Raw genomic sequence first — 56,007 nt, forward strand, 5'->3', positions numbered from 1 at the left:
ATGTGTATAGGAGACAGGGGGATGTCGTCAGGTCCTGCGGGGCGAGGCCGTTGTCGGGTCCTGTGGGGCCGGGTGGTTGTCGGGCCCTGCGGGCCTGCGGCTGTGGTCAGGTCCCGTTGGGCCGGGTGGTTGTCGGGCCATGTAAGGCTGGGTCTGTGGTCGGTCCTGCCGCCCGGGTCCGTCGTCAGGCACCGCGCGGTTCCGGGACCGTCGTCACACCGCGAGTCCCGTCACACGGTCGGCGGTGCCGTTGTCCGACCCTGCGCCGCGGCCGTGCGCGGCGCGATCGCCGATCGCTGCCCCGGGCGCAGGCGCTGTGTTTGCGGCTTGCCCGATCCATCCCGCCCTGATCCGGCCGCGTCTTGCCGATTCGACGCCGTCGTGCCCAGTCGACCCGACTCGGCCATGCCCGCCGCTGCGAGTCCGCGGTGCCAGCGGAGGCCCATGCGCCCACACGGGCGATGCGGGCTCGCGTCCTCAGCCAAGGCCCCTCCAGTCAAGGCCCCCAGCCTCGGCGGTCGCGCGCAGCCGCGCGCGACCACAGCCTCGGTCGTCGTGCACAGCCTCCGCTGGCAACTGTGGTCCCGGTCGCCGGGCACAGCCGCCGCCGGCGTCTGTAGCCGAGGTCGCCGTGCACAAACGCCGCTGGCAAGCGCGGCCTCGATCGTCGTGCACGGTCGCCGCCGACGTCTGTAGCCGAGGTCGCCGCCCGCTGCCCCCCGCTGGCTCCCGCAGCCGAGGTCGGCGTCCGCTGCGCCGGCCGAGGTCGTCGCCGGCACCCGCCAAGGTCGCCCGCCCGCGACCGCCGCCGAGCAGGCGCGCGCAGCCCTGGCAGGTCACTGGTCGTCAGGCTGGTCCCCGGCGCCGCCGTTGTTGCCTTCCGCTAGGCGCTGCACATTGCCGATCCGGCGCGCCAGCATGCCGACGAACGAAGGCCGGTTCGCGTGCGCGCGCTCGTACTCGAGCAGTTCCTCGAGCTGCTCGAGGCTGAAGCGGCGCAGGCGTGCCCGCAGCTGTGGCAGCGTGAGTTCGTCGTAGTTGGCCAGCGGGGTCGGGATGTCCGTGGTGGCCGCGCTGTCGGTGGCCGCGCTGTCGAACTCGCCCTCGGTGTGGTCCTCGGCGAGCGCGCGTTCTTCCTGTTCCCAAGGATCGCGAGCGCTCTCGTTGACCTCCCTGATGACCGAAACCGGCCGGAAACCGTTGTGGCCGTGCGAGGAGTTCTCGGCGGGCGGAAGGTCTTCGTCGAACGTGGCCCATTCGGGCTCTTCCTCGACCGGGCGCAGGTTCGCGAGCGCCTCGTCGCCCCTGATCGCCAGCTCGGTGACCTGCTGCTGCAGCCGCATGGACACCTGCAGCACCTGGGACAGCACCGTGACGGGCAGTCCGACCAGGTGTTTCGGCAGTTCCCGGGCGTGCTCGGCGGCGGTCACGGCCAAGCCCGCGGCGACTCGGAGGGGGAGCGGGAGTGGCTTCATGCGTACAGCGTGCCGTAAGTAACCCATCCTGCCCAACCGATCAAGACCTTCGGCCTACCCGACGTGACAGGGCGCACAACCGTCGCGGGTGACCTGCCGCCGAAACCGGCGCGGGAACCCGCCGACGGCGCGGCCCGACGTGACCGGCCGCACATCCGGGTGGGCCGTACCCTGGGAGGCATGAGTGCTGAGAGCTCTTCTACGAAGCGAGTGCTGCTGGCCAAACCGCGTGGTTACTGCGCGGGCGTGGATCGCGCCGTGATCGCTGTGGAGAAGGCTTTGGAGCTCTACGGGCCACCCGTGTACGTGCGCAAGGAGATCGTGCACAACCGGCATGTCGTGGACACCCTGCGCGAGCGCGGCGTGATCTTCGTCGAGGAGACGTCCGAGGTGCCGGAGGGTGAACTGGTCGTGTTCTCCGCGCACGGTGTCTCGCCCGCGGTGCACGCCGAGGCAGCCGAGCGGAACCTGCGCACCATCGACGCCACGTGTCCCTTGGTCACCAAGGTGCACAAGGAAGTCAACCGGTTCGCCAAGGACGACTACGACATCCTGCTGATCGGGCACGAGGGCCACGAGGAGGTCGAGGGCACGTCGGGAGAGGCGCCGGAACGCGTTCAGCTGATCGACACGGCGAGCGACGTCGCGCGCGCCGAAGTGCGGGATCCCTCGAAGGTCGTGTGGTTGTCGCAGACCACGCTCAGCGTCGACGAGACGATGGAGCGCGTCGAGCAGTTGCGTGAGCGGTTCCCCGAGCTCGCGGACCCGCCGAGTGATGACATCTGCTACGCCACGTCGAACCGGCAGGTCGCGGTCAAGGCCATGGCTGCCGAGTGCGATCTGGTGCTGGTGGTCGGCTCGAAGAACTCCTCGAACTCGAAGCGACTGGTCGAGGTCGCTCTGCAGGCGGGCGCGCGGGCGGCGCACCTGGTGGACTTCGCCCGCGAGGTCGACCAGGCCTGGCTGGAGGGCGCGAACACGGTCGGCGTGACGAGCGGCGCCTCGGTGCCGGACGTGCTCGTGATGGACCTGCTGAAGTGGCTCGCCGACCGCGGCTGGGCCGACGTGTCCGAAGTCACCACGGCCAACGAGAAGATCTCCTTCGCCCTTCCGCGCGAACTGCGCAAAGTGGGCCAGTAGCGCCAGCAGCGGCACACGCTCGACCCCGTCGGAGTGAGCTGAGCCGAGGCCTTCGTCTCGGGCGGCTGTGCGCCCTTGGCCGCCCGGAGGTCGCGGGCACCGGTTTCCGGTGACCGCGCGCATCCGGTGCCGAAGGGAAGTTTCGTCCGGAGGATGGGCGCACCGGGTCTCCGCCGCCGCGCACATCCGCCAGGTCGCACCCATGCCCCCCGCCTCGCGGGTCGAGCAAGCACGGCGAGCAGCGAGTACGGCTCAGGCCTCGTCGTCCCAGGGGCGGCGGGGTGCACCGCCCCTGCGGCTCGGGCCGCGGCCGGGCTCGCCCGGAGCGCCGCCACGAGGCTCACCAGAGCGCGGCGGCATCCGGCGAGGGCGGTCGCCGCCGGGAGCGCCGCTGGAGCGTGCGTCACCGCCGCGGCGGCCGTCACCATCGGCGCGCTCGCCACGGGAACGTGGCTCGCCACCGCGGCGTGGTCCGCCGTCATCCGACGCCCTGCGCGACTGTCCGAAGAATCGTCCTCGGGACGGCGCGTCGCCGCCACGTGCCGGATCGCCTCCGCGCCCGCCGACGCCACCCCGACCAGGTTCGCCGGCACGGCCGGGCTTGTCACCACGAGCGGGTTGGCTGCCATGCCCGCCCCGACCTGGCTCGGCACCACGCGTGGACTCGCCGCCGCGTGCTGCGTCGCCAGCGCGTCCTCGGCGAGGTTCCCGCCCAGCGGACTTGCTGCCCCGGCCGCCCGGGCCACCACGCCCCGCCGCATCGGGACCGCCCGGCACCTCGGCACCGCGCCTGGGCACATCACGAGCATCCCCGGGAGCACCGCCGACGCGTCCCTCAGGGCCGCCCCGGCGCCCGCCGGGCTCGCCGCCGCGCCGACCTCGGAGCCCGCCACGCGGAATAGCCGCGTCGTCCTCGGGACGCTGACGTCGGGTCATCGGCAGCGAGGGGTGTTCGTTGCCGGGGTTCCGGGGCCCCTGCGGACCACCTTCGCCCGGCCCACGACCACGTCCCGCCGGGCCTTCCCGCAGGCCGGTGCCCTCACGACCAGCGCCCGGCCGCCCCGGACCGCCGCGGCCTGGACGACCCGAACGGGCGCCCGCGGCATCGCGCGCACCGGCCTGGTTCGCCACGCGAGTCTTGTCGCCCGGCCGCGCACCCTTGACGGGAGCGTCCGGATCACGCTCCCGGTACAGCCTGACGATGCCGACTACGAGTGTCAGACCGGTGGTCACAGCCATCGTTGGGAACCCGTTGATCAACGGAGTGCCCACGGTGAGGATCTTGGAGAGCGTGTCGCTGTTCGCGGGCAGGCCCGAGACCAGCAGCACCACTGCCGGGACAGTGATCGCCAAGATCAACGGTGGCTGCACCATTGGTCCGAACAAGCTTCGCCGTTGGACCGCGCACACCGCGCCGACCGAACCGACGAAGTAGCAGATCTTGAACACCCAGCCGAGGGAGTTCTGAATCTGCATGTCGGCCACGGCCCCGATCACGGCGAGGCCGAAGGCCAGAAGCACGGCGCCCCACCAGGGCAAGCCGCGTCTGTCGCCGACGACGGGACGTTCGTCCCACCGGACGGCAACCTCGTCGGCGTCAGGATCGCTCTGGCGATCGCGAATAGCGGTCACGAGGCAACACCGTAACTCGTACTGCCCGTCACCCGCGTGCCGCTCCGCGCGATCGCAACACAAGCGGCATCGTCACGGATCTTCAACACCGCTCTGACCAGCCGGTTTACCGGTCGCCAACCCTGTTGGCAATCTGCTGGTTACGCACGATGAGCGATGCCTGTTCGGTCATCACACCATTGTGCACTCAGCTCGCGGCGATCTCGTCTCCTTTCCGTATGGCCGGCACCTCGGTGGGGCTTCCGGATGCCTCCGTGAGCGGAGCGGCCGCGGCCCGGAACCCCTCCAGCGCGTCCAGTTCCCGCCTGCGGGCGGAGAGGAACCGTTGCAGGTGCGTGCTGGACAAATTGACTGCTTCGACCGCATTGCCCGCCGCGCGATGGGCGGCGGCAGCCCCGGCGCGCACTCGCTCGATGTCCTCGGCGACCGCGCGATCACTCGCCGCGAACAGCGCCGCCGACGCCAGTACCGCGAAACCAGTGGGACCACAAAGGAAGACCCGCCGGTCCAGCGTCCAGCGCAACAGCTCGGGATCAGTGTCGAGGGCGGCGATCACAGCCGCGTCCGAGGGTACGAACATCACCGTGCCGTAGATCCCGTCCGCCCATCGCTGATAGCCCTTGCCGGCGAGCTCGGCCGCACGCGATCGGATGTTGCGCACGTGCACGCGCAACGCGTCCATCCGCTCGTCGGCGTCGTCCGTCTCGACCGCTTCGGCCCAGCAGGCGAGGCTGGCCTTGGCGTCCACCGGCACCATCCGGTCGCCGCCGACGCGCAGCACCATGTCCGGTTTCGCGCTGCCGCCGCCCGCGAGATCCGTCTGCAGTGTGTAGTGCAGCCCTTCGCGCAACCCCAGCGCTCGCGCGGTCTCCACCAACACCTGCTCACCGAGTTCGCCGCGTCCGCTGATCGACGCGAACGCGACCTCGTACCGCCGCAACGCGGCCTGTTGCTGATCCACTCGCGACCGCTCGGCCTCGACCTGCCGCGCCGCCGTGTCCGCGCGGCGCACGCTGTCGTTGTACAGCCGCCACAGCATGGCGATCGCCACCAGTAACGCCAGGGCGATGACGACTGCGGCCGTGCTGATCACGGTGGATGCCACCGTGCCTCCTCTCTTGATCGGATTCGTGCACGCATCATGGCGCAGCCCACCGACAAAAACGGGCCTGCGCGTCTGATCGAACACTCGTTCGAGTGAACCGTGCGGCGGGCTCCGGCTGGTGGTAGAGACCACATTCCTCCAGGTCGGGGCGGAAAAATGAGGTGTGCGCCGGTCCGGCATGTCTGCGCGGTTCTGTCGGAGGTCCGTCCTAGCTTGGGCGGCGTGAGATTCCTGCACACCTCCGACTGGCACGTCGGACGCACCTTCCACGGCGCGGACCTGCTCGCCGAGCAGGACGCCGTGCTCGCGCACCTCGCGGACGTCGTCACCGCCGAGGCGGTGGATGTCGTGCTCGTGTCAGGAGACATCTACGACCGTGCGGTGCCCTCCGCCGAGGCCGTGCAGGTCGCGAACCGTGCGCTGGCAAGGCTTCGCCGCGCGGGCGCGGAACTGGTGATCACGTCCGGCAACCACGATTCCGCGCCGAGGCTCGGCGCGTTCGGCGATTTCGCGGCCGCCGGTGGCCTGCACCTGCGCACGGCCATCGACCACATCGCCGAACCGGTGCTGCTCAATGATCAGCACGGGCCGGTCGCGATCTACGGGATTCCCTACTTGGAGCCCGAACCGTCGCGGCATGCGCTGGGCGTGCCCGATGCCAAGGGACACAACGGGGTTCTCACGGAGGCGATGCACCGGATCCGCGGCGATCTCGCCACTCGCGAGCCGGGCGCGCGCTCGGTGGTGCTCGCGCACGCCTTCGTGACCGGAGGGCAGGGAACGGAGTCCGAACGCACCATCGCCGTCGGCGGCGTGGAGCAGGTCGGCGGCGACGTTTTCGACGGCGTTGACTATGTCGCATTGGGACACCTGCACGGTCCGCAGACACTCGCGCCGCACCTGCGCTATTCGGGGAGCCCACTCGCGTATTCGTTTTCCGAGTCCGCGCAACGGAAATCGGTGTGGCTGGTCGAACTGGACGCAGGCGGTCTCGCCGACGTTCGTCGCCACGAACTGCCCGTGCCTCGTCGTCTGGCGAAATTGTCAGGCGGCATCGACAGGTTGCTGACCGCCGAGGAGTACGGAGACTTCGTGGACTGCTACCTGTCCGTGACCCTCACCGATTCCGTGCGCCCCGTCGATGCGATGCGGCGGCTTCGTGAACGGTTCCCGCACACCGTGCACCTCGACTGGCAGCCGGAAAACGGGAACACGACCGCCACGCTCCGGTACGCGGAAGCCGTCCGTGGCCGTCCCGACAGCGAGATCGTGCGGAACTTCCTCGATGACTGCCGGGGCGCGCCCCCGACCGGCACCGAGCGGAAATTGCTTGGCCTGGCACTGGAATCCGCGGGCAGAGGTGAGTCATGAGACTGCATCGGCTTCAGGTGACGGCGTTCGGTCCCTACCGGGGACGCGAGGTCGTCGACTTCGACGTACTCGGTTCGGACGGGCTCTTTCTGTTGCACGGCGACACCGGGGCCGGCAAGACGACCCTGCTCGACGCCGTCGCGTTCGCACTGTTCGGGGTTGTACCGGGCGCGCGTGGCGAGGTGAAGCGGCTGCGCTGCGATTTCGCCGACGTCGAGCTACGGACGGAGGTCGCGCTGGAACTCACTGTCCAAGGGCAACGGATGCGCATCGTGCGCAACCCCGAGTACCAGCGACCGAAGCGGCGCGGTGAGGGAACCACGACACAGCAGGCCAAGGCTTCGCTGGCCTGGATCGGGCACGCCCCGGCGGGCCAGCCCACCGAGGGACTGACCCGCATCGACGAGGTCAGCCGGACGGTCCAGGGTCTGCTCGGGATGAACCACGAGCAGTTCTTCCAGGTCGTGTTGTTGCCGCAAGGTGATTTCGCGCGTTTTCTCCGTGCTGACACCGATGAGCGTGAACGCCTGCTGGAAAAGTTGTTCGGTACCAAGCGATTCGCCGACGTTGAACGCTGGTTCCGCGATGAGCGGGCCGAGCGCAGGCGGAAGCTGGAGGAGCATCTTCAGGAGCTGCGTGAATGGGTCGCGCGGTTCGCGCAGGTCGCTCGCGAGGATCCGCCCGAGGAGGACGTGCCCGGATGGGTCGCCGCGGTTCGCGAGCAGTCGCGGCGGCTCGTCACCGAGGCCGAGGCCGGACAGACGCGGGCGAGGTCTGCGTTGGAGAAGGCCGAGGCCGAGCTGACCGAGTGGCGTGCTGCCGCGGAACGGATTCACCGCGTGCGCGTCGCGCACGACAAGCTGGCCGCGCTGGGGGAGCAAAAGCCGGAGCGCGAGATGTGGACGGCCGAGCTCGCGGCGGCCCGTCGCGCCGCCCCCGTGGCGAACGTTGCGGCGCAGGTGGATCGGTGTGCGGCGCAACTCGACGAAGCGCGGCAGGTGGAGCAGCGGCGTGTTCGGCAGCTTGCGTCCACGGGATACGCCGAGACCGAGGCAGACGTGGTGGAGCTGCGACGCCACGCCGGGAAATTGCGGGAAGAAGCGGGTGCGCTGGCCGGTTTGATCGCCGAGGCCGAGCAACAACGCCGCGATGAACGGGAGATCGGCAGACTCCTCGACACGGCGGAGGAAGCCAAGGCGCAGGCCGTCGTGTTGACCGAGAAGCTCGACGGCATCCCCGAGCGAATACAGGAGCTGCGCGAGCGTCATGACCAGGCCGCCGCCGCGGCGGTCAGGCTCGAGGAACTCCGCACCCGGGAAACCGAGCTGACCGCGGCCGTGCGTGACGCAGCCGGACTGCCCCGGGCCGAACGCGCGGTCGCCGACGCAGCCGAGACGGTGCGCGCTGTCACGGACCAGCACCAACAGGCCCGGGAGCGGCGGCTCGAACTCCGCGAGCGAAGGCTCGAGGGCATGGCGGCCGAATTGGCGGCCGAACTCGCGGACGGCTCGCCGTGCCCCGTGTGTGGGGCGGACGAGCACCCGTCGCCCGCGAGGGCGGCGGAAAGCCGTGTCGACCAGGCTCAAGAGGAGGCCGCTGACGAGGCCGAGCGTCGAGCTGAACGTGCGCGCAAGAAGGCCGAAACGGCCAAGCACGAAGCGGAGACCGCGCTCGCCGCGCTGCGCGAACGCTTGCGAGGGCGCACCGCCGAAGCACTCGACGCCGAGTTCGCCGCGCTTCAACAGCAGGTGGCCGAGGTCGGCGCAGTGGCTCGGCAGAAGGCTCAGCTGGCCGGGCAGGCCCAGTCGGCCGAAGCCGAGATGAAGGCGCTGACCGGCAAGCTGCACGCGGCCGAGCAGGCGGTCACGGCGGCCGAGACCCGACGGGTCGCCTTGGCCGAACAGATCGCGGAGCGGGCCCGCCGGCTCGACGAGGCTCGCGGCGAGCACCCCGATGTCGGAGCGCGCCGCGAGCATCTGACCAACGTCGTGCGCGCGCTCGACGCGATGGTCGAAGCCCGGACGGCTCGCGTGACCGCGGAAGAGCGCTTGGAGCAGCAGAACACCGACCTGCAAAGAGTCCTGAACCGCGCCGGCTTCTCCACCGTGGACGAGATGCGGTCGGCGGCCCGCTCCGATGAGAGGGTCGCACAGCTGGAAACCCGGCTCTCCGAAGCCGCTGCCGCTGAGGCCGCTGCTCGTGCGGTGCTCGCCGAACCCGAGCTGTTCGGGGTGGCACCGGACGACCGGGTCGATGTCGACACAGCCGTCGTCGCGGCGAGGAACGCGCGCGAGGCGGCCGAGACAGCGGTGGCCGCTTTCCGTTCGGCGAGCAGTCGCACATCCGACCTGGACACGCTGGCCGAGCGGCTTTTCGTGGCGAGCGAAGCACTCCGGCCGCTGGAGGATTCCTTCGCCGAACTGGACGCGCTCACCGATGTCGTCAACGGGCGGGGCCAGAACGCCCGCAAGATGTCGCTGCGGTCTTATGTTCTGGCAGCGCGGTTGGAAGAGGTCGCGGTCGCCGCCACAGCACGCCTGCGGATCATGAGCCAGGGCCGCTACTCGTTCGTCCACTCCGACGCCGCGGGGTCACGAGGCACCCGTGGCGGTCTCGGGCTCGACGTGCTCGACGACTACTCCGGCACGATCCGTCCGGCCAAGACGCTGTCCGGCGGCGAGTCGTTCCTGGCGTCGCTCGCCCTCGCGCTGGGGCTCGCCGACGTCGTCGCCGCTGAAACCGGTGGGGCTCTGCTGGACACGCTCTTCGTCGACGAGGGGTTCGGCACCCTCGACGCGGAGACCCTCGATGTCGTCATGAACGTCCTCGACGAGCTGCGGGCGGGAGGCCGGGTCGTCGGCCTGGTGTCCCATGTCGAGGAGCTGCGTCAGCGCATTCCAACTCGGCTGCGGGTGCGTAAGGCGCGGACCGGTTCGACCCTGGAGGTGCATATGTGAGATCAGGACAATCCCGCGGTCCGCTCCGGTGATTCGTGGTCGAGCAGCCACCGCTTGACATCGACACCCCAGCGGAAGCCGCCCATGGCGCCGCCGATGCGGAACACTCGATGACAGGGCACGAACAGGGCCGCCGCGTTGCGTGCGCACGCCGACGCGGCCGCGCGGACGGCTGCCGGACGCCCGGCGAGGGCGGCGTACTCGCTGTAGGTGACCGGTTTGCCCGCCGGGACGGTGCGCAGCACGTCCCACGCATGCTGGAGGAACTCGCCGGACCGCTGGCGGACGGGTATGTCGTCGATCGCCGTGAGGTCTCCTTCGTGGTAGCAGCGGACAGCGGTGGTCACGGCGCCGAGGTCCCGCTTCTCACGAAGTTCGGCAGGAACGAGGGACCGTGACATGACCGGCGTGAGATGCCCGAGGTCGTCGGTCCAGCCGGAAGCCAGGACCGCGCCGTCCGACGCGACGACGGCGGTGAACGGGCCGATGGGAGTGTCCATTGTGGACCAGTGTGCGATGCTCATGAGTGGTCTCCCTTGTGGAGGTCGTGGTGGGATCGGTTTTCGGCGGCGGCAGCCCAGGGCGACACGCGCAGGGTGTCGTCGGTGGTGGTCAAGCGCTGCGCCAGAGGTACATGCCGGCGTAGGACCGCCAAGGTCGCCACGCCTGTGAGTGGTCGGCCAGGTCGGTGATACCCACTGCCGACGACCCCTTGCGGATCACGAGGTCGTCGGCGAGCAGTACGTCGGGGGCGCCGAGGACGCGCATGAGCACGTAGTCGGCGGTCCACGGACCGACACCAGGTAGTTCGAGCAGTTCGGCGCGCAGTTCGTCGGAATCCCGGCCGATGTGCACATCGACCTGGCCGGAAGCGAGTGCCTCGGCTGCTGCGCAAATCGCCTCGATCCGCCGCTTGGGTCCGCGCAGGACGTCACGCCCGCGTTCCGCAATCGCTTGCGGCGCCGGGAACAGGCGTAATGCGTGGCGTCCTGCCGTGTCGGCAGCTTGCGATGTGCCGTCCGGGGGAAGCTCGGACGATACTTCCGCGTCGTCCTCGGTGGACGTCCAGGGCACCGCGTCGCCGAGCGCCGCGGTGAGCCTGGCGGCCGCGGTGCGTGCCGCGGCGACCGACACCTGCTGCCCGAGCATCGCGCGCAGCAGCAGCTCGGGGCCGTCGACCGCACCTGGAACACGGATTCCTGGTGCCGCCGTGACCGCGGGCGCGAGCAGCGGGTCGCTGCCCAGCACGCGCATCACGGCTTGGGGGTCGGCGTCGAGGTCGAGCAGACGACGTGCCCTGGCAACGGCGCTGCCGAGATCGCGCACGTCGGAGAGCTGGACCTCGCAGCGAATGTGGTTGTCCTGCGGCACCAGCTCGATCGTCGCCGGGCCGTGCGGCAGTCGCAGGGTGCGGCCGTAGGTGCCGTTGGCGGTCCACTCGACGCCCGGTACCGCGCGGGCGCCGAGGAAGCCGAAGATGCCCGAAACGTCGAACGGCTCGCGATAGGGCAACCGGAGTGACAACCGGGTACCGGCGGCCGGTGGAGCGTCGGCTGCGTCGCCTACCTGGGCGCCCGCGTCGTCGATGTGGCCGTACGCGGCATTGCCGGCTTCGGCGCCCGCGGCCGCGCGACGGGAGAGTGCCGCGTCGCCGACTCCGGCGCCAGGCGTCGCGACGCTGGTGACCGTGGTGCCGGCTCGTGCGCCTGCCGCGGCACGACGGCGTGCCACGACGGCTGCCGCACGCAGCTGGGACGGAGTGCGGGCGAAGACCTCGCGGATCGTGTCGTTGAACTGGCGCACGCTGGCGAAGCCGGCAGCGAACGCGACATCCGCGAGAGGCAGGTCCGACAACTCGATCAGCAACCGCGCGGAATGTGCGCGGTGGGCGCGTGCCAGCGCGAGCGGGCCCGCGCCCAGCTCGGCCGCGAGCACCCGGCCGAGCTGCCGCTCCGAATAGCCGAGACGGCGCGCGAGCCCCGGTACACCCTCGCGTTCGACAATGCCGTCCGAAATGAGCCGCATGGCACGCGCCGCCAGGTCCGCCCGAAGGTTCCATTCGGGCGAGCCGGGTACCGCGTCCGGCAGACAGCGCCGGCACGCACGGAAGCCGCCGGCCTGCGCCGCGGCCGAGGTCGGGTAGAAGCGGACGTTGGTCGCTTTCGGGGTTTGAGCTGGGCAGGAGGGGCGGCAGTAGATGCCTGTGGTCCTCACCGCCACGATGAACTGGCCGTCGAAGCGTGCGTCGCGCGAGGCCACCGCCCGGTAGCAGCGCTCCGCGTCGCGCCAGAGGGCCTGTCCGGCGGGGGTCGCTACAGCTGTCATGCCTTCGATACTGCCAGCAGGTCAGAGGCTTGACTGGCGGAAAACCGACATGACGATCCGGCGCGCGTCGGCCGGTGCGTGGCCTGTTCGGCGGCCGTGGGCGAGATCGATTGTCATAAGGGCGTGGCTTCGACGCCGACGAGGGTTTCAACGTTGGTTGAGCCGGCTGTGTCTCTGTGGTCGCCTGGCCTGCCGACGGGCGTCCCGGAGTTGGGTGCTGGGTGGGGCCGCGGCGCGTGACGAGGGTGACGAGGTGTGGCCGACGGGTGCTCAAGACGGGCGAATGCCCGGTCGTCGAGGCGCCGCGGGCTGCGCGACCTGCGCCGATGGGAGCGCCCGACCGGCGCCGTACCCACCGCACGTAGACTGTCGGCCCGTGAGTCTCACCCTCGGCATCGTCGGGCTGCCCAACGTCGGCAAGTCCACCCTTTTCAACGCGCTGACCCGTAACGACGTGCTCGCCGCGAACTACCCGTTCGCGACGATCGAGCCCAACGTCGGCGTGGTCCCGTTGCCCGACGAGCGGCTCGACAAGCTCGCCGAACTCTTCAACTCCGAACGTGTCGTCCCGGCAACTGTGTCCTTTGTGGACATCGCGGGCATCGTCAAAGGTGCGTCCGAGGGTGCCGGGCTGGGCAACAAGTTCCTCGCCAACATCCGCGAGGCCAATGCGATCTGCCAGGTCATCCGCGTCTTCGACGACCCGGACGTGGTGCACGTCGACGGCCGGGTGGACCCCTCGTCCGACATCGAGACGATCAACACCGAGCTGATCCTCGCCGACCTGCAAACCCTGGAGAAGGCGCTGCCGCGCCTGGAGAAAGAAGCCCGCACCAAGAAGGAGAACCGGCCCAAGCTGGAAGTCACCCAGCGAGCCAAGGAAATCCTCGACAGCGGCCGCACTCTCTTCTCAGCGCAGGACGAGATCGACGTCGCCGAGCTGCGCGAGCTGAGCTTGCTGACCGTGAAGCCGTTCCTGTACGTCTTCAACGCCGATGAGGGCGTGCTCACCGACGACGCCCGCCGTGAGGAGCTGACCAAACTCGTCGCGCCCGCCGACGCGGTGTTCCTCGACGCGAAAATCGAGGCAGAGCTGCTGGAACTGGACGACGAGGAGTCGGTCCGCGAGCTGCTCGAGTCCGTCGGCCAGCACGAGCCCGGCCTCTATGCGCTCGCCCGCGCCGGATTCCACACTCTCGGCCTGCAGACCTACCTCACCGCCGGTCCGAAGGAGGCCCGCGCGTGGACGATCCCGAAGGGCGCGACCGCCCCGCAGGCCGCCGGCGTCATCCACACCGACTTCGAGCGCGGCTTCATCAAGGCCGAGATCGTGTCCTACGACGACCTGATCGAGGCGGGCTCGATCGCCGCCGCCAGGTCCGCGGGCAAGGTCCGCATGGAGGGCAAGGACTACATCATGGCTGACGGCGACGTGGTGGAGTTCCGTTTCAACGTCTGATCTGAGGCTGTTTAGCCTGTTCAGGGCGCTAAGCAGCCTCGTCGTTCGTCAGCGGTTCGTCAGAGCGACCCACAACGTCGGCAAACAACCGAGCAGACGCGAGCCGAGTGCGATCCTCCGCGCTCGGCCACAGATGCGCGTAGGTGTTGAGCGTGACCGTTGCGCTGGAGTGCCCGAGTGCGCGCTGAACGGTGACGACGTCGCAACCGGCGGCGATAAGCCCCGATGCAAAGAAGTGACGGAGGTCATGCAGCCGAAGTCTCGGACACCCCGCCGCCTCACGAGTCAGTCGCCACCAGTAACCCACGGTGTTCTGATGAGGTGGGTTGCCCCCATCCCCCTCGAACACCCACCGGTCCGCGTCGCCAGTCGGCCGATAGGTTGCAACGTAGTCTTTGATCAGGGATACCAGTTGGTCGGAGGCGTGCACCACACGCTCCGAGCCGTACTTCGGGGCGCGTATCTCCACCCCACCGCCGCGCTCCCGCTGGACCTGGCGGGAGACGCGAACGCTGCCCTGCTCGAAGTCGATGTCCGAGACCCGCAGGGCTGCCGCCTCGCCAAGCCTCAGGCCCGCGAACGCACACAACGCGAGGAAGGGGCGAAACCTCGGGGCAGCAGCGCCGAGCAGGGCCGCAATCTGATTGGAGGTCGGTAGGACCAGCGCGGCGTCTGTACGGCGCGTACGAGGCAGCCGGACGCCATCCGTCGGGTCGGTAGCAATCAGACGATCCCGCACAGCGGCCCGAAACACTGCCCTGACATTGTTGAATCGCGTCTTGATCGTCCCGGCCGCAAGACCCCGCTCACGCCCGTCGCCTCGGTCGAGGGTCTGCAACCGCTTGATCCACGACTCGATGTGAGACCGCTGAATTCGGTTGATTGACAGGTTGATCGGCACGTGTCCGAACGTTGTGCAGCTGACGGCAAGGCGCATAGCTCGCTCAGTGCCCCTTGTCCAGAGTTGCCGTTGCGACCAGCGATCGAAGTACGCGAGGAACGACACCTTGCCTGCTTGCGGATCTACGAACTGTCCCGTTACAACGGCGGCGAGCTGTTCATCTAACCACCGCTGCGCATCAAGAGCGGCCCCTGCGGGGCCGCTGATCCGGCCCTCATCGTGTCGAACCGCCAGACGCGGGCATGCGGCTGGCGCCGGTCCCGCGTGGCGGTTCGACGAAGGCCGGGCGACCCCGCAGCCGACGCAGACGCGAAGAACGAACACAAGATGCCCTCGCCGGGCAGGCAGGCTCCAGGATGACCCGAGCCGGGCAGGAACCGGCACGTTGGCAGGGTGGGCGCTTGGTGGTCATTCCGTCGCCTGATCTGATGACTATCACACCGCGCCGGGACCGCAAGCCTGGCAACTTCGCCGGCGGATTCGCACGGAGGTTGCGGCCCCGGCGCGGCGTGGTCGAGACGCCATCAGGCGACGGGATGACTACCAAACAATTTGGCTAGGCGACCTCGACAACTCTTCCCATTTGTCCTTAGCCTGGATTTATCGCTCTATCAAGCATGGGGAGCACCAGCTATTTTGATCAGTATGGGAGTGTTCGATCATGACAGTCAGGCCCCTGTTTCAACATGAGAGGCGGAAATACGCAATATATTTACTCTCACTCCTAGTCAGCACGCCTTTTTGGATACCACGACGAGTAGTTCGTATCCGGATGGTCGACCGGGAAACCATGCAAGTAGATGTCACACTAGACATTGACATTTATCAACACGAGTCTTTGGGTATTCGAAATCAAGAAGTAGAACAATTGCACGGAAATTATGTCAAGGATGTACTACGAGGAAGTTTGCCCTATCTTCTCATACCGCTAGGGCTGCGACAGAAAGACTTCCACACTTTTCACGTAACCGATTTTCGAGGAAACCACTTACCTCTTCTAACAAATGAGCAAGTTGAACCAATACGGCTCTTAATGCAGGAGGAGCTGCGTTCCAATTACGACTTCATCATAAAAGAAAAGAGACAAATAGAGAAAGATCTCGAAAAGCCTCTTGCAATAATAGAGGCCCCGAAAGACTACACGCTACATCACGAATTGAGATATACCTACCATGGCCCGCTGGGACTGGAGAAAAAGCACTGGTGGTTAGCGCCTCGTTACGGCTGGAGGCCTAGCCTTTTTGTTTTCGACATGCTCCATGCAGGACGTGCGGCTAGTTATCATTTGGAAGTAGAGCTTCCTTCTTCAACGAAGGTGTACACAAGATATCTGATACCTGGAAAAAGTGACGATGGTGAGAAAATGGAGCTCACCGGGGGAAGTGCGGGCCCGATGCCTCCACATCAACAAACCTCAGACGTATTCGGATCCGCTATCGAGCGCGAGTGGAAACCAGAACTCAGTGCGACTGTCTACCTGACCAATAAAACAAGTGCGACGAGAAGCAGCAAAACAAGTGCGACGAGAAGTCGGGAGCTGCACTTATGGGTAGGGATCGACCGAGGCGCTCTAGGTTACCCGATCGCTATAAGTACGTTTTCCGTATGCGTGTTGGTCTTGTCTGCATTTGTCGCCAGTGCGAATCACGTTGGCAATGCTGACTACGTGCAAGTAGTCGGGTCACTTCTTGCTGGGGTGGCTGGAACTCTTCTCGGCTACTCTTCAAAGCCCGGTGAACACTCAATAGCTAAGTGGATGTACTCACCTGCTAGAAAAAGCGTCAATTGGGCTGCCGGAGCATCGGCCGGTGGTGCGATATTAGTCGCAACATCGCTCACCGTTGGCGCTCACGTGATTTGGTACGTAAAGGCGTTGACCCTCTTATTCGCCTTTATTGTCACTGTCGCCGGCATAAACCTATTTCTGATCTACATTTTCGCCGACGATAAACAAGCATTAAAATACATTCATAAAAGGTACAAGCTTAAGGAAGAAGGCCAACCAACGTCTAGTGTTGCCAATAAAGTGAAAAGTGAAGCCACGGTATTTCGGAAGGTCGGATAGCTGTTTTAGACGCCTGTGGCGCCATTTTGGTATTGCCACACGGTTGCACCGGGGAACCACGCACCGTGTTCTTGCGAGCTGGTGGAGATCTTGAGTCTCCGATCGGATACCGAGCCTTACGCTCAGCGGAGTGATGGGGTCTTCAGGAACGCGCTAAGGCTAAGCCTTGCTGGTTAGGAGGCGATCTCCGAAACCGCTACGCCGCGCGCAGGCATGCCTTGGTACCGGCTGCGTTCACGCCAGGCCGAGGCGATTACCTGCTGCGGCACCCGAGGCGTCGAGTACTGACAGTGGGCCTCACGGAGCCAGCGCCCAACATATGTCCAACACCCGGCCGGCAGACGCCGCCAGTGGACGGCATGCATTGATAAGCGTGCCAGCCCGAAGTCCCAAGGCAGAGGCCTCGAGTACCAAACCTTCGACCTTCGAATCGGATACAGGAGGGCCTGTAGTCGGAACGCCGGTTGTCGGCCTGGTTCCGTGCGTGCCTGTCGTCGGCGTTCGTCATTCGTTCGTCAGGGCACCCATCGAGCACGGCAAGCGACCACGGCCGACGACGGAGGAACGCCCAGATCAGGCCAGCAATTCGCGCGTTCCCGCTGGTCGCGAGTTGTTCCGCTTCAACGTCTGACGCGGTTCAGGAGGGCGCGTTCGGTTTGCGCGGCCAGCAGCTGACGGGCACCTGCGCGCTCGATTCTCACGACGGCAGGTCAGCCCGGAAAGGGCGGCGGCAGAAACGGCCGAGAACAGACCGCCCCAAGAGAAGAGCCCCGAGGCGTTGGGGGCCAGAGTGCGGCGCCCCCCAACGCCGGGGATCGCTTGCTCAGCCCAGGGCGCCGAGCAGAATGACGGTCAGCAGCGTGATCGTCGTGGCGATTGCGGTCACCCACGCGCGCTGGGCGGGCGACAGGACGACTCGAGAGGTGGAGGACAGGGCAGGCGTGGAGCTGGTCATGGCGGATCCTGGTGGCTTGTGTGAGTCCTTTCGTTCATGACAGCGCCTTGATCTCGGCGTGTGTTAGCACACCCGAGTCACTGTGTCCGATCTCACTCCGAAACCCGCCGACTGCGGGCGGTGTACCAGAGCACCGCCCCCGCGGTGCCCACCATCAGTACGAACGCCAGCCCGCCGACGACCACCGCCCGCGTCTCCGAACCTGAGTCCGCAGCCGCGCCTGCCCCGGTGGCCGAACCGGCTCCGGCAGCTGCGCTCACCCCGACGGCCGAGCCCGCCCCGGCAGTCGCGCCGACATCGGTGGCCGCGCTCGCTCCAACGGCTGAGCCCGTGGCCGCGCTCGCCCCAGTGGCCGAATCCACCTCGGCAGCCGCCCCAGCTCCGGTGGCCGAGCCTGCCCCGGTGGCCGAACCGGCTCGGGCAGCCGCCCCAGCCCCGACGGCCGTGCCCGCAGCCGCGCCCGCGCCAGGACCCGAACCCGCGCCAGCACCCGAACCCGCACCGGCCCCCGACGCCGCTCCGGCACCCGAGCCCGCAGCGGAGCCAGGCGTTGGCGTCGCCGCCTGGGCGGCGCCGCCGAAGAGCAACATCAACGCTGCCACCAGGCCGGCGACCTTGGTCATGATCTTCGACATCGTGTTCTCCCTCCGCCGGTGCAACGTCCGGGACGGCCGGTCATGTTGCCCAGGCGGCGGAGATCACAACGCGTCGATCACCTCGTCGATCCCCTCTGCCAGATCGACGTCCTTCCGCGTTATGCCACCCTCCGAGTGCGTGCTCAGGTGGAACGTCAGTTTCCGCCACCGGATGTCGATGTCCGGGTGGTGGTTGACGCTCTCGGCGATCTCGGCGACCCGGTTCACCACCTGAATCGCCTGCGGGAAGCTGCCCAACTCGGCCGTTCGCTCGAGAGTCGTCCCCTTGTGCTGCCAGTGCGGCAGCTTCGCCAACGCGTCGGAGATCTCCTGCTCGCTCAGTAGCTCTGCCATGTGCTCCATGGTGGTACGCGGACGGGTACGCTGCACGGTTGCCACGGGAGTCCGGCGCACACAGCCGGACTGAGAGGCGGGCCGGTCCCGCGACCGTTCGCACCTGATCCGGATCATGCCGGCGCAGGGAGGCGATCGTCTCTCCTGCCGCCGAACGAGGAGGGACGATGTTACGAACGAGCCTCGTGCTCGGTCTGGTAGCCGCACTGACCGCGGGCTGCACGCTGACCAGCGGCTCCGGCGACAACCAGGAATCCACCGTCACGCTGGTCACGCACGACTCGTTCGCCGCGCCCCAGCAGGTGCTCGACGCCTTCCGCCAGCAGACCGGCATCAAGCTGGACATCCTCAAGAAGGGTGACGCGGGCGCGCTCACGAACTCCCTCGTGCTCACCAAGGCCAACCCGATCGGCGACGTGGCCTACGGCGTGGACTCGACGTTCGCCTCCCGGGCGCTGTCCGAGGGCGTCTTCGACCCCTACACCAGTCCCGAAGCCGACCGCGGCCCCCAGCGTTACGCGGTCGACCCCGAGCATCGCCTCTCCGCCGTCGACCTCGGCGACGTCTGCGTCAACATCGACACCAACTGGTTCGCCCAGAAGGGCCTGCCCACCCCGGCGAGCTACGACGACCTCGCCGACCCGCGCTACAAGGACCTCCTGGTCGTCGAGAATCCGGCTACGTCCAGCCCGGGCCTGGCGTTCCTGCTCGGCACCATCGCCAAGTACGGCGAGCAGGGCTGGCAGAACTACTGGACCCGGCTCAAGGACAACGGCGCCAAAACCGTGAGCGGCTGGGAAGAGGCCTACAGCCAGGACTTCTCCGGTTCCTCCGGCAAGGGCCCCCGCCCCATCGTCGTCTCCTACGCCTCCTCGCCCGCCGCGGAGATCGGCGACGACGGCAAACCGCGCACCAAGGCGCTGCTGGACACGTGCTACCGCCAGGTCGAGTACGCGGGCGTGCTCACCGGCGCCCGGCAGCCCGACAAGGCCAAGAAGGTGATCGACTTCCTGCTGTCCCAGCAGTTCCAGACCACCGTCGCGGAGAACATGTACGTCTACCCGGCCCGCGAGGGCGTCAACCTGCCCTCGGGCTGGGCGCAGTCCGCGCCGCTGCCGCCGAACCCGGCGACCCTGCCGAGTGACCAGGTTGGCAACGGCCGGGAGCGGTGGATCGCACAATGGCGTTCGCTGCTCGGCCAGTAAAGCCGGTCGCCAGGGCGGGGCTGGGACTGCTCGCCCTGGTGCCGCTGGGCTTCCTCGTCGTCTTCTTCGCGTGGCCGGTGCTCGCGATCCTGCGCCGGGGGTTCGCCGCCGGTGGGGTCGTCGCCGCGCTCGCCGACGGCGAGACCTGGCGCCTCGCGGGGTTCACCATCGGGCAGGCGGCCGCGTCGACCGCGCTCGCCGTGCTCGCCGGGCTGCCGATCGCGTTCGTGCTGGCCAGGGTCCGGTTGCCCGGGGCGGGGCTGGTGCGCACGCTGGTGCTGGTGCCGTTCGTGCTGCCGACCGTCGTCGTGGGGCTCGCGTTCCGTGCGCTGTGGCCGGACGGCGGCCTGGCCTCGATCGTGCTCGCCAACGCCTTTTTCAACGTCGCCGTGATCGCGCGGACCGTCTCGGGGCTGTGGGCGCACCTGGACTCGCGGGCCGAGGACGCGGCGCGGGCGCTCGGTGCCTCCCGGTGGCGGGCGTTCCGTTCGGTCACGCTGCCCTCGCTGCGGCCCGCGATCCTGTCCGGCGCCGCGGTCGCGTTCTTGTTCTGTGCCACCAGTTTCGGCGTGGTGCTCGTACTCGGCGGTGCCCGGTACCGCACCCTGGAAACCGAGATCTACCTGCGTACCGAGAACCTGCTCGACCTCACCGGCGCGGCGGCGCTGTCGCTGGTGCAGATCGCGGCCGTCCTCGCGACGCTGTTCATCGGCGCGGCCGCGCGCAGACGACGCGAGACGGCGCTGAAACTGCGTGCACGCAGGGAGACCGTGCGGCGTCCGACCGGTGGTGAATGGTGGGTCGTCGGCGCGGCGGTCGCCGTGTTCGGCCTGCTGCTGACGCCGATCGTGGCTTTGCTGCTCCGCTCACTGTCCACTGAGGACGGATGGGGTCTTGCCGGGTACCGGGCGTTGTCCACGACCGGCAACAGCGGCACGTTGCAGGTCTCGGGCTGGAGCGCGGCGCTGAACTCGCTGCGGACGGCGACGGACGCGACCCTGCTCGCGCTGATCATCGGCGTCGCCGCCGCGGTCGTGGTGGTGACGTTGCGGCGCTCGCCCGCGAGAGCGTCCCGCGGCCTGGCTGAGACGATGGACGCGGCCTTGATGCTGCCGCTCGGCGTGTCCGCCGTCACCGTCGGTTTCGGCTACCTGGTCACCCTGGACGCGCTGCCCGGTGATCTGCGCCGCTCGCCGCTGCTGGTGCCGCTGGCCCAGGCCTTGGTGGTCATCCCGCTCATCGTCCGGATCGTGCTGCCCGTGCTGCGCTCGATCGACGACCGGTTGCGACAGGCCGCGGTGACGCTCGGCGCGGGACCCGTGCGCGTGTGGCGCGAGATCGACGTTCCGCTCGCACTCCGCTCGGTCGTCTCGGCGGCCGGATTCGGTTACGTGGTCGCGCTCGGTGAGTTCGGTGCGACGAGTTTCCTGGCGCGCCCGCAGACGCCGACGCTTCCGGTCGCGATCGCATCGCTGATCTCGCGGCCGGGCGAGCTGAACAACCAGATGGCCTATGCGGCGTGCGCCCTGCTGATGCTGGTGACGGCCGCGGCCGTCGTCCTGATCGAGAAGTTCGGTTCCGGCCGGATGGGGGAGTTCTGACATGGCCTTGTCCGTTCAGGGGCTGACAGTCCGCTATGGACAGTTCACCGCGGTACAGGACGCCACGCTCGACATCGCCGACGGGGAGGTCCTGGCCCTGCTCGGCCCGTCGGGTTCGGGGAAGTCGACGCTGCTGCGGGCGATCACCGGACTCGAGCCGCTGAGCTCGGGCACGGTGCGCTGGGACGGGGAGGACCTGGCCCGGATCGGCGTGCACCGGCGCGAGTTCGGGCTGGTCTTTCAGGACGGGCAACTGTTCCCGCATCGCGATGTCGCGGGCAACATCTCCTTCGGGCTCCGGATGAAGAGCATGCCGGCGAGAGAACGCGCCGAGCGGGTGCGCGGCCTGCTGGAGCTCGTGGGGCTCGGCGGCTACGAACGGCGGCGCGTCACCGAGCTGTCCGGCGGCGAAGCGCAGCGGGTCGCGCTGGCGCGTGCGCTCGCGCCGGAGCCGCGGCTGCTGCTGCTCGACGAACCGCTGTCCGGTTTGGACGCCGAGCTGCGTCAGCAGCTGGCCTTCGACCTCGCGGAGGTGCTGCGCAGCGCGAAGATCACCGCACTGCTGGTCACGCACGACCGCGAGGAGGCGTTCACCTTCGCCGACCGGGTGGCCGTGCTGCGCGCGGGCGAGATCCGGCATGCCGGTGCGGTGCGCGAGGTGTGGCGGCATCCGGTTGACGAGGAGGTGGCCGCTTTCCTCGGTGTGACGGCGTTTTTCGACGGTACGATGTCCGGAGGCAGACTGAGCTTCCCGCTCGGCGAGGCTGAGCTGGCGGAGCCCGACGGGCCGGTGCGGGTCGGGCTGCGGCCGGACGGTTTGCGCGTCTCCGGTGAAGGCATACCCGGTGAAGTGCTCAGCAAGGTCCACCGGAGGGTGCGCGTCCGCGTGGCCGATTCCACTGTGGACGCGCTCGCTCCTGCGGACGCGAACCTCCGTCCGGGCGAGGAGACACGGCTCGCCGTGGACCCGGAAGGCGTCGTGCTGATCAGCCGTCGCGCGTCGTGATCCGGGCGTAGGCCAGGGACAGCCCGACGAGGAGGTAACACGCGGCCCTGGTCGCGCCCTGTGCCAGCGCGTCGCCCGGCATCGGGTCACGCAGTACGTCGGTCAGCGCGTCCCAGGATTCGGGCAGCAGGAACGGATGCAGCCAGGCGACCGCGGAAAGCTGCAGCAGCACCGTCGACACGATCGTGCCCGCCAGCACCGACACGACGACCAGCATCGGATGCTCGGTGCACGCGGAGATCGCCAGCGCCACCGCGCCGACCGCCCACAGTTGCAGCGTCACCCAGCCCGCCGCGATCGCGACCTTGCCCAGCGCGGCGGCGAACGACAGCGTGGTGCCGTTCAGCGTGAACAACCCGCCGGTGCCGTTCATCGCGAGCCCGGCGATCACCCCGACCAGCGCCATGACCAGCACCGCGGCCAGCGTGAACGTGGCCACGCCCAGCGATTTCACCGTCAGCAGCCTGCCCCGGCTCACCGGCGCCAGCAGCCATCCGCGCAGGGTCCCGTGCGCGAGTTCACCCGCGATCGCGTCGCCCGCGGACATCGCCGTGACCAAGGGCAGCAACAAGGCCAGGCCCGCGGTCAGCGCGGCGATCGGCAGCACCAACGCGTTGCCCGCCGCGGCGGCGAACAGTCCGCCCCCGCCCTGCTCGCCCGGCGGACCGCCCGGGGTGCCGCCGAGGGCCAGTGCGATCGCGATGATCGCGGGGATCAGCGCGAGCAGGCCCAGCACGACGAGCGTGCGCGGGCGGCGGAAGATCCACCGCAGTTCCGCGCGGTAGAGCCGCAACAGCGGAACAGTGCGGCGCGTGGCCGGAACCGGCTGCGCGGTCAGCGTGGTCATGCCCTCACCTCGTCTACATCGGACAGACCGTCCGCCTCCGCGTCGTTCTGGGTCAGCCTCGCGAACAGGTCCTCCAGACCCGTGCGCTCGCGCCTGGCCTCGTGCACCGCGACCCCGCCGTGCACCAGGGCCGCCACCACCTGCGGCGCGGTCGCCGTGGTGATGTCCGCGCGCACCCCCTCCGGCGCCAGCCGCGCCGAGATCCGGTTCTCCCGCAGCACTTCCAGCGCCTTGTCACCATCCGGCGTGGACACCAGCAGGCCGGCGTTTCCGGTCTCCAGCAGTTCGTTCAGCTCGCCCTGCGCCACGACGGTGCCGTCGTGCAGCACTGCCACGTGGGTGCAGGTGGCCTCCACCTCGGCGAGCAGGTGCGAGGACACCAGCACGGTCACCCCGTCCGCGTGCAGATCCGCGATGATCGTGCGGATTTCCCTGGTACCGGCCGGGTCCAGGCCGTTGGTCGGCTCGTCGAGGATGACCATCTTGCGCGGCACCAGCAGTGCACCGGCTAGGCCGAGCCGCTGCTTCATGCCCAGCGAGTAACCCCGGTACCGGCGGTGCGCCGCGGCGCCGAGACCCACCCGCTCCAGCGCGTCCTCCACCGCCTTCGGAATGTCCGAAAGGGACAGATGCGGCTCGGCGGCGGCGAGCCGGCGCAGGTTCTCCCGTCCGGACAGGAACGGGTGGAAGCCAGGTCCCTCGACGAGAGCGCCCACGTCCGGCAGCGCACCGGGGGCCTCCTCCGGCATCCGGTGGCCCAGCAGCTCCACCTCGCCTTCGGTCGGGCGGACCAGGCCGAGGAGCATCCGGATCGTGGTGGTCTTGCCCGAGCCGTTGGGGCCGAGCATGCCCAGCACCGCGCCTTCGGGCACCTCCAGATCGACCTGGTCGACCGCGACCGTGCCCCGGTACACCTTGCGCAGCCCCCTGGTCCGCGCCGCGAGCGCCCCGGGGCGGGTGGGCGCCTCCCCGCCGGAGGCGCCCACCTCGACCTCGAACGAGGTCGTCACTTCGTCCCCAGCGCGTCGATCAGCACCTGCTGCGGCACCGCGCCGATCGCGAACCGGCCGTCGTCGGTGATCAGTGCCGTCGCGGCGTTCGTGGTGATCACGTAGCCCGAGCCGAACGCGCCGGTCACCCGCTTGCCGAACTGGCCGAGCAGCGCCTTCGGGTCGACCTGACGGCCGTTCTTGCCCTGCTGCGGCGCCATCGCCTGCGGCGTCGCCTTGCCGACCAGCACGGTGTCCCAGCCGTCGCCGACGGTCGTGACGTCCGGCTTGGCCGCGTTCTGCGGCTGCGACTGCGCCTGCTTCTCGGTCACCTTCGCGCCCTGCGGCGGGGTGAACTGGAACTCGCTCGCGGGCTGCGGCGTGAACTCGACGTCGCTGAACGCGATCTGCAGCGCGGGATCGGCGCTGCCGTAGGTCATCACGGCCAGCCGCAGCGGCACCCGCTTCTCCGCGTCGACGGCGACCCGCACCTCACGCAGTAGCGTGCGCTCGGTCGGCTTCGGTGTCAGCACCAGTTCGTAGGCGGCGCGCCCGGCGACGCGGGCGGTGCCCTCGACACTGACCGTGCTGCTCTGCCTGACCTTGTCCATCAGCTGCTTGGCCGCGGCCGTCGGATCGCTCGAAATGCCTTCCGGCGCCTTCTGCGTGGCCACGCCGGACGGGACGGTCACCTTCGTCGCCGAGTTGTCCTTCGAGCTGTAGGTCCAGATCGTGTGGTCGTTGCGGACGATCGTGGTGTCGGCGTTGCCCTGCTGGATGGAGATCTTGCCGTTGCCGGCGCCGTCGTTGAACACGTGGGCCGAGTCGACGTTGAGCTGCATCCCGCCGGGCAGCGACGTGGTCGGCAGGCCGAGGTTGTTGTCGACCTTGACCGTGCCGTCCAGCGCGGGCGTCTGGGTGCTCAGCACCGACGACACCAGGTCCTCCGCGCTGATCTGCGGCAGCGTGGGCGCCTCGCCGGCGCTGGCGGGAACCGCCAGCCAGGCCAGTCCCGCGACCCCGAGCGCCGAGCCCGTGACCGCCGCCGTGATGGCCTTCTTCTTCGGTTGCATCGCGTTCTCCCTGTGTACCTGCCGAGCACCAGTGTGCTCGTTCCCCGCCGAAGACGCTCCCGCTTCATGGCTGAGATGGGCCTGAGATGCTGAGAGACCGCTGAGAGGGCGCGCACGAGCAGCGAAAACCGGGCATCCTTGGCACCGTGAAGCCTCGAGTGCTGGTGGTGGACGACGAACCGGGCGTGCGCAAGGCACTGCACCGGGGGCTGCGCGCGGAAGGCATGGACGTGATCACGGCCGGGGACGGGCCGAGCGGGCTGCGGCTCGCGCAAACCGGTTCGTTCGACGTGCTGCTGCTGGACATCATGCTGCCGGGACTGTCCGGTTACCGCGTGCTGCAACAACTGCGCGCGCAGGGCATCCAGACGCCGGTGCTGATGATCTCGGCCAAGGACGGCGAGGTCGACCAGGCCGACGGGCTCGACCTCGGCGCCGACGGTTACCTCGTCAAACCGTTCTCGTTCGTGGTGCTGGTCGCGCAGGTGCGCGCGGTGCTGCGCAGGGCATCGGCGGACAGCGCGCGCGGGCCGCTGCGGATCGGCGCACTGGTGGTGGACCGGGCGACCCGCGAGGTGCGGTGGCAGGGCGATCCGGTCGCGCTGAGCCCCCGCGAGTTCGGCCTGCTGGAGGTGCTGGTCGGGCGGGCGGGCACGGTCGTCACCAAGGACGAGCTGCTGCGCGCGGTGTGGGGTGACGAGCAGGCGGCGACGCGCAACGTCGTCGAGGTCTACGTCGGTTACGTGCGGCGGAAGCTCGACGCGGTGGGCGCGGGCTCGCTCGTGCGCACCGTGCGCGGACACGGCTACCTGGCTTCGGACGCGCAGCTGGACGAGGTCCTGCCGGGGTGATCTCTCGTTGGCCGATGTGGCTGCGCATCACGGTGCCCACCGCGGTCGTCACGCTCGCCGTCCTGCTCGCCGTCGCGGTGGCGGCGGGCCGTGGGCTCGGCCCGCTCCGGATGCACACGGTGGACAGCGACCTCGGCGCGATGCTCGGGCCGGCCACGGCGGCGGTGGCGGACGGACGTGCGCCCGCGCCGGTGCCCGGCGTGACGTTGCGGGTGCTGGACACCGCGGGCGCACCGGCCGACGGGCAGGCGCCGGAACCGGCGCTCGGGCCCGCCCAGATCCGCACGCTCAAGGCGGGACAACCGGTCAGCACCGGTTCCCCGGCGAGCCAGCGCTGGCGAGGTTCGGTGGTGCCGACGCCGGACGGCACGTTGCGGCTGGTCGTCGTCGGCACCGGGCTGGTCGGTCTGGAGACCGCGGTGCGCACCGGATCGCACTGGCTGCTGTGGGCGGCCTCGCTCGGCGCGGTACTGGCGGCCGTGGCCACCTGGCTCCTGGTGCGTATGGCGCTGCGGCCGGTCGGGCGGATGCGGCGGTCGGTGCGCGCACTGCCACCGGGCCGGCGACTGCCGATGCCGGAGGCGAACGACGAACTTCGTGCGCTGGCAGCGGATTTCAACTCACTGCTGCAACGGCAGGAGGAGGCCAGCCGGCGGTTGCGGCGATTCACCGGGGACGCGGCGCACGAGCTGCGGTCGCCGGTCGCGTCGATCCGCGTGCAGGCCGAGGTCGCCGTCACCAACCCCGATCCCGAACTGGCGCAGGAAACCCTCGCCGACATCCTCGCCGAGGCCGAACGGCTGTCCGCCCTGCTCGACGGCCTGCTCACGCTCGCGCGCTCGGACGCGGGTGAACTGCCGCCTGCCGAACCGGTCGAACTGGTCACGGAGGCACGCGCGGCCGCCGAGCGGCTGCCGGCGGATTCGCCGCAGGTGCGGGTGAGCGGCGTGGTCGGGCAGGCGTGGGCGCACGCCGCACCCGCGGAGGTCGAGCTGGTGCTGAACAACCTGCTGCGCAACGCCTGCCGGTACGCGCGGTCGCGGATCACCGTGTCCGTGCTCGCCGGGCACTCCACCGCGCGAGTCGTGGTCGACGACGACGGGCCCGGCATCCCGCCGGAACACCGCGACCGGGTCTTCGACCGGTTCTATCGCGTCGCCGACGACCGGTCCCGTTCGTCCGGTGGGTCCGGCCTGGGCCTGGCGATGGTCGCGGAGGCCGTGCGGCGGCGCGGCGGCCGCGTCACGGTGGGCGAGTCGCCCGAAGGCGGCGCGCGTTTCCAGGTCAGCTGGCGGCGTGCCGGTGCGGGCAACGGCGAGGCCGCCCCCGCCCGGTAACGTCTCCACTTCGTGAGCGCGCGAGTGATCGTCGGAGCGGCCATCCTGCGGGGCGGCACCCTGCTCGCCCAGCAGCGGGCCTACCCGCCGGAGGTGGCCGGGTTGTGGGAACTGCCGGGCGGCCGCGTGGAGCCCGGCGAGTCCGAGCGCGCGGCCCTGCGACGTGAATGCGTCGAGGAACTCGGCGTCGAGATCGAGGTCGGCAGCCGGGTCGGGCCGAACGTGCCGTTGCGCGCCGGTCTCGTGCTGAAGGTGTACTCGGCCGAGCTGGCCGACCCCGCCGCCGAGCCGCAACCGTTGGACCACAAGGGACTTCGCTGGATCGACGGGCACTCCCTCGAGTCCGTCCGGTGGTTGCCCGCGGACCTGGAGCTGCTGCCGCACCTGCGCGCGCTGCTGCCGTGACCGCGGCGGTCATGCCGCGCCGATGAGCCGCAGCGCCGACTGCAACCGGTGCTCGCCGCGTTCGGCCGCGCGCACCGAACCCGCCTTGCGGACACGGTCCAGTTCGGACGGGTCTCCCAGCAACTCCATGGTTCGTTCGCGCAGCGGGCGCAGGGTGCCCACCACGGCGTCGGCCACCGCCTCCTTCAGCGCGCCGTAGGTGCCGTACTCCGCGGCAGCGTCCACAGGGGACACTCCGGTGCACGCGGCGAGAATCTCCAGCAGGTTCGACACCCCCGGCCGGTCCTCGGGTGCGTACGCCGGTTTCGCCTGCCCGTCGGTCACCGCGCGCCGGATCTTGCGCCGCACCAGATCGGGCTCGTCGAGCAGGAACACCACACCGGCGGAGTCGCGTGCCGACTTCGACATCTTCCGCGACGGGTCGGCGAGGTCGCGCACGCGCGCGCCGGTCGGTGGCAGCACGGCGGCCGGCACCGTGAATACCTCGCCGTAGGTCTGGTTGAACCGCCGCGCCAGCGCCCGTGCCAGTTCGACGTGCTGGCTCTGGTCCTCGCCGACGGGTACCTCCGACGCGCCCTGCAGCAGGATGTCGGCGGCCATCAGCACCGGATAGGTCAGCAGGCTCAGCCGCACCCCGGCCTGCCCGCCCGCCTTTTCCTTGAACTGGATCATCCGGGCGGCTTCGCCGTAGCTGCACGTGCATTCCAGTACCCACGTCAGCGCGCCGAGTTCGCGGGCGAGATCGGACTGAACGAAAACCTGTTCCGGCGGAATTCCGGACGCGATCAGAACGGCGAGCGTTTCATTGGTCCGCGCACGCAATCTGCCCGGATTGTGCGTTGTGGTCATGGCGTGCAGATCGGCGATGAAATAAAGATCGTCCTCGCCGCCCTCGACGGCCCACCGGCGGACCGCGCCAAGGTAGTTGCCCAGTTGCGGATGTCCCGACGGGGTGATGCCCGACAGTCTCACGATGTCTCCCTCGGTGATCGGCCACCCGCGGGAGCACAGAAAAAGGGCCGCCCGCAGGCGGCCTCGGTGCTGTCAGCGCACAGCAGGAACCCGGCCGCCGGAAGGCGGCCACCACTGTCCCGTGAAGCTGTGCATGGACGGCACCTTACCTGGTCTCGGCCGTGCCGAGGAAACGCGTTTCATGCCGCCTTGCGGATGTCGGCCTTCGCCTTCTGGAGGGCGATCACGGGGCACCGTTTGCAGCGCGGCTTGGACCGGCAGCACTTCTTCTTGACCTTGCCGGTCTTGACGAGCTTGCGGACGACCGCCTTGGGGTCCGCGTCCTTCTTACTCATTGCCTTTAGGTTAGGCGATCCTAAGTAATAGTGGAGCGTGGTCCTGGTCACAAAGGGGCAAAGGGTATCCTGGGTGCGACCGCGTATGGCCAAAGTCGGCCCCGGTTTCCCTTTTCGCCTCTGAGTACCAGGAGCCCACGCGTGCCCGCTGCAACCGCCGAGAAGGTCCGCACGGACCTGCGCAACGTCGCCATTGTGGCGCACGTGGACCACGGCAAGACCACTCTGGTGGATGCCATGCTCCGCCAGTCCGGTGCCTTCGCCGAGCGTGCCGAGCTCGTCGACCGGGTGATGGACTCCGGTGAGCTGGAGCGCGAGAAGGGCATCACCATTCTCGCGAAGAACACCGCCATCCGCCGCCAGACCGACGACGGCCCGGTCGTCATCAACGTGATCGACACCCCCGGCCACGCCGACTTCGGCGGCGAGGTCGAACGCGGCCTCGCGATGGTCGACGGCGTGGTGCTGCTGGTCGACGCCAGCGAGGGCCCGCTCCCGCAGACCCGCTTCGTGCTGCGCAAGACCCTCGAAGCCGGGCTGCCGGTCGTGCTCGTGGTGAACAAGGTCGACCGGCCCGACGCCCGCATCGCCGAGGTCGTCGAGGAGACCCACGACCTGCTGCTCGACCTCGCGGGCGACATCGAGGACGCCGATCTGGACGCGGTGCTCGACCTGCCCGTGGTCTACGCCTCCGCGCGCGCCGGCCGGGCGAGCCTCGAGCAGCCCACCGACGGCGGCCTGCCGGACAGCGAGAACCTCGACCCCCTGTTCGACACCCTGCTGCGCCACGTGCCGCCGCCCACCGCGGACCCCGAGGGCCCGCTGCGCGCACTGGTCACCAACCTCGACGCGTCGAACTTCCTCGGCCGGATCGCGCTGATCCGCATCCACTCCGGCAAACTCCGCAAGGGCCAGACCGTCGCGTGGATGCGCGCCGACGGCTCCACGCAGAACGTGCGCATCTCCGAGCTGCTGATCACCGAGGCACTCGACCGCGTGCCCGCGCAGGAGGCCGCTGCCGGTGACCTGGTCGCCATCGCGGGCATCCCGGACATCACCATCGGCGACACGCTGGCCGACCCGGAGAACCCCGAGGCGCTGCCGCGGATCACCGTCGACGAGCCCGCCATCTCGATGACCATCGGCGTCAACACCTCGCCGCTGGCCGGCCGCAACGGTGGCGACAAGGTCACCGCCCGCCTGGTCAAGGCACGGCTGGACCAGGAGCTGGTCGGCAACGTGAGCATCAAGGTGCTGCCCACCGACCGCCCGGACACCTGGGAGGTCCAGGGCCGTGGCGAGCTGGCGCTGGCCATCCTGGTCGAGCAGATGCGCCGCGAGGGCTTCGAGCTGACCGTCGGTAAACCGCAGGTGGTCACGCGCACGATCGACGGCAAGCTGCACGAGCCCTTCGAGCGGCTGACCATCGACTCGCCCGAGGAGCACCTCGGTTCGATCACCCAGCTGCTGGCGGCGCGCAAGGGCCGCATGGAGCACATGGGCGGCAACGGCACCGGCCGTATCCGCATCGAATACGTGCTGCCCGCGCGCGGCCTGATCGGCTTCCGCACCGACTTCCTCACCGAGACCCGCGGCACCGGCATCGCCAACCACGTGTTCGAGGGCTACTTCCCGTGGGCGGGCGAGATCCGCACCCGGCACAGCGGTTCCCTGGTCGCCGACCGGTCCGGGCCGGTCACCTCGTACGCGATGATCCAGCTCGCCGACCGCGGCACGTTCTTCGTGGAGCCGGGTGCCGAGGTGTACGAGGGCATGGTCGTGGGGGAGAACCCGCGCGCCGAGGATCTCGACATCAACATCACCAAGGAGAAGAAGCTCACCAACATGCGCTCGTCCACCGGTGACGAGCTCGAGCGCCTGGCCCGGCCGCGCAAGCTCGGCCTGGAGGAGGCGCTGGAGTTCTGCGCCGTCGACGAGTGCGTCGAGGTGGCGCCGGAGGCCGTCCGGGTACGGAAGGTGACGCTGGACATCAGCCAGCGTGCGAAGGAGCGTTCGCGCGCCAAGAGCCTGCCGAAGTAGCCCCCGGCGGAACCACGATCGGGTCGTGAACGTCCACCTTTTGGTGGTACCTGAACCGATGAGTGGCGGCCTCGGGCGGTCTGGCAATCTCGGTACCACGGTTACCGGCCCTATGGCACCATCGTGGACTTCAGCGCCAGGGAGGCAGTGTGCGGACAAGCAGAGCGGCGGCACTGACCCTGGTGCTGGTGGCGATGCTCGCCGCGTGTACGTCCACGCCGCCGCCTCCGGTCGTCACTTCGCCGGTGGCCCAGTCGACGACCCCGACGGCCAGCGCGTCACAGATCGTGATCGGCGTGGACGACATCCTCGGCGGCTACAACCCGCACGCGCTGGGCGACCAGTCCACGATCACCACCGCGCTGTCGCAGTTGCTGCTGCCCTCGGTGTTCCGGCCGTCGGACAACGGGCAGTACCAGCTCGACACGACGTTGATGCGCTCGGCCGAGGTGACCTCGCAGGCGCCGTTCACCGTCACCTACGAGATCCGCCAGGACGCGTCCTGGTCGGACGGCGCGCCGATCGCGGTCGAGGACTTCGTCTACCTCGCCGACGCGATGCGCGATCAGCCCGGCGTGGTACAGCCCGCCGGGTACCGGCTCATTTCGAACATCCAGCCGGGTGAAGGTGGAAAACGCGTTCAGGTGACCTTCAGCAAGCCCTACCCGGGCTGGCGCACGTTGTTCTCCGATCTGCTTCCGCAGCATCTGATGAAGGACGCCCCCGGCGGCTGGCAGGGCGCGCTGCAGGGCAGTTTCCCCGCGTACGGCGGGCCGTTCTCGATCAAGAACCTCGACACCGCGCGCGGCGAGATCATCCTGGAGCGCAACGATCGCTACTGGGAGAAACCCGCCGCGGTGGACCAGATCGTGCTGCGCCGGTCGGATCAGCCCGGCATGGTCGCGGCGCTGCGCAGCGGCAACGACCAGTTCGTGATGTCACGGACCGACGCCACCTCCCTGAAGTTGCTCCAGGAGCTGGGCAGCGGCGTGCAGCTGAGCACCGTGCCGAGCCCGCGCGTCGTCGATCTGCTCCTGCGGCCCGCGAACGGACCGCTCGTCGACGACAACGTGCGTGCCGGAATCGCCGCGCTGATCGACCGGAACAAGCTGATCGACGAGGGCGCCGCGGGCGGCCCGTCGGCCGGGCTGCGCGCCGACGCGCAGGTGCTGCCGCCGTCCGAGCCCGGGTACGCGGCCACGATTCCGCCCAACGCCTCCGCGCCCGATCCGGCCACCGCGGAGGCGCGGCTGAAGAGCGCGGGGTATGTCAAGGAAGCCGGAACCTGGCGCAAGGACGGCAAACCGCTGAACCTGGTGATCGCCTCGCCGGGTCAGCAGGAGCCGTACGCGAGCATCGCCAAGGAACTCGCGAGCCAGCTCATCGCCGCCGGGGTCGGGGTCAGCACGATCAACCCGCAGCCGCGTGACCTGTTCGCAAGCCAGCTCGCGATGCCGGTGGCGGGCAGCACGCCGTCCACCACGCCGACGACCACCACGCCGCCGGACGGTTCGGGCAGCGTCGGGGTGGACATCGCGGTCGTGCCGATGCCCGTCGGGGGAGACCCGGCGACCGTGCTGGCCTCCAACTTCGGGTGCCGTCCCGGCCAGGACAAGGCGACCTCGACGACCAGCGTCCAGCCCGCCAACCCGGTCGCCATGTGCGACTCCCAGATCGAGCCCGCGATCGAGGCGGCGTTGTCCGGCACCAAATCGGTCACCGAGGCACTGTCCGAAGTGGAACCGCAGCTGTGGTCGCGGCATACCGTGGTACCGCTGTTCCAGCTCGCGGACACCCTCGCGATCGGCTCCGGAATCTCCGGCGTGACGCCTGGACCTGCGATGACTGGACCGTTCGGGTCAGCCGTCAACTGGACGCGTGGCGGCAAGTAACCAACGTATGTCGGCATGTTAGCCAGAAGTCACCCTTTGGTCACAATCGCTCCCAGAGTGGTGACTCCATGTGTGCAACTTTCTAGCGTTCTCCGGCAGTGCGCCGGACATGTGCAGCCGGTGTGACATAAGCTCCGGCCTGACGCCGGAGTGGTGTGGACCTTAGGTCCAGTGCTAGGAGGGCACACTTAAATGAGCAGATGGAAAGCAGCCTCGGCCGTAACCGTGGCCGCGACTGCGGCGCTCGTGCTGAGTGCGTGCGGAGGCGGCGGTGGTTCGAACCAGAACGGTTCGAGCACCGACATCAAGAGCATGGCGACCGGCAAGGCGGAAAACGTACAGGCCGGCACGTTCAAGCTCGCTGACGTCCAGGGTTGGGACGGCACGATCACGGTCGGTATCGACGACAAGTTCGTGGCGTACAACAACCAGACGCCGGACACCAACTCGTCGTACAACACGTTCGCACTGATCGCCGCCCTGTCCGGCGCCGGCGTGATCGACGGCAACAACAACGTGTTGCTCAACAACGACGTGATGCAGTCGTGGGACGTCACGTCCACGAGTCCGTTCACCGTCACCTGGAAGCTCAAGCCGGGCATCAAGTGGTCCGACGGCGCTCCCTGGAACTGCAAGGACTTCTACCTCGCCTACCTTTCGCAGCGGGGTACGCCGGGCTTCAACCCGGCCGCTACCGCGGGTTACGACCTGATCGACAGCGCGAAGTGCCAGGACGACACCACCTTCGTCACCACGTTCAAGCAGCCCTACCTCGACTACAAGGGCCTGTTCGACTCCAACGCGCTGCTTCCCGCGCACATCCTCGAGCAGCAGACCGGTATCCCGGACATCACGAAGCTCACGCCCACCAGCGACCCGGCCCTGCTCCAGAAGGCCGGGGACTTCTGGACCAACAAGTGGAAGGGCTTCGACAAGGCCCTCGACCCGGGTTCCGGTCCGTACATGATCACCGGCTACGACGACAACGCCGGCACGGTCACGCTGGAGAAGAACCCGAACTGGGCCGGCGGCAAGGGTGGTCCGAGCAAGATCATCCTGCGTGCGTTCGCCGACCAGAAGGCCATGGCCACCGCGCTGCAGAACGGCGAGGTCCAGGTCGTGTCCTCGACCCAGCCGGACGCCACAGCGGCCACCACGATGAAGAGCCTGTCCTCGCAGGGCGTCATCTACGGCTCGGCCCCGGAACTGTCCTACGAGCACATCGACATGAACTACCGGAACCCGATTCTCGCGCAGAAGCCGGCCCGGCAGGCGCTGTTCGAGGCGATCGACCGTTCGGAGATCACCACCAAGCTGCTCAAGGAAGTCCAGTCGGACATCACGCCGGATAACAGCCTGATCTACACCCCGGCGGAGCCCGGCTACCAGGACGCGGGCTACGGCAAGACGGCCGGCCTCGGTGCCGCCGCGGCGAAGAAGACCCTCGAGGCCGACGGCTGGACCCTCGGCCAGGACGGGATCTACCAGAAGAACGGTCAGCGGTTCTCGGTGACCATCTCGCACAACAACAACCCGCGTCGCGACCAGACGGTGGAGATCATCCAGTCGCAGGCGAAGGCCGCCGGTATCGAGGTCAAGAACGACAACGACCCGACGTTCCTCTCCGGTGGCCGGCTTTCGACCGGTAACTGGGACATCGCGCTGTTCGCGTGGTCGCAGCCGCCGTTCAAGTCGCAGTCGCAGCCGCTGTACTCGACCAAGGGCAACCAGAACCACCAGAAGTACAGCAACCCGCAGGTCGACAGCCTGTTCGACCAGGCCGTCTCGCAGACCGACGAGGGTGCCGCGCGCAAGCTCTACCAGCAGGCCGACTCCGCGATCGCCGCGGACTACGCCTCGCTGCCGCTGTTCGCGATGCCGTCGATGTGGGCCTTCCAGGGCGTCGACAAGGTGTACTTCCAGTCCTACTACGGCGCTCTGTGGAACGCCGGTGAGTGGGAGAAGCGGGGCTGACCGCTTTCGCGCTGATCGATTGAACTGGTGAGAGTACGGAGGCCGCGCCACGAGCCCGGCCTCCGTACTCCATCCGGAAGTAGCTGTCGACCTTGGGCGACCCCCAAGTACGGTGGAGGCCGGGCACGGCTGCATACTTCCGGCCAGGCCCGGATTAGGAGCAATTCCGTTGAACCTGGTTATTTACGCCCTTCGCCGGCTGGCGATTTCGATCCCGGTCCTGCTGGTCGGCAGCTTCGCGGTCTTCATGATGGTGGCGTCCGCCGGGGACCCGCTGGCCGAGCTCAAGGGGCGGCCCAACATCAACCCGGCCGCGATCGCCGAGACCGAGCGGCAGCTCGACCTCGACAAGCCGATCATCGTCCGGTACTTCCTGTGGCTGTGGAAGTTCCTGCACGGTGACTGGGGTGTCTCCGTCGCGCAGGGCAACGCGATGGCACCGGTTTTCCCGAAGGTCATGGGCGCCTTCGAGGTGACCCTGCGGCTGGTGGTCGGTGCCGAGATCCTCGCGCTGATCATCGGTGTCGCCGTCGGCGTGCTCGCCGCGGTGAAGCAGTACTCGATCTGGGACTACATCGCCACGACACTGGCGTTCTTCCTCTTCTCGATGCCGATCTTCTGTGTCGCCATCGTGCTCAAGAACTACGCGATCGAGATCAACGGCTGGGTGCGCGACCTCGGGCTGACCGACTGGCTCGGCAACCCGTGGCTGCGCACGACGAGCCCGGAGAATCTCTCGTTCGACGGGTTCGGAGATTTCCTCGCGAAATACTCGGGCGCTTTCCTGTTGCCCACGTTGTCCATCATGGCGATCAGTTTCGCCGCCTACAGCCGTTTCCAGCGGGCGTCGATGCTGGAAACGCTGAACATGGACTACGTGCGCACGGCGCGTGCGAAGGGGCTGTCGTCCTCGCGGGTGGTGTTCCGGCACGCCTTCCGCAACGCGCTGATCCCGGTCGCCACGCTCTTCTCGGTGAACTTCGGTCAGGTGCTGACCGGGGCGATCATCACCGAGACCGTGTTCAACTGGCACGGGATGGGCACACTGCTGGTCGACTCGGTCAACCACCTCGATCCCAGCACGCTGATGGGTTGGCTCGTGGTCGTCGCCGTCATGGTGGTGGTCGCCAACCTGATCGCTGATCTCCTGTACGGCATCATGGACCCGAGGATTCGCGTTGGCTGACATGAACTCTCTGGTTGCCGGCGAGGCGGCCTCGGCCGCTCAACGCGAAGGCACCCTGCCCCCGGAGGCGCTGCCCCAAGCGGTCAGCCAAGGCCGTCTGGTACTGCGCAAGTTCCTGCGGCACAAGCTGGCGATGATCAGCACCGCGGTACTGATCCTCATCGTGCTGATCGCGCTGATCATGCCGATCTTCTGGCCGCACGCCTACGAGGACGCGAGCAACCCGTCGTTCGCCGCGCCGAGCGCGGACTTCCCGCTGGGGACCACCCAGGTCGGTAAGGACATGGTGTCGCAGGTGCTGCGCGGCACCCAGTTCTCGCTGCTGATCGCGGTGATCGTGTCCGTCGTGGCGACGATGATCGGCGTGATCTTCGGATCGCTGGCCGGTTATCTGCGCGGCTTCACCGACTCGGCGCTGTCGCGGCTGACCGACCTGTTCCTGATCGTGCCGCAGATCGCGGCGGCGGCGATCATGGCCAAGATGTTCGGGCACGGCAGCTGGATCGTGGTCGCGATCGTGCTGGCGTTGTTCGCCTGGATGCCGATCGCCCGGATCACCCGGGCCGAGGCGATGGCGCTGTCGCAACGCGAGTTCGTCGAGGCCGCGAAGGCCGCGGGCGCGGGCACCGGACGGATCATCTTCCGGCATCTGGTGCCCAACATGGTCGGCAGCATCACGGTGAACGCGACGCTCGCCGTGGCGCAGGCGGTGCTCGTCGAGGCGGCGCTGAGCTTCATCGGGCTCGGCGTGCAGCCGCCGGACACCTCGCTGGGCCGGATCATCCTGGAGAACTACGCGCAGGTGCAGAACCGGCCGTGGCTGTTCTTCGGCCCGTTCGTGGTGCTGGTGCTGATCTCGCTGTCGATCAACTTCATCGGCGACGGCCTGCGGGACGCCTTCGACCCGAGGCAACGCCGGATGAAGGCTTGACACCTAGTACGACAGAAGGCGCCCTTCCCGCGACGGGGAGGGCGCCTTTCTTTTGGCGGCGATGTGGCGCTAAAATGGCGCCATGAGTACCATTCAGGTGAAGGATGTTCCGGACGATGTGGCGGAGACGTTGAGACGTCGCGCAGCCGCCGCCGGTCAGTCGCTGCAGGCCTACATGCGCCACCATCTCATCGAAATCGCTCGTCAGCGCACAAAAGCGGAGTACGTCAGGATTATCGAGGAACAGCTCGCGGCGAGCGCCGCACCGGGTGCGACTGCCGAGTCGATCGACGAGGTGCTGCGTGAGGCCAGAGGTGAGTGAGTACGTCGTCGACGCCTCGGCATTGGTGGCTTTCCTGGCACGCAAGGACGCTGTCGGTGCCGCTCTGCGCAAGCTCATCGGTGCCAGCCGGACACACGCGCCGTACCTGATCGATGCCGAAGTGGGCCAGGCTCTGCGCGGTCTGGAGCGGCGCGCCGAGATCGACGCAGCGGAGGCGATCACGGGTTTGCAGGCTGTTCGCGGGCTGGTCGATGAGCGATACGACCACCTTGCCTTACTCGACGGTGCGTGGGCCGCCCGGCGCACGATTTCCTTTTGTGACGGGCTTTACGTCGTGCTCGCGCAGCTGCTCGGCTTGCCGTTGCTGACCGGCGACATCCGGCTGAGCCGGGCGCCGGGTCTGCCGTGCGAGGTCGAACTCGTCCGTTGAAAAGGCCCTCAACCTTCAGCGGGGTGAAGGGCCCTTCCGAAAACCGAAAACCCTACTGCGCCACCGGAGCCACGCGCCCGGCCTCCCAGGCCGCGCGGCGCTCCACCTGCAGCACCGGGTCCGCCACCGGAGCCGCGGACAGCAGGCGCTTGGTGTACTCCTCCCGCGGCGAGTGCAGCACCTGGTCCCGGCTGCCGACCTCGACCAGCTTGCCCCGCTGCATCACGGCCACCCGGTCGGCCAGCAGGTCGACCACGGCGAGGTCGTGGCTGATGAACAGGCACGCGAAGCCCAGCGTCTGCTGGAGCCCGAGGAACAGGTCCAGCACCCGCGCCTGCACCGACACGTCCAGCGCCGAGGTGGGCTCGTCCGCGATCAGCAGCGCCGGGTCCAGCGCCAGCGCCCGCGCGATCGACACGCGCTGACGCTGCCCGCCGGACAGCTCGTGCGGGTAGCGGTTGCGGTAGTGGCCCGACAGCTCCACCTTGTCCAACAGGGACACGACCCGGTCGTTGAGTTCCTTGCCGGAGAACAGCTTGTGCAGCACCATCGGCTCGGCGATGGACTCGCCGATCGTCATCTTCGGGTCCAGTGTGGACGCCGGGTCCTGGAAGACGATCGAGAAGTACCGGCGCAGCGGGCGAAGCTCCTTTGTGGACAGGTTGGTGATGTCCCTGCCCGCGATCGAGACCCTGCCCTCGGTGGGCTTGAGCAGCCGGATCGCGCAGCGGCCGACGGTCGACTTGCCCGAGCCGGACTCGCCGACGAGGCCGACGATCTCGCCCTTGTCGATGTGCAGGGAAACCCCGTCGACGGCACGGTTACGCGCCTGCCCCCGCCGGCCGGGGTACTCCAGCACCAGGTCCTTGATCTCCAGCGCGGGCGCGTCGTGGGAGATCTGCGATTCCAGTTCCTTGTCGGCGAGCCGGATCTCGCCGGCGATCTTCTCGGCTTCCTCGGTGTCCACGGTCAGCCCGCTGTCGTCCAGCAGCCTGCGCCCCTCCGGGCGCTGCCCGAGCACCGGCACCGCGGCCAGCAGCCGCCGCGTGTAGTCCTCCTTGGGTGCTGCGAACAGCTCCTGAACCGGCGCCTGCTCGACGATCTCGCCGTTGTACATCACCACGACCCGGTCGGCCAGGTCCGCGACCACACCCATGTCGTGGGTGATCAGCACGATCGCCGTGTTCAGCGTGTCGCGCAGTTTGCGCAGCAGACCGAGGATCTCCGCCTGCACCGTCACGTCGAGCGCGGTGGTGGGCTCGTCGGCGATGATCACCTTCGGATCGCAGGCGATCGCCATCGCGATCACCACGCGCTGGCGTAGACCACCGGAAAGCTGGTGCGGGTACTGCTTGAACCGCTCCTGCGGGTTCGGGATGCCCACCATGTCGAGCAGCTCGACCGCGCGCTTGTCCGCGGCCTCCTTCGACAGGTCCTTGTGCGCACGCAGGGCCTCGCGGATCTGCCAGCCGACGGTGAACACGGGGTTCAGCGCGCTCATCGGTTCCTGGAAGATCATCGCGATGTCGTTGCCGCGGATGCCGCGCAGTTCCTTGTCCTTCAGGCCCGCCAGCTCGCGGTCCTCCAGCCGCAGGTCGCCCTCGACCTTGCTCGTCTTGGGCAGCAGGCCCAGCACCGACATCGACGTGACGGACTTGCCCGAACCCGACTCGCCGACGACCGCGACGATCTCACCCGGCTTGACGTCGAAGCCGATGCCCTTGACCGCTTCGACGATGCCGTCCTCGGTCCGGAAGGAGATCTTCAGGTCGGAAATGGACAGCACGGAACCGGAGGCGGCCAGCCTCGCTGTAGTCGTGTCAGTGCTCACTAGTGGCCCTTCGTGGGGGAACGTTCGTCACCACGTGTTCAGTGGGACTGCGCGCGAGGATATCCGAGGATGCCCCGACGATGGTTGGACCACCATAAATATTGTGGTGCTGTGATCCGAAGGTTGTTGCTGGTCCACGCCCATCCCGACGACGAAAGCATCACCACGGGCGGCACCATCGCCCGCTACGCGGCCGAGGGCGCGGAGGTGGTGCTGGTGACGTGCACGCTCGGTGAGGAAGGCGAGATCATTCCGCCGGAACTGGCGGAGCTCGGCTCCTGGGCGGGTGATCAACTCGGCGGCTACCGCACCGGTGAGCTCGCGGCGGCGTGCCGCGCCCTGGGCATCACCGATCAGCGCTACCTCGGGGGCATCGGCCGGTGGCGCGATTCCGGTATGGCGGGCACCCCGGCGGCCGGCCATCCGAGGGCATTGGCGAACGGATCACTGGACGAGCAGGTCGCGCGGCTGCGTGAAATCCTCGACGACGTGCGCCCCCAGGTCGTGATCACTTACAACGCCTTCGGCGGCTACGGCCACCCCGACCACATCCGGGCGCACGAGATCACCATGGCAGCGGCCACCGATGTGCCGCGCGTCTTCCACATCGCCGCGAGCGGGGGAGCCGAGCTGCCGGAGGGGATCCCGGTGAGCGAGCCGACCACCGTGATCGACATCCGGAACCACCTCGACGCGAAGATCGACGCCTTGCGGGCGCACGCGACGCAGGTCACCGTGCGCCCACCCGAGTTCGCGTTGTCCAACGGGGTGCCGCACGAAATCGGCGAAGCCGAGTACTTCACGCTGGTGCGTGGAAACGGCGAGCGTGCCGCGACGGACTTGTTCGGAGGATTGTGATGACCGGGGAAAGCGTGGTCCTCCGGCGCGGGCTGCTGGTGGTGCTGCTGGTGGACACGGTGCTGCTGGCCACGCTCGAGCTGTTCTTCCTGCCGTTGCGCCTCGACGGCAAGCTGCTGCCCAAGCTCGGCGACGTGCCGGTACCGGTGACCGTGCTCGTCGCGATCGTGACCACGCCGCTGCTGGTCGGGCAGGCAGGGAAGCTGGCCGGCCCGAGGGCCGCGTTCGCGCCGCTGGTCGTGTGGGTACTCACCGTCGTGATACTCGGCCTGTTCGGGCCGGGTGGTGATCTCGTGCTGGTCCAGGACTGGCGCGCGCTGCTGCTGCTCGCGGGCGGGGTACTGCCCGCGGCGGTCACGCTGGGCAGCGCGCTGGCGACCCCGCGGAGGAAGTGACATGGGTGAGGCGATTTCGGATCGTCAGGTGGTCAGGGTGCTGCGGCCGTTCGTGCGCGCCGCGAACCCGGTGCTGCGCGCGATGCGGACGCCGGGCCGGCTGGAGGGACTGGCGGGCCGGAAGCTGCCCGGCACGCCGGCGTGGGAGGAACTCGACGGCGAGGCGCGCACCGACTGGTGGATCAACCGCGTCGGGAGGCTGACCTCGCTCGTCACGGCGGTCCCCGGTATCGGTGGCGCACTGGCCGACCGGTTGCCGGTGCAGGAGGCGCTCGGCGCGAGCGCGCAGGGGCTGTTGCTGTGCGCGATCGCGGGCGAACACGGTGTCGACGACATCGGGGAGCGCGTGCGGCTCATCGCGTGGGTGCTGTTCCAGCGCGAAATCGCCCCCGAACTCGCCGCCGGAAAGGACGCTGACGCGGCCGAGGACGCACAGACCGAACACCTGACGGGTGAGTTCACCGAACCGGACAAGCAGGACCGCAGAATCACGCTCAGGGCCTGCGCCGGGACGTTGTGGCGGATGGGCCGATCGCTGCTGGCCATCACCGACGAGCTGGAGAAACGTCCCCGCGGCCGCTTCTTCCAGCGGGCGGTGGGCATGCTCCCGGTCGTCGGCATGGCCGGCGACTACCTCGCCGAGCGGTCCGCGCTCAAACGCGTGGCGCGGCGCAGCGAGCAGTGGCTCAGTGCCGCCAGAACATGAAGGCGTAGCTGCCGACCTGCGCCGCGAAGTAGTCCCCGCCGACGGCCTGGAAGACGAACCGGGAGATCTCCCAGAACGCGTCCTGCACCGGCTGGACCGCGAACAGCAGCGCGAACAGCGCGAGCGGCGCCCACGGGCGCACCTTCGCGGCGAACTCACGCGACTGGGGCGAGAGGTACGGCTCGATCGCGCCGAAACCGTCCAGCCCCGGCACCGGCAGGATGTTGAGCACGAACGCGAGGATCTGCAGCAGCGCGAGGAACGCGAGCCCGACCGCGAGGCCCGCCGCCATGTGGATGTTCGCGACGGCCAGCGACAGCAGCACCCCCAGCACCAGATTGCTCAGCGGGCCGGCCAGCGACACCAAGGACGCGGCGCCGCGTGAGCGCAGCGCCCACCGGTTGATCCACACCGCGCCGCCGGGCAGCGGGATGCCGCCGATCACCAGGAAGATCAACGGCAGGACGAGCGAGAGCACCGGATCGGTGTAGCGGCGTACATCCATCGTCAGATAGCCCTTGCCGACGACGGACTGGTCGCCGCTGCGGTAGGCGATGAAGGCGTGCCCGAACTCGTGCAGGGTCAGTGACAGTGCCCATCCCGCGATCACCAGGATGAAGATCCCGGCGGTCACCATCGGGTCGTTCTTGGTGGTCAAGATCGACGAAGCGTCACCGAACGCCGCGAGGACACCTCCCACGACGGTGAGGACGAGAAGGCCGTAGAAGACGGGGCTGGGGCGGACCGCTGCTCTCTGCACCAGACCAGTTTGTCGTATCCTCCCGGATCGTTGTCGGCGTGTCCCCTTGCGCGGAGGCCGATCAGGGTCCCCCAACCTCGCTACTCGGCTTGACCTGGCCGCACTACACGGGTGTAATCACATTGCTGTCATTCGACGCTGGAAGGGGGCGTCGGGTGCGGGTTTACCAAGACGACCGCCGTGACTGCCGGTCGGATCGGTAAAGATCAACACAGCAACACCGCCAGCCTGGGGAGTGCGTGGAAGCAGAGGAGGCGGAAGTGCGGTTGGAAGCAGACGGACGGGAATGGGGGCAGGTCGTGGACTGGGCAGCGAACCCGGAAGCAGAACTGGGTGAGCTCGCGGACATTTTCGACCCGGCCGAGCCTCCCGAGTGGCAGGACCGCGCCTTGTGCGCGCAGACGGATCCAGAGGCGTTCTTCCCCGAAAAAGGTGGCTCCACAAGGGAAGCCAAGCGCATCTGCCAGGGCTGCGAGGTCAAGGGCGAATGCCTGGAGTACGCACTCGCGCACGACGAGCGCTTCGGTATCTGGGGCGGTCTGTCGGAACGCGAGCGTCGCAAACTGAAGAAACGAGCGGTATAGCGGTGTAGCGAGCGGGGCCGCCGTGCTGGCGGAGCCGGCTCGCTCCACCGTCTCTTCCGGGGATCGAACCCCCGAGCCCCCTGACCCCGCGGCCCGCGGTCGCGTTGCGTAGTTTGGTGCGGTGGATCAGGTGACCGAGTCCGAGACCGCGGTGGTTTCCGGCCCCGCACCGGCAGACGGTTCGTTCCTTCGCAGGTACGGGCCGCCGGCCACGCTGTTCGTGGTGCTCACCGCTCTCGGGCTGGTGACCAACGCGAGCCGTCTCGGCCTCGACCTCGCCGGCGGACGGTTGCTGCCCGCGGGCGATCTCGGCCAGGTCTGGTCGACCTACCTCGCCGGCTGGCATCCGGTCGGCGGCGGCACCGCGAGCGCCGCTCCCGCCTCGCTCGCCGTGCTCGGCATCATCGGCGCCATCTTCACCCCGCTCGGCGGGCCGGCCGCACTCGTCGCGATCCTGCTGATCGGCGACGCGCCACTCGCCGCGCTCTCCGCCTACGTGGCCACCCGGCGCCTGCCGGTCTCCCGCTGGACCCGCGCCGCGGCCGCCGCCGGCTATGCCCTGCTGCCCGCCGCGACCGCGTCGGTCGCGCAGGGCAGGCTCGACGTGGTCGCCGTGCACATCCTGCTGCCCATGGTGATCGCGGGCGTCGCCGGTCTGCTCGCCCGCACCGGCTCCCGCTGGCTGCACGCGTCCTCGTGGTGCGCGATCGGCGTCGCGCTCATCGGCGCGTTCTCGCCCTTGGCGCACGGTCTCGCGCTGCTCGGCCTGGTGGCCGGGTTCGTCGTGCTGCCGCCCGTGGACGGGCTGCTGCGCCGGATCGGCTCGGTCGGCATCGTCGTGCTCCTGCCGCTGGCCCTGCTGCTGCCGTGGCCGACGGCGCTGGTGAACCAGCCCGCCCTGTTCCTGCACGGCCTGTCCGGTCCGGCCGCGCCCGCCACCGGTGGCGAACTGCTCGGCCTCGACCCGGGCGGGCCCGGCGCGTGGCCGATCGGGATCGCCCTGGTCATCGCGCTGGTGATCGCCGTCGTGGTACGGCCGAAGGCCCTGCTCAGCCCCGGTCTCGGCGTCGTCGTCCTCGGCGCGTGCGGACTCGCCGTCGTCACGCTGGTCTCGGTGACCCCGTTGCAGGGGGGCGGCGCGGCGACCGGGTTCACCGGGGTGCCGCTGCTGGTCATCAGCGCCGGGGCCCTGTGGATCCTGCTCACCGCGTGCGCGGGCGGCGCGCCGGCCGGGATGCTGCCCAAGCTGGCCGCGGTCGTGGGCGTACTGGTGATCCTCGCGCTCGGTACCGGCACCGTCATCGCGGGCCGCGGTGGGCCGCTGCGTTCCGGCGGTGGCGACCGGCTGGTGTCCGCGCAGGCCGACGAGCTGGCGCGCACCGGACGATCCGTCGTCGTGGTCGGTTCCGGCGACGAGCCGACGCGGCAGACCGGCGGACGGCTGCCATTGCTCGGCGACGACCAGCTCGGCCTGACCGCGCCCACGCCGGCCCGGCTCACCAGCTGGCAGAGCGCCTTCACCCAGCCCTCCTCGGGCGCCACGAGGGCCACGTTGTCCGCGGCCGCCGCGTCGGGCGCGTTGTTCGTGGTGCTGCCGCAGGGGCAGGACGCCGCGCCGATCGTCGCGCTCGCGCCCGACCTCACGGTCGCGGTCCAGCCCACCAGGGACGGCCGCGCGGTGCTGCGGCTGCTGCAGCCCTCCGGCGAGGTCGTGCTGGTGCCGCCGGGCGTGGCCAAGCAGGCCGTCACCACGTCGGCGCCCGCGAGCACGACGGGCATCACCCCGGTCGACGCCGCGCTGCCCGACCTGCACGTGCGGGTGTCCGACGGGGTGGCGGGGCGGCTGCTGGTGCTGTCCGCCGAACTGGAAGCCGGCTGGCAGGCGACGGTCGACGGCAAGGCGACGCCGATCGTGCCCGCGTGGGGGCATCAGGTCGCGGTCGCGCTGCCGACCACGCAGTCCGAGGTGATCGTCGAACACCCGTCGACGTTGCGGGACGTGCTGCTGCTCGTTCAGGTGGCCGCGGTGCTGTTCGCGGTGCTCACCTCGGTGCCCAGCCTCACTCGCCCTCGATGACGTCGGGCTCCACGCCGAGGTAGCCCGCGATCTGCTCGACCAGCACGTCGTGCACCAGGTCGGCCAGTTCGGCCGGGTCCTTCGCGCGCGCCTCCAGCGGCCGCCGGTAGAGCACGATGCGGGCCCGGGTCGGCATCCCGGTGCGGTCGACACCGGCCGGGACCAGCCTGGACAGCGGGATCGCGCCGTCGTGCAGCACGCCGTCGGCCGGTACCGCGGGATTGGTGCCTCGGACCTCGGGCACGTCGTCGACCGCGACGTCCAGTTTCGTCAGCTGGTCGCGCCAGCGGCCCTCGATGGGCTCGAGCGCGTCCAGCACGAGCTGGTCGAACTTCTCCGCCCGGCTCGACGACGCCGGCAGGGACGCCGGGTACAGCGGTCCGCGCAGCCCACGGCCATGCCGGTCGCGGCGGACGCGCCGCTGCTGTCGGGAACTGCGAGCCATAGACACCCAGTGAAGGTTACGCTGCCGCGCCTGCCGGATCGCCACGGCATTTCCCGCGAACGGCTCCGGTGTGCCTGCGCGCGAGTGTCGGTGGGAGGGGCTATCGTCTCGTCCGTGTCGAGCGTAAGAAAGTGTTCGCGGACCGGGTGCCTGCAGCCCGCGGTCGCCACGCTGACCTACGCCTACAGCGATTCGACCGCGGTGGTGGGTCCCCTCGCGACGGCGTCCGAGCCCCATTCCTACGACCTGTGCGAGGAGCACGCGCTCCGGCTGACCGCCCCCAAGGGGTGGGAGGTCGTCCGCCACGAGGGTTCCTTCGGCGAGCCCGACCATTCGGACGACGAGCTCACGGCGCTGGCCGAGGCGGTTCGCGAGGCGGGAAGGTCCGACCGCCCGGCGCCGCCGCCGGAGCCGGAAGGCGCCTCCGGTCGCCGCGGCCATCTGCGGGTCCTGCCGGATCCGATCTCCTAGGTTCCCCCGGTACGCTTTCTGCGCATCCGAGTCGTCGAAGCAGTCCGGGGAGAAACGCGTGTCAGACCTGTCGGCCATCGTGAAGGCCTATGACATCCGAGGCGTGGTCGGCGAACAGCTGGGCGCCGATCTGGTGCGGGACTTCGGGGCCGCCTTCGCGTTGCTGATCAAGCCCGAATCGCCGTCGGTCGTCATCGGGCACGACATGCGTGAGTCCTCGCCCGCACTGGCCGCCGCGTTCGCCGAGGGCGTGACCTCGCAGGGGCTGGACGTCGTCTCGATCGGGCTCGCCAGCACCGACCAGCTCTACTTCGCCTCCGGCTCGCTGAACCTGCCGGGCGCGATGTTCACCGCCAGCCACAACCCGGCCAAGTACAACGGCATCAAGATGTGCCGCGCGGGTGCGGCGCCGGTCGGCCAGGACTCCGGTCTCGCCGAGATCCGCGACACCGTCGAGCAGGGCGTGCCCACGTTCGAAGGCCAGCCGGGCACCGTGACCGAGCGCGACGTGCTCGCCGACTACGCCGCCTACCTGCGCCGCCTCGTCGACCTGACGGGCATCCGGCCGCTGAAGGTCGTCGTGGACGCCGGCAACGGCATGGGCGGGCACACCGTGCCGACCGTGTTCGACGGGCTGCCCGTCGACGTGGTGCCGATGTACTTCGAGCTCGACGGCAGCTTCCCCAACCACGAGGCCAACCCGCTGGACCCGAAGAACCTGGTCGACCTGCAGGCGAAGGTGCGTGAGGTCGGGGCGGACGCGGGGCTGGCCTTCGACGGCGACGCCGACCGCTGCTTCGTCGTGGACGAGAACGGCGAGGCCGTGTCGCCGAGCGCGGTCACCGCGCTGGTCGCCACCCGTGAGCTGGCCAAGGATCCTGGCGGCACGATCATCCACAACCTGATCACCTCGCACGCCGTGCCCGAGATCGTCACCGAGCACGGCGGCAAGGCGGTGCGCACCCGCGTCGGGCACTCGTTCATCAAGGAGGAGATGGCCCGCACCGGCGCCATCTTCGGCGGCGAGCACTCCGCGCACTACTACTTCCGCGACTTCTGGCGCGCCGACACCGGCATGCTGGCCGCGCTGCACGTGCTGGCCGCACTCGGCGAGCAGGACGGCCCGTTGTCGGTCCTGACCGCGGAGTTCAAGCGCTACGCCGCCTCCGGCGAGGTCAACTCCACGGTCGACGACCAGGTGGCGCGCCAGCTCGCGGTGAAGGACGCGTTCGGCGCCCGGTCCGGTGTCACGATCGACGAGCTGGACGGGCTGACCGTGCAGCTGCCCGGCGGCGCGTGGTTCAATCTGCGCCCGTCCAACACGGAGCCGCTGCTCCGGCTGAACGTCGAGGCGCCCACCGACGACGAGGTGCGTGCGCTGACCGACGAAGTGCTCGCGATCGTGCGTGGTTGAGCCACCCGGAGCGTGGTAAGGAGAAAGCATGGCCCTCACGCTTGATGCCCAGTTGCTGGAGATCCTGGCATGCCCGTCCCCGGATCACGCCCCGCTGCGGCCGGGCACACCCGACGACCCGGATGCCGAGGCGCTGACCTGCACGTCCTGCGGGCGCGTGTACCCGGTGCGTGACGGCATCCCGGTGCTCCTGCTCGACGAAGCCATCGACCCGGAAACCTCCAGTGCCGACGGTGCTTGACGACAGCCTGCTCGACGACCCCGCACGGCTGGCGGAGGCGGATTCGCAGGGATTGCTCCGGGCCGCGGCGATGGCGGGCGCGCAGGTGCGCGCGACCAAGGAGGTCGCGGCCGAGGTCGAACTGGCCGACCGGCTCGACCTCGGCAGGCCCCGTGCGCTCGTGCTCGTGGTGCGGCCGGGTGTCGGCCGTGCGCTGACGAAGCTGCTCGCCGCCCTGCTCGCGCCGTCCTGCCCGGTGCCGGTCGTGATCACCGACGCCGTGCCGAGCTGGATCGGCGCGCTCGACGTCGTGTTCGCGCACACCGACGATTCCGCCGACCGTGAGCTGGCGGCCGGGATCGAACGGGCCAGTCGCTACGGCGCGACCGTCGTGCTGTCGGGTCCGCAGGACGGCCCGGTGGCGGCGTCGATCGCGGGCAAAGGACTGCTGCTCGCGCCGAGGATGCCGGTGCCGCCGGAACTGACGTTCGCGCGTGGTTTCGCGGCCGGCCTGCTCACGGCCAACGCGCTCGGCCTGCTGGTCGCCGATCTGGAGGCGCTCGCCGACCAGCTCGACGCGGAGGCCGAACGCGGCCACCTCGGGCGTGACTCGTTCGCCAACCCGGCCAAGGCGCTCGCACTGCGGCTCGCCGACCGGGTGCCCATGCTGTGGGGACTCGACCCGGCCGCGGTCGCCGTGGCCGAGCACGCCGCCTACGAGCTGGGCGCGTTCGCGGGCGTGGTGTGCGACGCCGCGGACTACCGGCAGGCCAAGGCGCGCCCCGCACTGCTCCGCAGCGCCCTGGGCGGCGGCGAGCAGGACATCTTCGCCGACCCCGATTTCGACGACGCCGGGCTCAAGCCGCGGGTGCTGCTGCTGGCGGTGCACACCGGCCAGACCGCGGACGCCACCCGGCACGAGGCCTCACATACTCTTCCCGGGGCGGGCGTCATCGCCCCCGCGGACGAGATCGCCGGACCAGAGCCTGTTCGTGCCGGAGTGCTCGCGCTACGGTTCGAGCTGGCCGCGGTCTATCTCGGGCTCGCGGCCGGAAGTCTGGGGGGAGCAGGTCAGTACGCGCCCGCTACCGCGTGAGACCTGTTGAAGACACACCGGGCACGCCCGGTCCGAGGAGTTGAGAACACAGTGGAGCTGCTCCGCAATGCCGTGCGGCCCTACGCGTGGGGTTCCAGAACGACGATCCCGGAGCTGCTGGGACGTGAGGTTCCCGCCCCGCACCCCGAGGCGGAGCTGTGGATGGGGGCGCACCCCGGTGACCCGTCACGCATTGTCGATGAGGACGGTGCGGAGCACAGCCTGCTGGAGCTGATCGAGGCGGATCCGCATGCGCACCTGGGGCCGGAGTGCTCGCGGCGGTGGAACAACCGGCTGCCGTTCCTGCTGAAGATCCTCGCGGTCGAGGAGCCGTTGTCGATGCAGGCGCACCCGTCGGCGGAGCAGTCCGCGGAGGGGCACGCGCGCGAGGAGGCCGCGGGAATTCCGCGGGACGCGCCGAACCGCAACTACCCGGACCCGACGGCCAAGCCCGAGCTGGTGTGCGCGCTCACCGAGTTCCACGCGCTGGCCGGGTTCCGGGAGCCGCAGCGCACGATCAAGCTGCTGCGTGCCGTGGAGACGCCCGGCCTGGCGAAGTACACCGAACTGCTGGCCGCGCAGCCGGATTCCGACGGTATGCGGGCGCTGTTCACCACGTGGATCACGCTGCCGCAAGCGACGCTGGACGAGCTGCTGCCCGAGGTGCTGGACGCGTGCGTGCTGCACGTGAAGGACCACGGCGAGTTCGACACGGAGTGCCGCACGATCCTGGAGCTGGGCGAGGCACATCCCCGGGACGCGGGCGTGCTGGCGGCGCTGCTGTTGAACCGCCTGACGCTGAAGGCGGGCGAGGCGATCTACCTGCCCGCCGGGAACCTGCACCTGTACCTGCACGGGACGGCCGTGGAGATCCTCGCGAACTCGGACAACATCCTGCGCTGCGGGCTGACGCCCAAGCACGTGGACGTGCCGGAGCTGCTGCGCGTGGTCGACTTCGAGTGCTGCGACATGCCCGTGCTCAGCGGCGATGAGTCCGACTGCGGCGCCGTTTACCGGACCGACGCGCCGGAGTTCGAGCTGTCCCGGTGCGAATGGCGCGCCGGTGAGGACGGCGAGCTGTGCGTCCGCTCGGGCGTGCCGCAGATCCTGCTGTGCACGGCGGGACGGGTCGCGGTGCGCGCGGAGGGCGGCCGGGAACTGGAGCTCAAGCGCGGCCAGTCGATGTGGCTGCCCGCCTCCGATCCCGACGTCGTCGTGCGTCCCGTCGGCGGGGAGCGGACGCAGCTGTTCCGGGCGACCTCGGGGCGGTAGCGGCAGGGACCGGGAGCCGCCTAGCGGCGCTTGGCTTTCGTCGGCTCGATGACCCTGCTCCGGATGTGCTCGTAGACCACGCTGGTGCGCACGTCGGCGACCTCCGGGCGCTGGGTGAGCCGGTCGATGACGAACTCGTACAGGGCCTGGTTGTCCGGGACCGCCACGTGCACCAGGAAGTCCTCGCCGCCCGAGACGACGAACACGCCGACCGTCTCCGGGAGCAGCGCGACCCACTCGCGGAAGGCCTCGATGACCCGTCGTGACGGCGGTTTGATGCGCAGCGCGATCAGGGCCTGGACCGGGCGGCCGATCTCGGCGAGGTCCACGTCCAGCAGGAAACCGCGGATCACGCCGCGCTCTCGCATCGACCGCACGCGCTCCAGCGACGTGGAGGGCGAAACGCCCGTCGCGGCGGCCAGTTCCCGGTTGGTTCGCCGACCATCGCGCTGCAATTCCCGCAGCAGTGCCTGATCTAGTTCGTCCAGCTCGGCCATTCTCGCCCTCTTGTCGAACTTAGTTCGGAGTCGGTGGACTATCAGGGTATCTCTGCCTAGCTTTCACAGATGTGACCATAGAACATCAGGAACTCGCCACGATTCTCGAAGAAGATGCGCGCACCGGGGTTACCACGCGCACTGCCCGGCTCAAATGGGTCATCGTCGCGGATCCGGGGCTTGGCAGCGGGCTCGTGGCGAACGCGGTCGCCTGCCTGGGCGCCGCGGTCGGTGCCGCACTGCCTGGCGTGGTGGGCGAAGCGGTGCCGGACGCGGCCGGCTCACCGCACGCCGGTCTGCCGTGGGGTGGCGTCTCGATCCTCGCCGCCGACGGGGCCAAGATCCGCGAGATCCGGGCGAAGGCGGTCACCAGGGACGGCGTCTTCGTCGCGGACATGACCAAGCACGCGCAGGCCAGCACCTCCTACGAGGAGTACACGGCAAGCCTGGCCGTCACCGGTGAACCGGACTACTACGCGATCAGCCTTCTCGGGCCCCGCAACAAGATCGGCAAACTCGTCGGGGGCCTCCCGCTGCTGCGATGATCACCGGCCGCCCCGTAGGCTGCATTCCGACAAAACGGGATGACTCCAGGGGGTCGCGGTGTCGGCTAACGGTGGGACGAAAGCGATTCTGGCGGCGCTGGGCGCCAACGCCGGGATCGCCGTGGCGAAGTTCGCCGGGTTCCTCGTCACGGGTTCCTCGTCGATGCTCGCCGAGTCCGTGCACTCGGTGGCCGACACGTCCAACCAGGGCCTGCTGCTGCTCGGCCAGAAGACCTCGCAGCGCAAGGCGACCAGCGAGCATCCGTTCGGTTTCGGCCGCGAGCGCTACTTCTACTCGTTCATCGTCGCGCTGATGCTGTTCACCCTCGGCTCGGCGTTCGCCCTGTACGAGGGCATCCACAAGGTCGAGCAGCCCGAACCGCTCACCTCGCCGCTGGTCGCCGTGATCATCCTGGTCCTCGCGATCTGCCTGGAGGGCTACAGCTTCGTCACCGCGATGAAGGAGTCCACGAAGATCAAGGGCGACGTGTCGTGGTGGGGATTCATCCGCCAGTCGCGCACGCCGGAGCTGCCGGTCGTGCTGCTGGAGGACACCGGCGCGCTGCTCGGTCTGGTGTTCGCGCTCGTCGGCGTCGGGCTGTCGGAGCTGACCGGCGATCCGGTCTGGGACGGCATCGGCACGATCATGATCGGCGTGCTGCTCGGCATCATCGCGATCATCCTCATCGTGGAGATGAAGAGCCTGCTCATCGGTGAGGGCGCGACCGAGACCGAGCTGCGCACGATCATGGCGGAGCTGGCCGCGGGCAAGGTCGAGCGCGTCATCCACATCCGGACCCAGTACCTCGGCCCGGAGGAACTGCTCGTCGCGGCGAAGCTCGCCCTCACGCCGAACCTCGCGCTGGCCGAGGTGGCGCAGGCGATCGACGACGCCGAAGCCCGCGTCCGCGCCAAGGTGCCCAACGCGCGGCTGATCTACCTGGAGCCGGATCTCGACCGCGAACTGGTCTGATCCACCTGGAGTTCGCCGTCCGTAAACACCCGATTCGCCTCGTTCATCCTTCCGAGTTAAGGTGGCTCACCGGACCTGAGATCCAGGGCACCGGGAGGAGAGCACCTTGCCAGGCAACGGTTTGTGGCGGACGAAGTCGATCGAACAGTCCATTAAGGACACCGACGAGCCGGACACCAAGCTCCGGAGAAACCTCGGTGCCTGGGACCTGACCGTGTTCGGCGTCGCGGTCGTGATCGGGGCGGGCATCTTCACCCTGACCGCGCGCACGGCGGGCGACTACGCGGGCCCGTCCGTCTCGGTCGCGTTCGTGCTGGCCGCTGTCGCCTGCGGGCTCGCCGCGCTCTGCTACGCCGAGTTCGCCTCGACGGTGCCCGTCGCGGGCAGCGCCTACACGTTCTCCTACGCCACGTTCGGCGAGTTCATCGCGTGGGTCATCGGCTGGGACCTGGTGCTGGAGCTCGCGGTCGGCGCGGCCGCGGTCGCGAAGGGCTGGTCGGTCTACCTCGAAACGGTGCTCGGCTACCTCTTCGGCGACGGCGTGCACACCACGTTCACCCTGGGCGGTCTCACCATCGACTGGGGAGCGCTGTTCCTCGTGGTCGTGCTCGCCACCTTGCTCACGGTCGGCACGAAGCTTTCCTCGCGGTTCTCGATGGTGATCACCGCCATCAAGGTCGCGATCGTGCTGTTTGTGATCATCCTCGGCATCTTCTACATCAAGGGCGCCAACTACCACCCGTTCGTCCCGCCCGCCGCGAGCGGCGGTTCCGGCGAGAGCGGCGTCAACCAGTCGCTGTTCTCCCTCATCGCCGGTGGGGCCAGCAGCTCCTTCGGCGCGTTCGGGCTGCTCGCGGGCGCCTCGCTGGTGTTCTTCGCGTTCATCGGGTTCGACATCGTGGCCACCACGGCCGAGGAGACGAAGAACCCGCAGCGCTCGGTGCCGCGCGGCATCTTCGGCTCGCTGGCGATCGTGACCGTGCTCTACGTGGCCGTCTCGCTGGTCGTCGTCGGCATGACCTCGTACAAGAACCTCGCCACCCACGCCGGCGACGGCAGCCACAAGACGCTGGCCACCGCGTTCTCCGTCAACGGCGTCCACTGGGCCGCGAACGTGATCTCGGTGGGCGCGCTCGCCGGGCTCACCACGGTGGTCATGGTGCTGATGCTCGGCCAGGTCCGGGTGCTGTTCGCGATGTCCCGCGACGGGCTGCTGCCCCGCAAGCTGGCCCGCACCGGCACCCGCGGCACCCCGGCGCGGGCGACGCTCATCGTCGGTGTCCTCGTCGCCGTCGCCGCCACGTTCTTCCCGGCGGACAAGCTGGAGGAGATGGTCAACGTCGGCACGCTGTTCGCGTTCGTGCTGGTGTCGGCCGGCGTGCTGGTGCTGCGCCGGACGCACCCGGACCTGCCGCGCGCGTTCCGGGTGCCGTGGGTGCCGGTGGTCCCGGTGCTGGCGATCCTCGCCTGCCTGTGGCTGATGCTGAACCTGACCGTGCTGACCTGGCTGCGTTTCCTCGCCTGGATGGTGCTCGGCGTGGTGATCTACTTCGCCTACAGCCGCCGCCACTCGCTTTTGGGCAAGCGGTCAGCGGGCGAGGTTGAGGTTGAAGCGGGGCAGGTCCGGGAATAGCGGCACCTGCTCGCCGAAGGGTCGCGTGGACGGCCGGTCCGGGAACTCCAGGCCGGCCGCCATCGCGACCGCACGGTCCCATTCCGGGTCGATCTCGTAGTTCGCGTGCCCCAGCACGCCGGGCGCCCAGCGCCGCGTGCCGGACGGGTTCTGCATCGGGTCCGGCAGCCAGTGGTCGCCGCCGAGCACGAGCGCCCCGGACGGCCCCGGCACGGCCAGATCCACCGGGCCGATCTCGCCGTTGGGCAGGAAGCCCATGCCCAGCAGCTTGTCGTCGACGACCTTCTGCCGCCACGTCGTGACCCCGCCGCCGAAGATGTCGGTGCCCCTGGCCAGCCCACGCCAACGGCCGCCCAGCTCCCCGTACAGCGAAGCCAGCGACTTCAACGGCAGCACCGCGGGGAACGCGCGCTGGTACCCCCATTGCAGCGGTGAGCCCGCGGTGATCAGGCCGACGCGTTCGCGGTCGGTCTCGCTCAGTCCGTGCATCAGCCGCGCGGTCGCGATCATCGCGAGCAGGCTGCCCACGTTGTGACCCGCCAGTACGACCCTTGTGTTCGGCTCGGCGAGGTGGTCCTTCGCGCGGGCGGCCAGTTCCGGCACGACCTTCAGCGCGTAGCACGGGGGCACGGCCGGGTGCGAGGCCCTCGGCCAGAAGCACACCAGGTCGGCCAGCGCACCGAGGTGCCGGTTGCGGCCGGGTTTCGTCGCCGCCGTGTACACGATCCGCAGCAACCCGGCCGCCGTCGCGCCGAGCGCGAACACGCCGACCGCGGAGATCGGGTCGAGCCAGCCCGGCACAGTGTGGAAACCGAACCGCGCCACCAGAAGCGCCACCGCGCACAACGACATCCCGCCGATCACCGCGATCGCCAGCTGGTGCAGATGCCGCCGTTCCCACGCGGACCGGGCCCACGCGGCGGCCGCGAGCTGCTGGTCGTGCGTGTTGTCCTGCAGCAGCCGCACGATGTCCTCCACGCCGCGGCGACGACGCCGGGCGGGCACCGCGATCGCGAACCCGATCAGCCCCAGCACCACCGCGAGCCCGAGCCCGGCACCCCACAACGTGGTCACCGGGGTGTAGCTGTCGGGCAGGCGGAGCCAGGCCGCACCGGCCAGCTTGCGCAGCGCGATCGCGAGCCCGGCGCCGAAACCCGCGCCGAGCAGCACGGCCAGCATGAGCACGGGCGCGGCGGCCCAGCCACCCACCCACGGCCGCAGCCGCTTCGGCAGCTCCCGCCACGTGCGCCGGGCCGTCAGCGCGGCGGGTACGAGCGCGAGCGCGAACAGCGCGGAGACGGCCAGCAGCGCGGCGCCGACGCTCTGGACCGTGTCATCGGACCCGCCGGGCAGCCTCGGCGTGAACACGACGACCGACACCAGCACCAGCCACGCGAAGACCGTTACGCTCCGCCGCGCCCACCGGCGCAGCTCGCGGACCCCGGCGGCCGCGGTGAGCAGCGCGGCCAGCGCCAGCCCGAGCGCGCAGATCCACACGATCAGCTCCGGAAGCGCTCCGGGAACGTGGAAGGGGCCGCCGAGCGCGAGCAACGCGACGGCGGCGAGCGCGCCGACGACGTGCAGGGTTCGCAGGACAGGGGAGCCGGTGCCGCCGCGCAGGCCGTCGCCCGGCAGGTTGCCGCGCCGCGGCGAGACGTCGCGCGAGGAGACCGTCCAGTTGGTGCCCGAGACCCGGTGCAGCACGAAGATCACCACGGCCAGCGGCAGCAACCCGGCCGCTGTGCGCAGCCACGTCAGCTCACGCACCCCGCCCGGCACCGCGGTCAGGCAGCGTGCACCGGGTGCGAGGCATTGCGTCGCGAACATGTCCAGTGCGATCACCGCGAGCTGGGCGACGAGCAGCATCGTGAGCAGCAACGCCGCGACCCGCAACAGGCCACGGCACACGCCGCCGAACACGCGGGCCACGCGGCTGCCCTCCGGCACCGGCGGCAGCATCCAGTGCGCGACGTTGGACAGCGAGAACGGGAACAGCAGCGCCCACGTCGCCTTCGCCGCGCCTCCCGAGGTCATCCGGCCCCACAGGTAGCCCTCCAGCGTGCGCGGAACCGAACGGCCCAGCGCCTGCAGGACCGGCCCCGGCGCGGGGCGGCGAAGCCGGTCGGACGGGCGGATCACGCGCCCCATCCCGTCGCCCGCGACCTCGACCGTGCCCACCGTGTCCAGCAGGTCCTCACCGGAGGTACCGCTGAGACCGGGCACACGCAGCTCGACGATCCGGGTCTCCGGGCCGGGGATCGGCACGTGGACGCCTCCTTTTCCGAGGGTGTTACGTGATGAACGGACAACGGTACTGTTCAGGTGTCGCCAAACCTTGGAGGAAATGCCCTATGACCCCCGAAAGCATTGCCAAGCGGCTCGACACGCGCAACGGTGTGGAGTTCGCGGTGGCGGATCTGGAGCTGGCTGAGTTCGGCCGCAAGGAGATCCGGCTGGCAGAGCATGAGATGCCGGGGTTGATGGCGCTGCGCCGGGAGT

Annotated in this window: 51 protein-coding genes and 1 riboswitch; of the genes, 32 read left to right on the forward strand and 19 right to left on the reverse strand. The window is 69.2% G+C overall.

Features of this window, described 5'->3' with window-relative positions; translation table 11 throughout:
* Nucleotides 1-836 precede the first annotated feature (836 nt).
* Nucleotides 837-1,475: a lipid droplet-associated protein gene (locus tag HFP15_RS34460; protein WP_168521347.1), complete on the reverse strand. Its 639-nt coding sequence runs from the start codon at nt 1,473-1,475 to the stop codon at nt 837-839.
* Nucleotides 1,476-1,655: 180 nt separating this feature from the next.
* Between HFP15_RS34460 and HFP15_RS34465 the strand changes: the two genes are divergently transcribed.
* Entirely contained in the window at nt 1,656-2,615 is a 960-nt protein-coding gene (locus HFP15_RS34465; protein WP_168521349.1) for a 4-hydroxy-3-methylbut-2-enyl diphosphate reductase, read from the forward strand.
* 252 nt (nt 2,616-2,867) lie between these two features.
* Here HFP15_RS34465 and HFP15_RS44035 read toward each other — a convergent pair whose 3' ends face one another.
* Together HFP15_RS44035 and rmuC are read right to left on the reverse strand one after the other, a co-directional pair.
* Nucleotides 2,868-4,247: a DUF6542 domain-containing protein gene (locus HFP15_RS44035; protein ID WP_312871894.1), complete on the reverse strand. Its 1,380-nt coding sequence runs from the start codon at nt 4,245-4,247 to the stop codon at nt 2,868-2,870.
* A 187-nt stretch (nt 4,248-4,434) separates the two neighbouring features.
* Entirely contained in the window at nt 4,435-5,286 is an 852-nt protein-coding gene (gene rmuC, locus HFP15_RS34475) for a DNA recombination protein RmuC (protein WP_210718254.1), read from the reverse strand.
* Between the two features lie 288 nt (nt 5,287-5,574).
* Here rmuC and HFP15_RS34480 point away from each other — a divergent pair, with 288 nt between their 5' ends.
* Both HFP15_RS34480 and HFP15_RS34485 read left to right on the forward strand, forming a co-directional pair.
* Nucleotides 5,575-6,723 carry an exonuclease SbcCD subunit D gene (locus tag HFP15_RS34480; protein WP_168521355.1) on the forward strand — a complete coding sequence of 383 codons (1,149 nt, stop codon included), beginning with the start codon at nt 5,575-5,577 and terminating at the stop codon, nt 6,721-6,723.
* Complete coding sequence (locus HFP15_RS34485; protein ID WP_168521357.1) at nt 6,720-9,680, forward strand: AAA family ATPase; 2,961 nt, start codon at nt 6,720-6,722, stop codon at nt 9,678-9,680. Before HFP15_RS34480 ends, HFP15_RS34485 begins: the two co-directional genes overlap by 4 nt.
* A 2-nt stretch (nt 9,681-9,682) precedes the next feature.
* On the opposite strand, the gene HFP15_RS34490 is transcribed toward HFP15_RS34485, so the two are convergent.
* Entirely contained in the window at nt 9,683-10,204 is a 522-nt protein-coding gene (locus tag HFP15_RS34490; protein ID WP_168521359.1) for a methylated-DNA--[protein]-cysteine S-methyltransferase, read from the reverse strand.
* Nucleotides 10,205-10,292: 88 nt separating this feature from the next.
* The gene (locus HFP15_RS43140) at nt 10,293-12,005 is read right to left on the reverse strand and encodes a DNA-3-methyladenine glycosylase 2 family protein (RefSeq protein WP_246272298.1); all 1,713 of its coding nucleotides are present in this window, start codon (nt 12,003-12,005) and stop codon (nt 10,293-10,295) included.
* 376 nt (nt 12,006-12,381) lie between these two features.
* On the opposite strand from HFP15_RS43140, the gene ychF reads away from it, so the two are divergent.
* Nucleotides 12,382-13,464, forward strand: coding sequence for a redox-regulated ATPase YchF (ychF, locus tag HFP15_RS34505; protein ID WP_168521361.1), 1,083 nt, complete (start codon nt 12,382-12,384; stop codon nt 13,462-13,464).
* Between the two features lie 28 nt (nt 13,465-13,492).
* On the opposite strand, the gene HFP15_RS34510 is transcribed toward ychF, so the two are convergent.
* Complete coding sequence (locus HFP15_RS34510; RefSeq protein WP_312871895.1) at nt 13,493-14,365, reverse strand: tyrosine-type recombinase/integrase; 873 nt, start codon at nt 14,363-14,365, stop codon at nt 13,493-13,495.
* A gap of 772 nt (nt 14,366-15,137) precedes the next feature.
* Between HFP15_RS34510 and HFP15_RS34515 the strand changes: the two genes are divergently transcribed.
* Complete coding sequence (locus tag HFP15_RS34515) at nt 15,138-16,430, forward strand: hypothetical protein (protein WP_168521363.1); 1,293 nt, start codon at nt 15,138-15,140, stop codon at nt 16,428-16,430.
* 823 nt (nt 16,431-17,253) lie between these two features.
* Here the strand turns inward: HFP15_RS34515 and HFP15_RS43650 are convergent.
* The 3 genes from HFP15_RS43650 to HFP15_RS34525 all read right to left on the reverse strand — a co-directional run bounded on the left by HFP15_RS43650 (nt 17,254) and on the right by HFP15_RS34525 (nt 18,374).
* Nucleotides 17,254-17,385, reverse strand: coding sequence for a hypothetical protein (locus HFP15_RS43650; protein WP_281355713.1), 132 nt, complete (start codon nt 17,383-17,385; stop codon nt 17,254-17,256).
* Nucleotides 17,386-17,477: 92 nt separating this feature from the next.
* A complete protein-coding gene (locus HFP15_RS34520) occupies nt 17,478-18,020 on the reverse strand; it encodes a hypothetical protein (RefSeq protein WP_168521365.1) in 543 nt (180 codons plus the stop codon).
* A gap of 63 nt (nt 18,021-18,083) precedes the next feature.
* Entirely contained in the window at nt 18,084-18,374 is a 291-nt protein-coding gene (locus HFP15_RS34525) for a 4a-hydroxytetrahydrobiopterin dehydratase (RefSeq protein ID WP_168521367.1), read from the reverse strand.
* 33 nt (nt 18,375-18,407) lie between these two features.
* Nucleotides 18,408-18,521: riboswitch (TPP riboswitch) on the forward strand.
* 20 nt (nt 18,522-18,541) lie between these two features.
* On the opposite strand from HFP15_RS34525, the gene HFP15_RS34530 reads away from it, so the two are divergent.
* Genes HFP15_RS34530 through HFP15_RS34540 form a run of 3 tightly spaced genes read left to right on the forward strand, consistent with a single transcriptional unit; the run spans nt 18,542 to nt 22,186 of the window.
* A complete protein-coding gene (locus tag HFP15_RS34530; protein WP_168521369.1) occupies nt 18,542-19,579 on the forward strand; it encodes a thiamine ABC transporter substrate-binding protein in 1,038 nt (345 codons plus the stop codon).
* Nucleotides 19,555-21,180 carry an ABC transporter permease gene (locus tag HFP15_RS34535; RefSeq protein WP_210718250.1) on the forward strand — a complete coding sequence of 542 codons (1,626 nt, stop codon included), beginning with the start codon at nt 19,555-19,557 and terminating at the stop codon, nt 21,178-21,180. Before HFP15_RS34530 ends, HFP15_RS34535 begins: the two co-directional genes overlap by 25 nt.
* Before the next feature lies 1 nt (nt 21,181).
* A complete protein-coding gene (locus HFP15_RS34540; RefSeq protein WP_168521384.1) occupies nt 21,182-22,186 on the forward strand; it encodes an ABC transporter ATP-binding protein in 1,005 nt (334 codons plus the stop codon).
* Here the strand turns inward: HFP15_RS34540 and HFP15_RS34545 are convergent.
* Genes HFP15_RS34545 through HFP15_RS34555 form a run of 3 tightly spaced genes read right to left on the reverse strand, consistent with a single transcriptional unit; the run spans nt 22,167 to nt 25,095 of the window.
* Nucleotides 22,167-23,033: an ABC transporter permease subunit gene (locus HFP15_RS34545; protein ID WP_168521386.1), complete on the reverse strand. Its 867-nt coding sequence runs from the start codon at nt 23,031-23,033 to the stop codon at nt 22,167-22,169. The two genes, HFP15_RS34540 and HFP15_RS34545, sit on opposite strands and share 20 nt — an antisense overlap.
* Nucleotides 23,030-24,043, reverse strand: coding sequence for an ABC transporter ATP-binding protein (locus HFP15_RS34550; RefSeq protein WP_376768917.1), 1,014 nt, complete (start codon nt 24,041-24,043; stop codon nt 23,030-23,032). Before HFP15_RS34550 ends, HFP15_RS34545 begins: the two co-directional genes overlap by 4 nt.
* Nucleotides 24,040-25,095, reverse strand: coding sequence for a LolA family protein (locus tag HFP15_RS34555; RefSeq protein WP_168521388.1), 1,056 nt, complete (start codon nt 25,093-25,095; stop codon nt 24,040-24,042). Before HFP15_RS34555 ends, HFP15_RS34550 begins: the two co-directional genes overlap by 4 nt.
* Nucleotides 25,096-25,241: 146 nt before the next feature.
* Here HFP15_RS34555 and HFP15_RS34560 point away from each other — a divergent pair, with 146 nt between their 5' ends.
* Genes HFP15_RS34560 through HFP15_RS34570 form a run of 3 tightly spaced genes read left to right on the forward strand, consistent with a single transcriptional unit; the run spans nt 25,242 to nt 27,688 of the window.
* Nucleotides 25,242-25,946: a response regulator transcription factor gene (locus tag HFP15_RS34560; RefSeq protein ID WP_168521390.1), complete on the forward strand. Its 705-nt coding sequence runs from the start codon at nt 25,242-25,244 to the stop codon at nt 25,944-25,946.
* A gap of 14 nt (nt 25,947-25,960) precedes the next feature.
* Complete coding sequence (locus HFP15_RS34565; protein ID WP_168521392.1) at nt 25,961-27,283, forward strand: ATP-binding protein; 1,323 nt, start codon at nt 25,961-25,963, stop codon at nt 27,281-27,283.
* A 12-nt stretch (nt 27,284-27,295) separates the two neighbouring features.
* Complete coding sequence (locus HFP15_RS34570) at nt 27,296-27,688, forward strand: (deoxy)nucleoside triphosphate pyrophosphohydrolase (RefSeq protein WP_168521394.1); 393 nt, start codon at nt 27,296-27,298, stop codon at nt 27,686-27,688.
* A 9-nt stretch (nt 27,689-27,697) separates the two neighbouring features.
* Here the strand turns inward: HFP15_RS34570 and trpS are convergent, their stop codons facing one another.
* Both trpS and HFP15_RS34580 read right to left on the reverse strand, forming a co-directional pair.
* Complete coding sequence (gene trpS, locus HFP15_RS34575; RefSeq protein ID WP_168521448.1) at nt 27,698-28,663, reverse strand: tryptophan--tRNA ligase; 966 nt, start codon at nt 28,661-28,663, stop codon at nt 27,698-27,700.
* A 176-nt stretch (nt 28,664-28,839) separates the two neighbouring features.
* Complete coding sequence (locus HFP15_RS34580) at nt 28,840-28,995, reverse strand: hypothetical protein (protein ID WP_168521395.1); 156 nt, start codon at nt 28,993-28,995, stop codon at nt 28,840-28,842.
* Nucleotides 28,996-29,136: 141 nt separating this feature from the next.
* Between HFP15_RS34580 and typA the strand changes: the two genes are divergently transcribed.
* The 7 genes from typA (at nt 29,137) to HFP15_RS34615 (ending at nt 37,731) form a co-directional block, all read left to right on the forward strand.
* A complete protein-coding gene (typA, locus tag HFP15_RS34585; protein ID WP_168521397.1) occupies nt 29,137-31,035 on the forward strand; it encodes a translational GTPase TypA in 1,899 nt (632 codons plus the stop codon).
* A 194-nt stretch (nt 31,036-31,229) separates the two neighbouring features.
* Nucleotides 31,230-32,927, forward strand: a complete 1,698-nt coding sequence (locus tag HFP15_RS34590) for an ABC transporter family substrate-binding protein (RefSeq protein ID WP_210718261.1) — start codon at nt 31,230-31,232, stop codon at nt 32,925-32,927.
* A 192-nt stretch (nt 32,928-33,119) separates the two neighbouring features.
* On the forward strand, nt 33,120-34,901 hold the full coding sequence (locus HFP15_RS34595; protein WP_168521401.1) for an ABC transporter family substrate-binding protein: 1,782 nt from the start codon (nt 33,120-33,122) through the stop codon (nt 34,899-34,901).
* A gap of 169 nt (nt 34,902-35,070) precedes the next feature.
* Entirely contained in the window at nt 35,071-36,087 is a 1,017-nt protein-coding gene (locus HFP15_RS34600) for an ABC transporter permease (protein ID WP_210718251.1), read from the forward strand.
* A gap of 1 nt (nt 36,088) precedes the next feature.
* Entirely contained in the window at nt 36,089-37,018 is a 930-nt protein-coding gene (locus tag HFP15_RS34605) for an ABC transporter permease (protein ID WP_168521403.1), read from the forward strand.
* Between the two features lie 82 nt (nt 37,019-37,100).
* The gene (locus HFP15_RS34610; protein WP_168521405.1) at nt 37,101-37,340 is read left to right on the forward strand and encodes a FitA-like ribbon-helix-helix domain-containing protein; all 240 of its coding nucleotides are present in this window, start codon (nt 37,101-37,103) and stop codon (nt 37,338-37,340) included.
* Complete coding sequence (locus HFP15_RS34615) at nt 37,333-37,731, forward strand: type II toxin-antitoxin system VapC family toxin (RefSeq protein ID WP_168521407.1); 399 nt, start codon at nt 37,333-37,335, stop codon at nt 37,729-37,731. The genes HFP15_RS34610 and HFP15_RS34615 overlap by 8 nt, the downstream gene beginning before the upstream one ends.
* 52 nt (nt 37,732-37,783) lie before the next feature.
* Here HFP15_RS34615 and HFP15_RS34620 read toward each other — a convergent pair whose 3' ends face one another.
* Nucleotides 37,784-39,562 (reverse strand): ABC transporter ATP-binding protein, encoded by a 1,779-nt coding sequence (locus tag HFP15_RS34620; protein WP_168521409.1) that lies wholly within the window; start codon nt 39,560-39,562, stop codon nt 37,784-37,786.
* A gap of 111 nt (nt 39,563-39,673) precedes the next feature.
* On the opposite strand from HFP15_RS34620, the gene mshB reads away from it, so the two are divergent.
* The 3 genes from mshB to HFP15_RS34635 are packed head-to-tail and all read left to right on the forward strand — an operon-like array spanning nt 39,674 to nt 41,521.
* A complete protein-coding gene (gene mshB / locus HFP15_RS34625) occupies nt 39,674-40,420 on the forward strand; it encodes an N-acetyl-1-D-myo-inositol-2-amino-2-deoxy-alpha-D-glucopyranoside deacetylase (protein ID WP_312871896.1) in 747 nt (248 codons plus the stop codon).
* Nucleotides 40,420-40,815, forward strand: a complete 396-nt coding sequence (locus HFP15_RS34630; protein ID WP_168521413.1) for a hypothetical protein — start codon at nt 40,420-40,422, stop codon at nt 40,813-40,815. The genes mshB and HFP15_RS34630 overlap by 1 nt, the downstream gene beginning before the upstream one ends.
* A 1-nt stretch (nt 40,816) precedes the next feature.
* Nucleotides 40,817-41,521 carry a hypothetical protein gene (locus tag HFP15_RS34635; RefSeq protein ID WP_168521416.1) on the forward strand — a complete coding sequence of 235 codons (705 nt, stop codon included), beginning with the start codon at nt 40,817-40,819 and terminating at the stop codon, nt 41,519-41,521.
* On the opposite strand, the gene HFP15_RS34640 is transcribed toward HFP15_RS34635, so the two are convergent.
* Nucleotides 41,502-42,281, reverse strand: a complete 780-nt coding sequence (locus HFP15_RS34640) for a site-2 protease family protein (protein ID WP_168521418.1) — start codon at nt 42,279-42,281, stop codon at nt 41,502-41,504. The genes HFP15_RS34635 and HFP15_RS34640 overlap by 20 nt on opposite strands.
* Before the next feature lie 299 nt (nt 42,282-42,580).
* Here HFP15_RS34640 and HFP15_RS34645 point away from each other — a divergent pair, with 299 nt between their 5' ends.
* Nucleotides 42,581-42,865: a WhiB family transcriptional regulator gene (locus tag HFP15_RS34645; protein ID WP_376768919.1), complete on the forward strand. Its 285-nt coding sequence runs from the start codon at nt 42,581-42,583 to the stop codon at nt 42,863-42,865.
* A gap of 121 nt (nt 42,866-42,986) precedes the next feature.
* Complete coding sequence (locus HFP15_RS34650; RefSeq protein ID WP_168521421.1) at nt 42,987-44,942, forward strand: hypothetical protein; 1,956 nt, start codon at nt 42,987-42,989, stop codon at nt 44,940-44,942.
* Here the strand turns inward: HFP15_RS34650 and HFP15_RS34655 are convergent.
* On the reverse strand, nt 44,926-45,387 hold the full coding sequence (locus tag HFP15_RS34655) for a metallopeptidase family protein (protein ID WP_168521423.1): 462 nt from the start codon (nt 45,385-45,387) through the stop codon (nt 44,926-44,928). The genes HFP15_RS34650 and HFP15_RS34655 overlap by 17 nt on opposite strands.
* Before the next feature lie 114 nt (nt 45,388-45,501).
* Between HFP15_RS34655 and HFP15_RS34660 the strand changes: the two genes are divergently transcribed.
* The 5 genes from HFP15_RS34660 to manA are packed head-to-tail and all read left to right on the forward strand — an operon-like array spanning nt 45,502 to nt 49,860.
* Nucleotides 45,502-45,858 (forward strand): DUF3499 domain-containing protein, encoded by a 357-nt coding sequence (locus HFP15_RS34660; RefSeq protein ID WP_168521426.1) that lies wholly within the window; start codon nt 45,502-45,504, stop codon nt 45,856-45,858.
* 58 nt (nt 45,859-45,916) lie between these two features.
* Nucleotides 45,917-47,272, forward strand: a complete 1,356-nt coding sequence (locus HFP15_RS34665) for a phosphomannomutase/phosphoglucomutase (protein ID WP_168521428.1) — start codon at nt 45,917-45,919, stop codon at nt 47,270-47,272.
* 28 nt (nt 47,273-47,300) lie between these two features.
* Nucleotides 47,301-47,513 carry a Trm112 family protein gene (locus tag HFP15_RS34670; protein WP_168521430.1) on the forward strand — a complete coding sequence of 71 codons (213 nt, stop codon included), beginning with the start codon at nt 47,301-47,303 and terminating at the stop codon, nt 47,511-47,513.
* Nucleotides 47,506-48,588 (forward strand): hypothetical protein, encoded by a 1,083-nt coding sequence (locus HFP15_RS34675; protein ID WP_376768918.1) that lies wholly within the window; start codon nt 47,506-47,508, stop codon nt 48,586-48,588. The genes HFP15_RS34670 and HFP15_RS34675 overlap by 8 nt, the downstream gene beginning before the upstream one ends.
* A gap of 51 nt (nt 48,589-48,639) precedes the next feature.
* Nucleotides 48,640-49,860: a mannose-6-phosphate isomerase, class I gene (manA, locus tag HFP15_RS34680; protein WP_168521432.1), complete on the forward strand. Its 1,221-nt coding sequence runs from the start codon at nt 48,640-48,642 to the stop codon at nt 49,858-49,860.
* 20 nt (nt 49,861-49,880) lie between these two features.
* Here the strand turns inward: manA and HFP15_RS34685 are convergent, their stop codons facing one another.
* The gene (locus HFP15_RS34685; protein WP_210718253.1) at nt 49,881-50,357 is read right to left on the reverse strand and encodes an Lrp/AsnC family transcriptional regulator; all 477 of its coding nucleotides are present in this window, start codon (nt 50,355-50,357) and stop codon (nt 49,881-49,883) included.
* Between the two features lie 71 nt (nt 50,358-50,428).
* Between HFP15_RS34685 and HFP15_RS34690 the strand changes: the two genes are divergently transcribed.
* The 3 genes from HFP15_RS34690 to HFP15_RS34700 all read left to right on the forward strand — a co-directional run bounded on the left by HFP15_RS34690 (nt 50,429) and on the right by HFP15_RS34700 (nt 53,508).
* Nucleotides 50,429-50,902 (forward strand): DUF2000 domain-containing protein, encoded by a 474-nt coding sequence (locus tag HFP15_RS34690; RefSeq protein ID WP_312871898.1) that lies wholly within the window; start codon nt 50,429-50,431, stop codon nt 50,900-50,902.
* A gap of 58 nt (nt 50,903-50,960) precedes the next feature.
* On the forward strand, nt 50,961-51,875 hold the full coding sequence (locus HFP15_RS34695; RefSeq protein WP_168521434.1) for a cation diffusion facilitator family transporter: 915 nt from the start codon (nt 50,961-50,963) through the stop codon (nt 51,873-51,875).
* A gap of 106 nt (nt 51,876-51,981) precedes the next feature.
* On the forward strand, nt 51,982-53,508 hold the full coding sequence (locus HFP15_RS34700) for an amino acid permease (protein ID WP_168521436.1): 1,527 nt from the start codon (nt 51,982-51,984) through the stop codon (nt 53,506-53,508).
* Here HFP15_RS34700 and HFP15_RS34705 read toward each other — a convergent pair.
* Complete coding sequence (locus HFP15_RS34705; RefSeq protein WP_168521458.1) at nt 53,464-55,767, reverse strand: hypothetical protein; 2,304 nt, start codon at nt 55,765-55,767, stop codon at nt 53,464-53,466. The genes HFP15_RS34700 and HFP15_RS34705 overlap by 45 nt on opposite strands.
* 92 nt (nt 55,768-55,859) lie before the next feature.
* Between HFP15_RS34705 and HFP15_RS34710 the strand changes: the two genes are divergently transcribed.
* The coding region (locus tag HFP15_RS34710; RefSeq protein ID WP_168521438.1) for an adenosylhomocysteinase at nt 55,860-56,007 on the forward strand (148 nt) is incomplete at its 3' end.

It is taken from the genome of Amycolatopsis acididurans, assembly GCF_012328925.1.
Classification (GTDB): Bacteria; Actinomycetota; Actinomycetes; order Mycobacteriales; family Pseudonocardiaceae; genus Amycolatopsis_E; species Amycolatopsis_E acididurans.

Bases quoted from the DNA above. Each gene is read 5' to 3' on its own strand.
- HFP15_RS34460 (WP_168521347.1), bottom strand. From the start codon at position 1,475: ATGAAGCCACTCCCGCTCCCCCTCCGAGTCGCCGCGGGCTTGGCCGTG.
- HFP15_RS34465 (WP_168521349.1), top strand. From the start codon at position 1,656: ATGAGTGCTGAGAGCTCTTCTACGAAGCGAGTGCTGCTGGCCAAACCG.
- rmuC (WP_210718254.1), bottom strand. From the start codon at position 5,286: ATGCTGTGGCGGCTGTACAACGACAGCGTGCGCCGCGCGGACACGGCG.
- HFP15_RS34485 (WP_168521357.1), top strand. From the start codon at position 6,720: ATGAGACTGCATCGGCTTCAGGTGACGGCGTTCGGTCCCTACCGGGGA.
- HFP15_RS34490 (WP_168521359.1), bottom strand. From the start codon at position 10,204: ATGAGCATCGCACACTGGTCCACAATGGACACTCCCATCGGCCCGTTC.
- HFP15_RS43140 (WP_246272298.1), bottom strand. From the start codon at position 12,005: ATGACAGCTGTAGCGACCCCCGCCGGACAGGCCCTCTGGCGCGACGCG.
- HFP15_RS34515 (WP_168521363.1), top strand. From the start codon at position 15,138: ATGGTCGACCGGGAAACCATGCAAGTAGATGTCACACTAGACATTGAC.
- HFP15_RS43650 (WP_281355713.1), bottom strand. From the start codon at position 17,385: ATGACCAGCTCCACGCCTGCCCTGTCCTCCACCTCTCGAGTCGTCCTG.
- HFP15_RS34520 (WP_168521365.1), bottom strand. From the start codon at position 18,020: ATGTCGAAGATCATGACCAAGGTCGCCGGCCTGGTGGCAGCGTTGATG.
- HFP15_RS34525 (WP_168521367.1), bottom strand. From the start codon at position 18,374: ATGGCAGAGCTACTGAGCGAGCAGGAGATCTCCGACGCGTTGGCGAAG.
- HFP15_RS34530 (WP_168521369.1), top strand. From the start codon at position 18,542: ATGTTACGAACGAGCCTCGTGCTCGGTCTGGTAGCCGCACTGACCGCG.
- HFP15_RS34535 (WP_210718250.1), top strand. From the start codon at position 19,555: ATGGCGTTCGCTGCTCGGCCAGTAAAGCCGGTCGCCAGGGCGGGGCTG.
- HFP15_RS34540 (WP_168521384.1), top strand. From the start codon at position 21,182: ATGGCCTTGTCCGTTCAGGGGCTGACAGTCCGCTATGGACAGTTCACC.
- HFP15_RS34545 (WP_168521386.1), bottom strand. From the start codon at position 23,033: ATGACCACGCTGACCGCGCAGCCGGTTCCGGCCACGCGCCGCACTGTT.
- HFP15_RS34555 (WP_168521388.1), bottom strand. From the start codon at position 25,095: ATGCAACCGAAGAAGAAGGCCATCACGGCGGCGGTCACGGGCTCGGCG.
- HFP15_RS34565 (WP_168521392.1), top strand. From the start codon at position 25,961: ATGTGGCTGCGCATCACGGTGCCCACCGCGGTCGTCACGCTCGCCGTC.
- HFP15_RS34580 (WP_168521395.1), bottom strand. From the start codon at position 28,995: ATGAGTAAGAAGGACGCGGACCCCAAGGCGGTCGTCCGCAAGCTCGTC.
- HFP15_RS34590 (WP_210718261.1), top strand. From the start codon at position 31,230: ATGCTCGCCGCGTGTACGTCCACGCCGCCGCCTCCGGTCGTCACTTCG.
- HFP15_RS34595 (WP_168521401.1), top strand. From the start codon at position 33,120: ATGAGCAGATGGAAAGCAGCCTCGGCCGTAACCGTGGCCGCGACTGCG.
- HFP15_RS34605 (WP_168521403.1), top strand. From the start codon at position 36,089: ATGAACTCTCTGGTTGCCGGCGAGGCGGCCTCGGCCGCTCAACGCGAA.
- HFP15_RS34610 (WP_168521405.1), top strand. From the start codon at position 37,101: ATGAGTACCATTCAGGTGAAGGATGTTCCGGACGATGTGGCGGAGACG.
- HFP15_RS34630 (WP_168521413.1), top strand. From the start codon at position 40,420: ATGACCGGGGAAAGCGTGGTCCTCCGGCGCGGGCTGCTGGTGGTGCTG.
- HFP15_RS34635 (WP_168521416.1), top strand. From the start codon at position 40,817: ATGGGTGAGGCGATTTCGGATCGTCAGGTGGTCAGGGTGCTGCGGCCG.
- HFP15_RS34655 (WP_168521423.1), bottom strand. From the start codon at position 45,387: ATGGCTCGCAGTTCCCGACAGCAGCGGCGCGTCCGCCGCGACCGGCAT.
- HFP15_RS34670 (WP_168521430.1), top strand. From the start codon at position 47,301: ATGGCCCTCACGCTTGATGCCCAGTTGCTGGAGATCCTGGCATGCCCG.
- HFP15_RS34685 (WP_210718253.1), bottom strand. From the start codon at position 50,357: ATGGCCGAGCTGGACGAACTAGATCAGGCACTGCTGCGGGAATTGCAG.